The organism is Streptomyces sp. NPDC058697 (assembly GCF_042715345.1).
Taxonomy (GTDB): domain Bacteria; phylum Actinomycetota; class Actinomycetes; order Streptomycetales; family Streptomycetaceae; genus Streptomyces; species Streptomyces liliifuscus.
In genome coordinates this window covers 1-55,704 of sequence record NZ_JBHXSU010000039.1, presented here as the reverse complement: position 1 = coordinate 55,704, position 55,704 = coordinate 1, and the positions used below count along the sequence as shown (strand labels likewise).

The 55,704-nt window shown below is 69.9% G+C and carries 51 protein-coding genes and 3 pseudogenes (1 of these 54 only partly in view); 19 read left to right on the top strand and 35 right to left on the bottom strand.

Annotated features, from left to right (window positions below):
• Positions 1–694: the 3' portion of a metal ABC transporter permease gene (locus ACFWXQ_RS44425; RefSeq protein ID WP_383956156.1), read on the top strand. The gene continues 221 nt to the left of window position 1, outside the view; 694 of the gene's 915 nt are visible here — the last part of the coding sequence; the start codon falls outside the window, past its left edge; the stop codon is at positions 692–694.
• Between the two features lie 59 nt (positions 695–753).
• Positions 754–1,173 carry a Fur family transcriptional regulator gene (locus ACFWXQ_RS44420; protein ID WP_383956159.1) on the top strand — a complete coding sequence of 140 codons (420 nt, stop codon included), beginning with the start codon at positions 754–756 and terminating at the stop codon, positions 1,171–1,173.
• A 221-nt stretch (positions 1,174–1,394) separates the two neighbouring features.
• Here the strand turns inward: ACFWXQ_RS44420 and ACFWXQ_RS44415 are convergent, their stop codons facing one another.
• The 5 genes from ACFWXQ_RS44415 to ACFWXQ_RS44395 are packed head-to-tail and all read right to left on the bottom strand — an operon-like array spanning position 1,395 to position 4,157.
• The gene (locus tag ACFWXQ_RS44415; protein WP_200398269.1) at positions 1,395–2,246 is read right to left on the bottom strand and encodes an isoprenyl transferase; all 852 of its coding nucleotides are present in this window, start codon (positions 2,244–2,246) and stop codon (positions 1,395–1,397) included.
• 52 nt (positions 2,247–2,298) lie between these two features.
• Positions 2,299–3,045 (bottom strand): DNA repair protein RecO, encoded by a 747-nt coding sequence (gene recO, locus ACFWXQ_RS44410; RefSeq protein WP_200398268.1) that lies wholly within the window; start codon positions 3,043–3,045, stop codon positions 2,299–2,301.
• 22 nt (positions 3,046–3,067) lie between these two features.
• Entirely contained in the window at positions 3,068–3,682 is a 615-nt protein-coding gene (locus tag ACFWXQ_RS44405; protein ID WP_383944727.1) for a DUF1266 domain-containing protein, read from the bottom strand.
• A gap of 35 nt (positions 3,683–3,717) precedes the next feature.
• Entirely contained in the window at positions 3,718–3,933 is a 216-nt protein-coding gene (locus ACFWXQ_RS44400) for a hypothetical protein (protein ID WP_055613418.1), read from the bottom strand.
• Positions 3,930–4,157 (bottom strand): hypothetical protein, encoded by a 228-nt coding sequence (locus ACFWXQ_RS44395; RefSeq protein ID WP_383944724.1) that lies wholly within the window; start codon positions 4,155–4,157, stop codon positions 3,930–3,932. The genes ACFWXQ_RS44400 and ACFWXQ_RS44395 overlap by 4 nt, the downstream gene beginning before the upstream one ends.
• Positions 4,158–4,284: 127 nt before the next feature.
• Between ACFWXQ_RS44395 and ACFWXQ_RS44390 the strand changes: the two genes are divergently transcribed.
• Together ACFWXQ_RS44390 and ACFWXQ_RS44385 are read left to right on the top strand one after the other, a co-directional pair.
• Positions 4,285–5,118 (top strand): Scr1 family TA system antitoxin-like transcriptional regulator, encoded by an 834-nt coding sequence (locus ACFWXQ_RS44390; protein WP_383944721.1) that lies wholly within the window; start codon positions 4,285–4,287, stop codon positions 5,116–5,118.
• Complete coding sequence (locus ACFWXQ_RS44385; protein WP_383944718.1) at positions 5,100–5,372, top strand: DUF397 domain-containing protein; 273 nt, start codon at positions 5,100–5,102, stop codon at positions 5,370–5,372. The genes ACFWXQ_RS44390 and ACFWXQ_RS44385 overlap by 19 nt, the downstream gene beginning before the upstream one ends.
• Before the next feature lie 76 nt (positions 5,373–5,448).
• Here the strand turns inward: ACFWXQ_RS44385 and ACFWXQ_RS44380 are convergent, their stop codons facing one another.
• Positions 5,449–5,772, bottom strand: a complete 324-nt coding sequence (locus ACFWXQ_RS44380; RefSeq protein ID WP_383393671.1) for a helix-turn-helix domain-containing protein — start codon at positions 5,770–5,772, stop codon at positions 5,449–5,451.
• Between the two features lie 24 nt (positions 5,773–5,796).
• Positions 5,797–6,100, bottom strand: a pseudogene (locus ACFWXQ_RS44375) (type II toxin-antitoxin system RelE/ParE family toxin); the annotation flags it as partial.
• A gap of 357 nt (positions 6,101–6,457) precedes the next feature.
• On the opposite strand from ACFWXQ_RS44375, the gene ACFWXQ_RS44370 reads away from it, so the two are divergent.
• The gene (locus ACFWXQ_RS44370; protein WP_383944714.1) at positions 6,458–7,438 is read left to right on the top strand and encodes a winged helix-turn-helix domain-containing protein; all 981 of its coding nucleotides are present in this window, start codon (positions 6,458–6,460) and stop codon (positions 7,436–7,438) included.
• A gap of 215 nt (positions 7,439–7,653) precedes the next feature.
• Positions 7,654–8,619 (top strand): serine protein kinase RIO, encoded by a 966-nt coding sequence (locus ACFWXQ_RS44365; RefSeq protein WP_383944711.1) that lies wholly within the window; start codon positions 7,654–7,656, stop codon positions 8,617–8,619.
• A gap of 76 nt (positions 8,620–8,695) precedes the next feature.
• On the opposite strand, the gene ACFWXQ_RS44360 is transcribed toward ACFWXQ_RS44365, so the two are convergent.
• Together ACFWXQ_RS44360 and ACFWXQ_RS44355 are read right to left on the bottom strand one after the other, a co-directional pair.
• Positions 8,696–9,154, bottom strand: a complete 459-nt coding sequence (locus ACFWXQ_RS44360; protein ID WP_383944709.1) for a peptidoglycan-binding protein — start codon at positions 9,152–9,154, stop codon at positions 8,696–8,698.
• 122 nt (positions 9,155–9,276) lie between these two features.
• Positions 9,277–10,464: an MFS transporter gene (locus tag ACFWXQ_RS44355; protein WP_383944706.1), complete on the bottom strand. Its 1,188-nt coding sequence runs from the start codon at positions 10,462–10,464 to the stop codon at positions 9,277–9,279.
• A gap of 56 nt (positions 10,465–10,520) precedes the next feature.
• Between ACFWXQ_RS44355 and ACFWXQ_RS44350 the strand changes: the two genes are divergently transcribed.
• The gene (locus ACFWXQ_RS44350) at positions 10,521–11,111 is read left to right on the top strand and encodes a CGNR zinc finger domain-containing protein (RefSeq protein WP_383944703.1); all 591 of its coding nucleotides are present in this window, start codon (positions 10,521–10,523) and stop codon (positions 11,109–11,111) included.
• A 32-nt stretch (positions 11,112–11,143) separates the two neighbouring features.
• On the opposite strand, the gene ACFWXQ_RS44345 is transcribed toward ACFWXQ_RS44350, so the two are convergent.
• Positions 11,144–11,935, bottom strand: a complete 792-nt coding sequence (locus ACFWXQ_RS44345) for an AraC family transcriptional regulator (protein WP_383944701.1) — start codon at positions 11,933–11,935, stop codon at positions 11,144–11,146.
• Between the two features lie 55 nt (positions 11,936–11,990).
• Here ACFWXQ_RS44345 and ACFWXQ_RS44340 point away from each other — a divergent pair, with 55 nt between their 5' ends.
• Positions 11,991–12,563, top strand: coding sequence for a class I SAM-dependent methyltransferase (locus ACFWXQ_RS44340; RefSeq protein ID WP_383944698.1), 573 nt, complete (start codon positions 11,991–11,993; stop codon positions 12,561–12,563).
• Between the two features lie 10 nt (positions 12,564–12,573).
• On the opposite strand, the gene ACFWXQ_RS44335 is transcribed toward ACFWXQ_RS44340, so the two are convergent.
• A complete protein-coding gene (locus ACFWXQ_RS44335) occupies positions 12,574–13,773 on the bottom strand; it encodes an abortive phage infection protein (RefSeq protein ID WP_383944696.1) in 1,200 nt (399 codons plus the stop codon).
• Between the two features lie 133 nt (positions 13,774–13,906).
• Between ACFWXQ_RS44335 and ACFWXQ_RS44330 the strand changes: the two genes are divergently transcribed.
• Positions 13,907–15,703: a subtype B tannase gene (locus ACFWXQ_RS44330; protein ID WP_383944693.1), complete on the top strand. Its 1,797-nt coding sequence runs from the start codon at positions 13,907–13,909 to the stop codon at positions 15,701–15,703.
• Between the two features lie 48 nt (positions 15,704–15,751).
• On the opposite strand, the gene ACFWXQ_RS44325 is transcribed toward ACFWXQ_RS44330, so the two are convergent.
• Together ACFWXQ_RS44325 and ACFWXQ_RS44320 are read right to left on the bottom strand one after the other, a co-directional pair.
• The gene (locus tag ACFWXQ_RS44325) at positions 15,752–16,210 is read right to left on the bottom strand and encodes a protein phosphatase (RefSeq protein ID WP_383944690.1); all 459 of its coding nucleotides are present in this window, start codon (positions 16,208–16,210) and stop codon (positions 15,752–15,754) included.
• On the bottom strand, positions 16,207–16,896 hold the full coding sequence (locus ACFWXQ_RS44320; RefSeq protein WP_383944688.1) for a FadR/GntR family transcriptional regulator: 690 nt from the start codon (positions 16,894–16,896) through the stop codon (positions 16,207–16,209). Before ACFWXQ_RS44320 ends, ACFWXQ_RS44325 begins: the two co-directional genes overlap by 4 nt.
• A gap of 340 nt (positions 16,897–17,236) precedes the next feature.
• Here ACFWXQ_RS44320 and ACFWXQ_RS44315 point away from each other — a divergent pair, with 340 nt between their 5' ends.
• The 5 genes from ACFWXQ_RS44315 to ACFWXQ_RS44295 all read left to right on the top strand — a co-directional run bounded on the left by ACFWXQ_RS44315 (position 17,237) and on the right by ACFWXQ_RS44295 (position 24,028).
• Positions 17,237–18,865 carry an ABC transporter substrate-binding protein gene (locus ACFWXQ_RS44315; RefSeq protein ID WP_383944686.1) on the top strand — a complete coding sequence of 543 codons (1,629 nt, stop codon included), beginning with the start codon at positions 17,237–17,239 and terminating at the stop codon, positions 18,863–18,865.
• Between the two features lie 100 nt (positions 18,866–18,965).
• Complete coding sequence (locus tag ACFWXQ_RS44310; RefSeq protein ID WP_383944683.1) at positions 18,966–19,928, top strand: ABC transporter permease; 963 nt, start codon at positions 18,966–18,968, stop codon at positions 19,926–19,928.
• Positions 19,928–22,000, top strand: coding sequence for a dipeptide/oligopeptide/nickel ABC transporter permease/ATP-binding protein (locus tag ACFWXQ_RS44305; RefSeq protein ID WP_383944735.1), 2,073 nt, complete (start codon positions 19,928–19,930; stop codon positions 21,998–22,000). The genes ACFWXQ_RS44310 and ACFWXQ_RS44305 overlap by 1 nt, the downstream gene beginning before the upstream one ends.
• 1 nt (position 22,001) lies before the next feature.
• Positions 22,002–23,093 carry an oligopeptide/dipeptide ABC transporter ATP-binding protein gene (locus ACFWXQ_RS44300; protein WP_383944682.1) on the top strand — a complete coding sequence of 364 codons (1,092 nt, stop codon included), beginning with the start codon at positions 22,002–22,004 and terminating at the stop codon, positions 23,091–23,093.
• Entirely contained in the window at positions 23,093–24,028 is a 936-nt protein-coding gene (locus ACFWXQ_RS44295) for a dihydrodipicolinate synthase family protein (protein WP_383944679.1), read from the top strand. Before ACFWXQ_RS44300 ends, ACFWXQ_RS44295 begins: the two co-directional genes overlap by 1 nt.
• A 17-nt stretch (positions 24,029–24,045) precedes the next feature.
• Here ACFWXQ_RS44295 and ACFWXQ_RS44290 read toward each other — a convergent pair.
• From ACFWXQ_RS44290 to leuA, 6 genes and pseudogenes are all read right to left on the bottom strand, one after another.
• A pseudogene (locus tag ACFWXQ_RS44290) lies at positions 24,046–25,194 on the bottom strand (exo-alpha-sialidase); the annotation flags it as partial.
• A 307-nt stretch (positions 25,195–25,501) separates the two neighbouring features.
• Positions 25,502–26,173 carry a response regulator gene (locus ACFWXQ_RS44285; protein WP_383944676.1) on the bottom strand — a complete coding sequence of 224 codons (672 nt, stop codon included), beginning with the start codon at positions 26,171–26,173 and terminating at the stop codon, positions 25,502–25,504.
• Positions 26,170–27,540 (bottom strand): sensor histidine kinase, encoded by a 1,371-nt coding sequence (locus tag ACFWXQ_RS44280; protein WP_383944673.1) that lies wholly within the window; start codon positions 27,538–27,540, stop codon positions 26,170–26,172. The genes ACFWXQ_RS44285 and ACFWXQ_RS44280 overlap by 4 nt, the downstream gene beginning before the upstream one ends.
• A 137-nt stretch (positions 27,541–27,677) precedes the next feature.
• Positions 27,678–29,807, bottom strand: coding sequence for an MMPL family transporter (locus ACFWXQ_RS44275; RefSeq protein WP_383944670.1), 2,130 nt, complete (start codon positions 29,805–29,807; stop codon positions 27,678–27,680).
• A 319-nt stretch (positions 29,808–30,126) separates the two neighbouring features.
• Positions 30,127–30,837 carry a TerB family tellurite resistance protein gene (locus ACFWXQ_RS44270; protein ID WP_383944668.1) on the bottom strand — a complete coding sequence of 237 codons (711 nt, stop codon included), beginning with the start codon at positions 30,835–30,837 and terminating at the stop codon, positions 30,127–30,129.
• A gap of 172 nt (positions 30,838–31,009) precedes the next feature.
• The gene (gene leuA / locus ACFWXQ_RS44265) at positions 31,010–32,731 is read right to left on the bottom strand and encodes a 2-isopropylmalate synthase (RefSeq protein ID WP_383944665.1); all 1,722 of its coding nucleotides are present in this window, start codon (positions 32,729–32,731) and stop codon (positions 31,010–31,012) included.
• Between the two features lie 460 nt (positions 32,732–33,191).
• Here leuA and ACFWXQ_RS44260 point away from each other — a divergent pair, with 460 nt between their 5' ends.
• From ACFWXQ_RS44260 to ACFWXQ_RS44250, 3 genes are all read left to right on the top strand, one after another.
• A complete protein-coding gene (locus ACFWXQ_RS44260; RefSeq protein ID WP_383944662.1) occupies positions 33,192–34,262 on the top strand; it encodes a M4 family metallopeptidase in 1,071 nt (356 codons plus the stop codon).
• A gap of 71 nt (positions 34,263–34,333) precedes the next feature.
• A complete protein-coding gene (locus tag ACFWXQ_RS44255; RefSeq protein ID WP_383944659.1) occupies positions 34,334–34,600 on the top strand; it encodes a protealysin inhibitor emfourin in 267 nt (88 codons plus the stop codon).
• A 194-nt stretch (positions 34,601–34,794) separates the two neighbouring features.
• On the top strand, positions 34,795–36,132 hold the full coding sequence (locus ACFWXQ_RS44250) for a GH1 family beta-glucosidase (protein ID WP_383944656.1): 1,338 nt from the start codon (positions 34,795–34,797) through the stop codon (positions 36,130–36,132).
• Positions 36,133–36,363: 231 nt separating this feature from the next.
• Here the strand turns inward: ACFWXQ_RS44250 and era are convergent, their stop codons facing one another.
• Entirely contained in the window at positions 36,364–37,323 is a 960-nt protein-coding gene (gene era / locus ACFWXQ_RS44245; protein WP_383953732.1) for a GTPase Era, read from the bottom strand.
• Positions 37,324–37,474: 151 nt separating this feature from the next.
• Between era and ACFWXQ_RS44240 the strand changes: the two genes are divergently transcribed.
• Positions 37,475–37,813, top strand: a complete 339-nt coding sequence (locus tag ACFWXQ_RS44240; RefSeq protein WP_383953734.1) for a P-II family nitrogen regulator — start codon at positions 37,475–37,477, stop codon at positions 37,811–37,813.
• Here the strand turns inward: ACFWXQ_RS44240 and ACFWXQ_RS44235 are convergent.
• The 5 genes and pseudogenes from ACFWXQ_RS44235 to ACFWXQ_RS44215 all read right to left on the bottom strand — a co-directional run.
• Positions 37,710–38,720 (bottom strand): annotated as a pseudogene (locus tag ACFWXQ_RS44235) (WxL protein peptidoglycan domain-containing protein); the annotation flags it as partial. The gene ACFWXQ_RS44240 and the pseudogene ACFWXQ_RS44235 overlap by 104 nt on opposite strands.
• A gap of 138 nt (positions 38,721–38,858) precedes the next feature.
• Positions 38,859–40,187 (bottom strand): beta-xylosidase, encoded by a 1,329-nt coding sequence (locus tag ACFWXQ_RS44230; RefSeq protein ID WP_383953736.1) that lies wholly within the window; start codon positions 40,185–40,187, stop codon positions 38,859–38,861.
• A 286-nt stretch (positions 40,188–40,473) separates the two neighbouring features.
• The gene (locus ACFWXQ_RS44225) at positions 40,474–40,950 is read right to left on the bottom strand and encodes a hypothetical protein (protein WP_383953738.1); all 477 of its coding nucleotides are present in this window, start codon (positions 40,948–40,950) and stop codon (positions 40,474–40,476) included.
• 497 nt (positions 40,951–41,447) lie between these two features.
• Positions 41,448–41,801, bottom strand: a complete 354-nt coding sequence (locus tag ACFWXQ_RS44220) for a cytidine deaminase (RefSeq protein ID WP_383953740.1) — start codon at positions 41,799–41,801, stop codon at positions 41,448–41,450.
• Between the two features lie 109 nt (positions 41,802–41,910).
• Entirely contained in the window at positions 41,911–42,738 is an 828-nt protein-coding gene (locus ACFWXQ_RS44215; RefSeq protein WP_383953753.1) for a helix-turn-helix transcriptional regulator, read from the bottom strand.
• 145 nt (positions 42,739–42,883) lie between these two features.
• On the opposite strand from ACFWXQ_RS44215, the gene ACFWXQ_RS44210 reads away from it, so the two are divergent.
• Positions 42,884–44,422, top strand: a complete 1,539-nt coding sequence (locus ACFWXQ_RS44210; protein ID WP_383953742.1) for an MFS transporter — start codon at positions 42,884–42,886, stop codon at positions 44,420–44,422.
• On the opposite strand, the gene ACFWXQ_RS44205 is transcribed toward ACFWXQ_RS44210, so the two are convergent.
• The 10 genes from ACFWXQ_RS44205 to ACFWXQ_RS44160 form a co-directional block, all read right to left on the bottom strand.
• A complete protein-coding gene (locus tag ACFWXQ_RS44205) occupies positions 44,384–44,743 on the bottom strand; it encodes an MmcQ/YjbR family DNA-binding protein (RefSeq protein WP_383953744.1) in 360 nt (119 codons plus the stop codon). The genes ACFWXQ_RS44210 and ACFWXQ_RS44205 overlap by 39 nt on opposite strands.
• Positions 44,744–44,766: 23 nt before the next feature.
• Positions 44,767–46,053 (bottom strand): hemolysin family protein, encoded by a 1,287-nt coding sequence (locus ACFWXQ_RS44200; RefSeq protein ID WP_383953746.1) that lies wholly within the window; start codon positions 46,051–46,053, stop codon positions 44,767–44,769.
• Entirely contained in the window at positions 46,050–46,550 is a 501-nt protein-coding gene (gene ybeY / locus ACFWXQ_RS44195) for an rRNA maturation RNase YbeY (RefSeq protein ID WP_055612361.1), read from the bottom strand. The genes ACFWXQ_RS44200 and ybeY overlap by 4 nt, the downstream gene beginning before the upstream one ends.
• Before the next feature lie 12 nt (positions 46,551–46,562).
• Positions 46,563–47,621 (bottom strand): PhoH family protein, encoded by a 1,059-nt coding sequence (locus ACFWXQ_RS44190; RefSeq protein WP_383953748.1) that lies wholly within the window; start codon positions 47,619–47,621, stop codon positions 46,563–46,565.
• A 237-nt stretch (positions 47,622–47,858) separates the two neighbouring features.
• Complete coding sequence (locus ACFWXQ_RS44185; RefSeq protein WP_383953750.1) at positions 47,859–48,971, bottom strand: carbohydrate kinase family protein; 1,113 nt, start codon at positions 48,969–48,971, stop codon at positions 47,859–47,861.
• A gap of 289 nt (positions 48,972–49,260) precedes the next feature.
• Entirely contained in the window at positions 49,261–50,253 is a 993-nt protein-coding gene (locus ACFWXQ_RS44180; protein ID WP_383955953.1) for an adenosine deaminase, read from the bottom strand.
• A 20-nt stretch (positions 50,254–50,273) separates the two neighbouring features.
• The gene (locus tag ACFWXQ_RS44175; RefSeq protein WP_383955950.1) at positions 50,274–51,179 is read right to left on the bottom strand and encodes a ribonuclease Z; all 906 of its coding nucleotides are present in this window, start codon (positions 51,177–51,179) and stop codon (positions 50,274–50,276) included.
• Between the two features lie 32 nt (positions 51,180–51,211).
• Positions 51,212–51,565: a histidine triad nucleotide-binding protein gene (locus tag ACFWXQ_RS44170; protein ID WP_383955947.1), complete on the bottom strand. Its 354-nt coding sequence runs from the start codon at positions 51,563–51,565 to the stop codon at positions 51,212–51,214.
• Positions 51,566–51,704: 139 nt separating this feature from the next.
• Complete coding sequence (locus tag ACFWXQ_RS44165; RefSeq protein WP_383955944.1) at positions 51,705–54,944, bottom strand: S41 family peptidase; 3,240 nt, start codon at positions 54,942–54,944, stop codon at positions 51,705–51,707.
• A gap of 45 nt (positions 54,945–54,989) precedes the next feature.
• Entirely contained in the window at positions 54,990–55,553 is a 564-nt protein-coding gene (locus tag ACFWXQ_RS44160; protein WP_383955941.1) for a hypothetical protein, read from the bottom strand.
• Between the last annotated feature and the right edge of the window lie 151 nt (positions 55,554–55,704).

Here is a 55,704-nt window from a genome sequence, read left to right as displayed (position 1 = left end):
GATCCTGATGGAACTGATCCGCTGGTACGGGAAGACGCGCGGCGACATCGCGCTGGCGATGCTCTTCTACGGAGGCATGGCGGGCGGTGTGATGTTGATCAACCTCGCGCCCGGCGGCTCCAACGCCAACCTGACCTCGTATCTCTTCGGCTCGCTCTCCACGGTGTCGGAGGAGGACGTGACAGCGATCTGCCTGCTGGCCGCCTTTGTCGTCCTCGTGACGGTCGGGCTGCGGCGGCAGCTGTTCGCGGTGAGCCAGGACGAGGAGTTCGCGCGGGTCACCGGGCTGCCGGTGCGCGCCCTGAACCTGCTCACGGCGATCACCGCGGCGGTCACCGTCACGGTCGCCATGCGGGTCGTCGGCCTGCTGCTGGTCTCCGCGCTGATGGTGGTGCCGGTGGCCGCCGCGCAGCAGCTCAGCCGCAGTTTCGCCGCCACGTTCGCGATCTCCGTGGCCATCGGCGTCAGCGTGACGATCGGCGGCACGGCGACCTCGTACTACCAGGACGTGCCGCCCGGCGCGACGATCGTCCTGCTGACCATCGGCATGTTCATCCTGCTCACGGTGCTGGCGACACCACTGGCCCGGCGCAGGGTGCGGGCCGCCGCGCAGGCCGCGGCCCAGGAGGCCGGCGATCCGGCGGAGTGCGCGATTCCGGCCACGCGCACACCCACCGGAAAGGTCGGCGTCTGACTGGGCCCTGTCCGGGCTGGCACAATGGCCCGGCAAGCCGCAGACGTTTGGAGGCAACGGTGACGACCGCTGGACCGCCCGTTCGGGGCCGTTCCACCCGGCAGCGTGCCGCCGTGGCGGCGGCGCTCGACGAGGTGGACGAGTTCCGCAGCGCCCAGGACCTGCACGACATGCTCAAGCACAAGGGCGACTCCGTCGGGCTGACCACGGTGTACCGCACGCTGCAGTCCCTTGCCGACGCCGGCGAGGTCGATGTCCTGCGCACGTCGGACGGCGAGTCCGTGTACCGCCGCTGTGCGAGCGGGGACCACCATCACCACCTGGTGTGCCGGGTGTGCGGCAAGGCTGTCGAGGTGGAGGGGCCTGCCGTGGAGAAGTGGGCCGAGGCGATCGCGGCGGAGCACGGCTATGTGAGCGTGGCCCATACGGTGGAGATCTTCGGCACCTGCGCGGAGTGCGCTGCGCGCGGCCAGGGGTAGGAACCTGAGGCTCACTCCCGGGTGCGGCCCGGTGGGGGCTTGTCGCGCAGTTCCCCGCGCCCCTTAAAAGATTGCGCAGTTCCCCGCGCCCCTAAAACCTGGGGGCGCGGCGGCGTTTTCAGGGGCGCGGGGAACTGCGCAGTCTTTTGTCTTTTAGGGGCGCGGGGAACTGCGCGAGCAACCCCCACCGGGCCGCACCTTCAATAAATCGCTCAGGCCGCTCAGGCCCCTTCGGGGCGGCCCCGCATGCCCTCTTCCATCGCCAGCAGGTCCTCGTTGGGGACGGCACCCCCGAAGCGGCGGTCCCGCGACGCGTACTCCACGCACGCACGCCACAAGTCACGCCGGTCGAAGTCGGGCCACAGGACGTCCTGGAAGACCATCTCGGCGTAACTGGACTGCCAGATCAGGTAGTTGGAGGTGCGCTGCTCGCCGCTGGGGCGCAGGAACAGGTCGACGTCCGGCATGTCCGGGTAGTACAGGTACTTCTGGATGGTTTTCTCGGTGACCTTGTCCGGGTCGAGCTTCCCAGCGGCGACATCCGCGGCCAACGCCTTCGCCGCGTCGGCGAGCTCCGCGCGACCGCCGTAGTTGACGCAGAAGTACAACGTCATCGCGTCGTTCTTCTGCGTCTGCTCCTGGGCGATCTGGAGCTCCTGGACGACGGACTTCCACAGCTTGGGCATGCGGCCGACCCAGCGGATCCGGATGCCGAGCTCGTCCATCTCGTCGCGGCGGCGCCGGATGACGTCCTTGTTGAAGTTCATCAGGAAGCGGACCTCCTCGGGCGACCGCTTCCAGTTCTCCGTCGAGAAGGCGTACAGCGAGAGGTTCTTGACGCCCAGCTCCAGGCAGCCCTTGAGGACGTCCATGACGACGCCCTCGCCGACCCGGTGCCCCTCGGTGCGCGGCAGCCCGCGCTCCTTGGCCCAGCGGCCGTTCCCGTCCATCACGCACGCCACGTGGTTCGGGATCAGCTCGCCGGGCAGCTTGGGCGAGCGGGCGCCGGACGGGTGCGGCTCCGGCGTCTTGTACTCGCGGCGCTGGCGCCCCAGGATCCCGCGTACCACCATGTGCTTCTCGTCTCCTCTTACGTGACGTGCCTACGGGTACTTCTCTGCTTGCCTATTTCTCCACGTACCGCAGCGAGCGCAGGCCGCGCTCCAGGTGCCAGTGCAGATAGGCCGACACCAGACCGCTGCCCTCCCGGACGTACCGCGACTCGCACGCGTCCGCGGTCGCCCAGTCCCCCGTCAGCAGCGCGCCGAGCAGTTCGAGGGCCCCCGCCGAGGGTACGACGCTGCCGGGCACCCGGCAGTCGACGCAGACGGAACCTCCCGCGGCGACCGAGAAGAACCGATTCGGTCCCGGCATTCCGCACTTCGCGCAGTCGTTGAAGCTGGGCGCGTAGCCGTTGACGGCGAGGGAGCGCAGCAGGAAGGCGTCGAGGATGAGGTGCGGCTCGTGCTCGCCCTGCGCGAGCGTCCGCAGGCCGCCCACCAGCAGCAGATACTGCTGCACGGCCGGCTCGCCCTCGTGGTCGGTGAACCGCTCGGCGGTCTCCAGCATGGCCGTCCCGGCGGTGTAGCGCGCGTAGTCGGCGACGATCCCGCCACCGTACGGAGCGATCGTCTCGCTCTGCGTGCACAGCGGCAGCCCGCGGCCGATCAGCTCGCTCCCGCGTGCGAAGAACTGCACGTCGACGTGGGAAAAGGGTTCGAGCCGCGCCCCGAACTTCGACTTGGTCCGCCGGACACCCCGCGCGACAGCCCGCACCCGCCCGTGACCGCGAGTGAGCAGCGTGATGATGCGGTCCGCTTCACCCAGCTTCTGGGTGCGCAGGACGACGCCGTCGTCGCGGAACAGGCTCATGGGCCCATTCTCGCGTACGGAGTCAGCGGGTGTGGTCGGGGTGGCTGATCGCGTGCCAGGGCGCCAGGTTCCAGGGGCTGGCCCGGTTCGCGGGGTCGAGCAGGGACTTCAGATGGGCGTCCGAGACGGCCTGCGGGGCGGGTGCGTCCGGGGTGCCCACCAGATTGTCCCGCCAGACCATCCTGCCCAGCAGGTAGTGCTCGGCGTACTCGTTCCAGGAGGCGTACGACCTCACCACCGCCGGCACGATGTTCTTCAGCGCGGTCCAGGCCTCGGCCTCGCCGAGCATCCCGCACGCGAAGCCCCGGCGGGTGATGTCGACGTACAGACCCGCGTCCCACGCCAGGGGCTCGACGCCGAGCCGCAGCCGGGCGCCGGCGCGGTAGCCGGTCCGGGCGAGGCCGTCGAGCCGGCCGGCCAGTTCGTCACGCGAGGTGATCTCCCACTGGTCGGCCAGCCAGCGCCGGGCCTTGTCGTCGTCGATGCGGGTGAACGGGTACAGGGTCGTCCGCGAGGCGTCCCGGTCACGGTTCACCGGCGCGCTGAGCGACACCATCCACAGCTGGTGCATGGTGAGCGGAACGGGGTACTTGCGCGCGGCCTTCCGCCTGCGACGTTTCCATATCCATATCGCCATGGCGCAGCACCCTATGACAGGCCCCTCCGGGCGTTTCAGGGGACCTCGCCGCGGCTGCGTGCGTTGGCGTACGCGGTGGCCGCGCTGAGACGTTCCGCCGCGGTGGCTCCCCGGACGGTGTCCGGTGCGCAGTCCCACTCCTTGCCGCCGCCGTACGGTCTGAGCTGTACGTAGGGTCCCTCGTGCCCCATCACGACCCCCACCCTTCCCGTCCTCGTGTCGACGACGTACGTCCCGACCTTCGGCTTCATCCCAGCACCGCCGCGAGCCGGGCCGCCGTCTCGACGGAACACCGCCCCAATTCGACGAGCGGACAAGGGGCCTCCCGCGCCAAACTTGCCGGGTCGATCCCCAGTGACGGCAACTTAATTCCTGCGGTTGCCAGTGCCGCGCGCAATTCCTTCACCGTTTCCTCCGCTTGTTCGACACACGCCGCCGAGTGCTGTGCGCCGTGGCCGATCCCGTCAGCCTTCACCGTGTTCCCCTTTCCAATTGGGTTTCACGCTTTTCATCTCCACGGTGACGCTTGCCGCTTAGACTTTGGAAGACCTCTACGCTCAGCAACGTCGGTGCAGTACACGGCAGTACAAGGGGGCTTGGCCATGGCCAATGGTTCGCGGCAGGCTGCTTGGGAGTTCTTCGGTACGGAGTTGAAGAGGCGCCGGGAGGATGCCGGGTTAACCCAGGCGGACTTGGGTCATCGCGTTTTTGTGTCGGGCGGCTACATCGGGCAATTCGAACAGGCCATTCGGAAACCACAGTTGGATGTGGCGAAGAGGATCGACGAGGTCCTACAAACCGACGGCTTTTTCGAGCGGACGTGGCGAAAGCTCATCGATGATCGGCGGTATGCGGAGTATTTCGCGGAGGTTGTGGAGCTGGAGCGGACGGCGACGAAGATCTCCACGTTCGCGCCGACGCTGGTGCCGGGCCTGTTGCAGACACCGGCATACACCCGCGCGGTGATGCTGGCGGGCAACCCGTTCGTCACCGACGAGTACATCAAGGAGAAGGTGGCAGCCCGCAGGGAGCGGGCGCAGCTGCTGGACGGCACTACAAAGCCCGAGTATTGGTCGATCCTGCATGAGCACGTCCTGAAGATCCCGGTCGGCGGCGCCGAGGTGATGGCCGAGCAACTCGACCACATCGCCCAACTGGTCCGCCGGCGGACAGTCCTGGTGCAGGTGCTGCCGTACTCAGTGGGGGCGTACCCCCTCATGGGCCGCATGGTGCAGCTCATGGAGTTCGAGGACGCGCCGCCAACTGCCTATACAGAAGCGGTGTATTCAGGGAACCTGCTGGACGACCCGGCCCTGGTTAAGCGGGTGCAGGGGACATACGATCTGCTCAGGGCCGCCGCGCTGCCGCCGGAGGCGTCCCAGGCCCTGATCGAATCGGCGGCGGAGGACCACAGACGATGCGCGAGTACGACCTGAGCAACACCTGCTGGCGCAAGAGCAGTTACAGCGACGGCAACGGGGGCAGCTGCGTCGAGGTCGCCTACGACTTCATAGGCGCCGCCCGCTGGCGCAAGAGCACCTACAGCGACGACAACGGCGGCGAATGCCTCGAAGTCGCCGACGGAGTCCCCGGTGTCGTGCCCGTCCGGGACAGCAAAGTCGCGGACGGGCCTGTCCTGCTGGTCGGCGCCACGGCCTGGGCGCACTTCATCGGAACCGTCGCGGTGTGACGCGTACCGCCCGAAGAGCGGGCGGACGGTCCATGTTCCTGTACGGAGACGGGTCGCCGGAGCAGCGCGGGACACGTCAGCCGACCTTGCGCAACTCCCCGTCATCAAAGACCGCAACCATGACGAGGCTGCCCCCCAACGCCTCGACGTACCGGGCCATGACGTCCGTCCCGGACACCTGACCGCTCTCGATCTGCGAGATCCGCCCCTTGCTCACGCCCATACGCTCGGCCACTTGGGCCTGGGTGAACCCGCGTTCCTGCCGCATATCGACCAGTCGCCAGGCCCGGGCCTCGGCGAGCATCCGCTGGGCGCCCTCCAAGAACGCGTCCCGACCGCCCGACAGTTCCTCCGCCCGCTCGCGATGTCCGCCGGCCGACCACCTGACGTGTCCGCTCACTTCTCCGACTCCTTCTTTCGGTCAGCCACATATTCCAGTTACCGGACTTGTCCCCAGCCACCAGCAGGATCGCGGAGCGCCACGGGTCGAAGACGAAGAGGATGCGCACCTCACTCCGCCCCGCCGAACCAGGACGTAATTCCTTGAGATTGTGCAGGGCCGACCCCTTGATCCGATCGACCAACGGCCTACCCTCGGCGGGTCCGTGACAGGCGAGGACCCAGATCCCCTGGTTGACGAGGACATACGAGTCCGGGTCGGCCTTCTCAAGGTCGTTCAGCCACTGATCCACCTCGCCGGTCAGATAGACGTCCCACTGCTCTTCCACTTCAACCCTTTCGCAAGTTTAGCATTTACTAAACTTGATGAAGAGGGAGCTGCAAGCGGAACTCCGAGAGTTCACCCGTCCGAGCCAGTTCGATCGGGCGTGAGCAGCGCTTCGCCCCGCCAGAACCTGGCGGGGCGGGACAGCGCCGGGCACGTGCCGGTGTCGCCGTCGCGGCCCCCTCCCCCGCGTGGGGCCGCGTGTCTGCCGGACAGGGACTGCCCGGCGCTGTCACCACCCAGCGTGCGGGGTGGGCGAGTGCGGAGCAACGCTTTCGAATCTCGTCTAAAAGCGCAGGCGCGCCGACCGTGCGGAGCGTGGTGACATGGCGGTGGGACCAGGTGGCGCGGGGAGGGATCTGTGGCGGAGTCGAGGGTTCGGCTGGGGCGGGTCGACCAACTGAAGGTCGAGGTCGCGTACCGGCCGGGTACGACGGTCGTCTCCCTGCTGGTCGATGCCTTGGGTGGCCGTCCGCAGGGGGTGCTCCCGCAGGTACGGCGAACCGTCCGCGCCGGACTGCCGCGGGAGGCAGCCCAGTTGCTGTCCCCGCTGTTCGTACCCGGGGTGTCGCCCATACCGGACTGGCTGTCGATGGACACGGCAGGCTCGGACCAGGAGATCCGCGAAGCGCTGGCGCGGATGCGTGACCTGTCGGCCGACACCGTGCTGGAGGGGATCGACTTCACGTTCGACGGACGGATACCGGCCCGGTGGGAGCCGGCGCTGCGCGACCCCCGTCGACTCGCGGCGACCTTCGCGGAGGCGCTGGACGCCGTCCGGACGACGTGCGCCCCGGCGCTGAGGCGGACGCGGGCCGTCTACGAGCGGGAGGCCGAACGCGTCGGAACCGCCTCGGTGACGGGGCAGATCGGAATAGTCCTGTCCCAGCTCAACGCGCTGTGGAGGCTGGACGGCGACGATCTCGTCTACAACGGCGGCCGGATCGGCGACCATGTCCTCGGCGACCGGCGCTTCCTCCTGGTCCCCCTGCTGTCCGGCACCAACGCCTCCATCTTCAGCCTCGACACCCCGGACAGCGTCTCGCTCGGCTACCCGGCCCGAGGCCTGGCGCTCGCCTGGAACGGGCAGGAGCCCCCGGCGGAGTCCCACGACGCGCTGAGCCACGTCACCGGCCGGGTCCGAGCAAGGATCCTCCGCTACCTCACCCACCGCCCAACCGTGAGCGAAACGGCCGCCCACCTCAACTGCGCCCCCGCAACCGTCACTTACCACTGCCACCAACTGGAGGACGCCGGCCTCCTCGTCCGAGAACGCCGAGGCCAATCCGTCAGAATGACCCTCACCCCACGCGGCGAGGCGCTCGTCGAGCTCCTGACCTAGCAGGACTCCGTGACCGCTGGGGACCGCCGCCGCGGCCGCCGGCCGCTCGGCGCGGGCCGCATTTATTCGGTTGCCGCTCTCCGTGTCCGCGCCTCACCATGGGCGGGAAACCGGGAGCTGCCCGGTGCTCCACGAGAGGAGGCGCGACGTGACCACGACTGTCGTCGGCCTGTCCGCAGACCGCCTCTCTCTCGACTCATGGAGCACCTCCAGCGATGTCTCACGACGATCTCTCGCAGCACCTTCAGCACTCTCAGAACTCTCCTCAGCACCCGGTATTTCCTGACGGCTTCGGCTCCGATCCCCACCGCCGCGTCCCGCCGCCGGACGATCCGGGCGACGGCGGCATCGACGACCGGTTCGTCTTCGAATTCCGTGCTTACGACGACCTTGAGGACGGCCAGCGCTGGTCGACCTGGCTCAGCGTCGAACCCCTCAGCCGGGGCCCCGAGCCGCTCCCGGACTGGGTGGTGACCTCGCAGGGCGCGATCGACACCGAGCTCGGTGTTCTCAAGACCGGCAAGGAGGCCGACGTCCATCTCGTCGAGCGCGCCGACCCGCTCGACCCCGCCGCCGGTGTGGTCATGGCGGCCAAGCGGTACCGCTCTCCCGAACACCGGAGCTTCCACCGCTCCGCGTCCTACACCGAGGGCCGCTCGATGAAGCGCTCACGCGACGAGCGGGCCATCAAGCGGAAGAGCACCTTCGGCCGACAGGTCGCGGCCGGCGAGTGGGCCGTGTCCGAGTGGGGTGCGCTGGTGCGGCTCTGGGAGCTCGGGCTGCCGGTTCCCTACCCGGTCCAGATCGACGGCACCGAGATCCTGATGGAGTGGATCACCGTCGTCGACGAGGACGGCGCCGTCCGGACCGCGCCCCGGCTCGCCCAGACCCGGCCCTCACCCGAGCTGCTGGCGTCGTACTTCGAGCAGCTCACCGACGCGCTCGCGACAATGGTGCAGAACGGCGTCGTACACGGCGACCTCTCCGCGTACAACATCCTGGCCGCGGGCGAGCGGCTGGTCGTCATCGACCTTCCGCAGATCGTCGACCTGGTCGGCAACCTCAACGGGATGACCTTCCTCCAGCGCGACTGCGCCAACATCTGCGGCTGGTTCCGCTCGCGCGGCCTCGACGTCGACGAGCACGCGCTGTTCGCGGAGCTGATGGCACACGCCTTCTGAACCGGCCGTTCGTGTCGGCCGACCAACCGGCCGGCCGACACGACGGAGTGCGAGCCGACGGACGGGGTCCCCTAGCTCAGCACGACGCGGCGCACCATGCGGCGAACCTCTTGAAGGAGACCGTGGCGCTGATGCCCCAGATTCCGTCGAACGGGCCGGGATAGCCGTACTCCGCGGCCAGGAAACGCAGCAACGCCCTGTCGGTGTTGACTCCAGGGATCCCGTCGATCGGGCCGGGGTACCCCCAGTCCGCCTGAAGGAAGCGCTGCATCGCCTTCCAACTGTCGGGGCCCAACTGGCCGTTGAGCGGGCCGGGGTAGCCCCAGTTGTCCATCAGCCAGCACTGGACGTTCCTGGCCTCCCCCGTGGACAGACCGTGGTTGTCCACGGCGAGCGGGCTGACGGCCTCGGCGCTCGCCGCCGCCTCCGTGGTCGGATTCGTGGTCGAATTCGTGGCCACCCCGGTCGCCGCGAAACCACTGCTCGCCCCCGCGAGACTGCCGACCAGGATCCCGGCAACCGCGGTGGCGCTCACTAACGTTCTCGCCAAAGTCCGCATGTGTTTCCCCCTTCTCGGATTTCCGACTGGAACCAACTCATGTTCCCGGACCCCACCGTCGCTGTCATGCTCATACGAACCTGCTGACACAACGCAGGTCAGAAAGCGTGGAAGCTCAGGGCGGCGACGAGTTGCACCCCCGCGGCCGTCAGGAGCGCGGCCGGCAGCGAGTGCGTCGCCAGCGGGCCTGCGACGGCCGCGCCCAGCGCGAAGCCGGTGATCTTGAGGCTGGCACCCGTCGTGAAGACCTGGCTGCGCAGGCGTTCCGGTGACTCCCGGTGCCGGATCGCCAACAAGGCGGCGAGTTGCGGGCCTTCACCCACGCCCGCCGTCAGCGCCGCCGCGATGACCAGCACCGGGTGGCCCGTCGCGGACAGCGCGAGCGCGGCCGCCAGGAGCAGCGTGCTGCCCCAGATGACCGTGTCCGGCGCGATGGCGCGGGGACGCCGTGCGAGTACGGCGTTGGCGGCGAGCGCCGAGACCGCCGTGCAGGACAGGAACAGCGTGCCGTCGGCGGCCGAACCGAAGGTCCGCTCCCCGAGGAGCGGGGTGCAGGTGATCAGCATGCCCAGGCCCGTGCAGGAGACGACCGAGGCGAGGGTGGCCCGGGCCAGCGGTCGGGTGCGGGTGATACAGCGGATCCCGGCGACGAGGTCGGCGGGCACGGACCCGGACTCGGACTCGGACGCAGACCCGGACGGCGGGGTCTTGCCCCGGTCCAGGCCTCGGCCCGTCGGCAGGGTCCACGCCGCAGGCACAGCCAAGGCAATCAGCGCCACCGAAGCCACCACAGCAGCCGATGCCCCGAGGAGATGCGCGAGCACTCCCGCAAGCGCCGGACCGACCAGACTCGCCAGACTGAACGTCATCGCGTCGAGCGCGTTGGCGCGCGGCAGCCGCTCGCGGGGCACGACCCTGGGGAGCTGGGCGGTCCAGCCGCCGGAGAGCGCCGGCCCCAGCAGTCCCGTGAACACGGCGATCAGGACCGTGAGTTCGAAGGGAAGGCGGCCGAGGCTCAGGAGGATCGCCATCAGGCCCGTCCCGTAGAGGGCGAGGGCCCCGGCCAGCAGGCGACCAGGCCTCGGGGACCTGTCGAGGAGCGCGCCGAGCAGCGGGCCGCCGACCGCCGCCGAGACCGTGATGCCCGCCAGCAGCGCCGATGCCTCCCTGGCCGACCCTCCGACCGCGTAGCCCGCGAGCAGCAGCGCGGGACCGGACATCTCGTCCCCCGCACGCGCCGCTGCCGCCCCGGCGAGGAAGGACCCCATCGCGTAACGCCTCTTCATCGGGACGACGTTACGTACGTAACTCAAACATGCGCAATATGCGTTACATTCGACCCATGGCAGCCCTCCCCGACGACTGGTCGACGCGACACTCCGTCCTGGCCAACGCCCGGCGCACCGCAGCCCTGATGAACGCCCTGTCCGGTACGGACGACCGGGAGCCCCAGCCCGGACAAGTCGCCGAAGTGCTGCGGGAGTACGGCGAGTCGGAGCCCGTCGAGCTCGCCCCGGACGACGTCGTACGGATGCGTGCGGCCGCTCTCCTCCTCCGTGAGGTCTTCGCCGCCGAGGACGTCGACGCCGTCGCGGCCGCCCTCAACCGCCTGCTGGCGGAACAGACCGGACCGCTGCGGCTCACCTCGCACGGCGGCGGTACTCCGTGGCACCCCCACCTCGACAGCCACGACGATGCCCCGTGGGACGAGTGGTTCCTGACCTCGTCCTGCCTGGCGCTGACGGTCCTCCTCTGGGACCACCAGCGCCCGCCCGGCGGCCTCTGCGACTCCCCGGCCTGCCGGAACGTCTACATCACCTCGGGCCCGGGCCCGGCCCGCCGCTACTGCTCCCGCCGCTGCGCCACCCGCGAACGTGTCGCGGCCCACCGCCGGGGACAGCGGACGACGGAGACCGGTTCCGGCAACTCGTAGTGCGGGTACTGGCACTCCTCAGTTGGTGCTCCTCAGTCGCCGACCGGGAAGTACTGCCGAGGCGTGACCCCCACGATCCGCCGGAACGCCGCCACGAACGAGCTGGCGGAGGCGTAGCCCACCCGCCGGGCCACCGCCTCCGTCGTCAGCCCCTCGGCGAGGAGCGGCATCGCGATCTGCATGCGCAGGCGTTCGCGCCACTGGCCGAAGGCGAGGCCGGTCTCGGCGACGAAGAGCCGGGCCAGCGTACGGGCGCTCGCGCCGGCCTCCCTGCCCCAGGCCTCCAACGCGCGTCCGTCGTCCGGGTGTTGGGCCAGCGCCCGGGCCACCGCCCGCGTCCGGGGATCCCGGGGCTCGGTCACGGACACGCTCGTCACCGGTACGGGACGCAGTACGTCGAGGAGTACGGCCTCGGCCCGCGACCGGGCGTCCGGGGCGAGGTCGGTGCGTACGAGGTGGTCGACGAGGGCCCGGAGCAGCGGGTCCACTCCCACCACCGTGGGCTCGGTCCACGTGATCTCCGGACACGCGGCCGGGTTCACGTACGGACTCCGCATGACGGCGTCGCCCTCCGCCTCCGTCGTATGGGCCAGCCCGGCGGGGATCCACAGCGCCAGCGACGGCGGCAGCAGCCAGGCGCCGCGCTCGCTGGTCACCCGCAGCAACCCCTTTGCCGCCCAGGCGAGTTGGTGGAACGTGTGCCAGTGCCGGCCGAACCCGCTGCCCCTCGGCATCGCGAAGTGCCCGATGAAGATCCCGGTGGCGGCCGGCTGTCCGACCGACCGGCCCACCAGCCGTCCGTCCGGCTGTCCGTCTGGCGACATGAAACGGCAGCGTAGCCCGTGTCGGACACCGCCGCCCCGCTCGTACCGTCGCCTCATGCCGATGAACCGAGCACACCGCAGACTGTGCAGCTCCGAGAAGTGGGCCCTGACGACCAGGGACCACATCCTCCCCTGGGCCTTGGCGGACGTACCCCTCGGCGACGACGTACTGGAGATCGGTCCGGGCTACGGCGCGAATCTGCGCGTACTGATCGAACAGGTCCCCCGTGTCACGGCCGTCGAGATCGACGAGAGCACGGCCGCCCTGCTGGAGGGGAAGTGGGGCGACCGGGCCACGATCCTGCACGCCGACGGAGCCGCGATGCCGCTGCCGGACGAGAGCTTCTCCTCCGTCGTGTGCTTCGTGATGCTCCACCACGTGCCGACGGCCGCCCAGCAGGACCGGATCTTCGCGGAGGCGCTCCGCGTGCTGCGCCCCGGCGGTGTCTTCGCCGGGTGCGACAGCCAGCCGAGCCTCCGGTTCCGGCTGCTGCACTTCCGGGACACGATGAACACGGTGGACCCGGCCGGACTCCCGGACCGGCTCGCCAAGGCGGGCTTCGCGGACGTGTCGGTGGACCGGCACCCCGACTCCGGTGCCGTCCGTTTCCGCGCCACCCGCCCATGAAGCCGAAGCCTCAGCGGCCCGCCCGGCCGTAGTGCCGGGCCACCGCGTGGAAGGCCTCCTTCGGCTCCCAGTGCCAGTCCGAACTCGGGTCGTCGGGGCGGTCCTTGACGGGCTTGACGATGGCGTACGAGGCCATGTCCAGGTCGTAGAGCGGCTTGTCGGGGCGGTGCGGAGAGTCGGCGGTGACGAACTCGAACGTCATCGCCGCGTGCAGGTTCATCGACTCGAAGACGTCGAGGAGATCGGTGAGGTACGCGGCCTGTACGCGCTCGCTGCGCACCACGTTCCCCTTGATCTCCGGCGGCGTCTTGCCGTAGTCGACGATGCTCCAGCCCATCCCGCCCTGTTCCGGGGCGCCGACGAACGTACAGGTGCCGAACTCGGTGATGGCGAGCGGCTTGCCCCAGCGCAGGAACTTCCTCAACTCACGTACGTAGTCGGCTCGTTGCGGGAAGTACGAGTAGTAGTCGATCCCCACGACGTCGAAGAGGTTCCAGTCGACGTTCTCGAAGGTCGGGTCCTGCATGGCGGCGTAACTGAGCCTGCCGCGGAACACGGAACGCCCGACCGCCGCCGCCTTCGCGGTGAACGCGGCCAGCCGCTTCTGCAGCTTCGCCAGATCGAAGTTGCCCTTCTGCAGGTTGTCGATCCGCTCGAAGACGTCGGCCCCCGGCACGATCCCCGGCACGAACAGCCAGAACTCGCAGCCCACGGCGAGGGTGACCCGGGCGCCCTGCTTCCGCAGCCGTTCGCCGTGCCGGCCCGTCTCCGCCAGGTGTTCCAGAATCTCCCGCTCCGGCACGTCACCCAGCGTCGGCTGGAGCCAGACGTGCAGCCCGCGCCCAGCGACCTCGCTCGCCGTGGCGTTCAGCCGCTCGACCCCGTCCCCGGTGACCTCGACGGTGTCGGCGTGCAGGTCGTCCGCGATCGCCCGGACGTCGCCGCGCATCCTCCGCGCGCTCCACACCGTCCCCGGGGTCTCCCCGGCCCCGACGGTGTAGACGACGCCTCGGTGCGTGAGCCCGCGCGAGCTGCCGCCGGCCGCGGCTCGCGGCGACGGAGAGGGCGACCGGGACGGGGGCGTCGATGCCGAGGCGCCGGCGGCAGGCAGCACCGCCGCCGCTCCGACCCCCATGACCGCCGCTGCCGCCATGAACCGCGCCCTGCTGATCCCTGTGCTCTCGGCCTTGCCGTACCCCGTGTTCTCCATGCCGCCAGTCTGTTGAGCCGGGGCATTTCCGGCTGTCGGCCGATGGTCTACGGCGCCCATACCAAGGGATGAGCGTCCGCAGACGGAAGTGGCCGGGAGCTGTGCGCCGACCATGAATTCCTGAGCGTTCACCATGTCATTAACGAAATTGTTGACACTTTTCTCGCGGCCGAATTACGTTCGCAAGCACAAGATCCGTGGACGTGACCTCCGTGGACGTGGCAGTGGACGTGGGAGAGACATCGTGAAGCACAGGGCAGTGAAGCGCAGGAGTGTCGTCTTGGGGATCGGCGCGACCGCGGGCGTCGCGGCGGCCGGCGGCTTCGCCCTGAGTGCGCAGGCGTCCGGGGAGTCCGAGTCCGGAACGAAGGCGTCGGGCGCGTCGGGTGCACTCGCCTTCGACAAGGACGCCTACACGGAACTGACGACGACGATCACGGACGCCGCCGGTGACGAGCACGAGGTGAAGTACCACTTCTACAAGGCCATCACGTACGTCACGAAGCCGGTCGACGAGAAGTACCAGAGCCTGAACGTCAGCGTTCCGGTCGAGATAGACGGCAAGGCGGTGGACGCCACCGGCGCCCCGATCCTCCTCGCCAACTCCGTGGGCGGTTACATGCCGTCGTCCGTCGCGGAGGCCACCGGCGTGGGCGGCGGCGAGATGACCGGCGGCCCCGGCGGCGGCACGACGGGCGGCGCGAGCGCCAGTGCCACACCCAGTACGTCCGCCTCCGCGTCCGCGTCCACCGGCACCGGCTCGGGCTCGGGCTCGGGCTCGGGCGGCGTGCAGTCCGGCGGCAACGCGATGGTGGACGCCCAGGGCGAGATGGTCAACCTCGGCAAGCTGGCCCTGGTGACGGGGTACGTCGTCGTGGAGCCGGGCGCCCGCGGCCGCACCCTCGTCGACTCGGACGGCACGTACTACGGCACCGCCCCGGCCGCCATCGTCGACTTGAAGGCCGCGGTCAGGTACGTACGCGCCAACAAGGGCCGCATCCCCGGCAACACCGACCGGATCGTCTCCTCCGGGACCAGCGCGGGCGGCGCCCTGTCCGCCCTGCTCGGCGCGTCCGGCGACAGCCCGCTCTACGACAAGTACCTCAAGGAGCTGGGCGCGGCCGACGCGAGCGACGCCATCTTCGCCAGCGGCGACTGGTGCCCGATCACGGACCTGGAACACGCCGACATGGCGTACGAGTGGAACTGGGGCGCCAACAAGCTGAGTTCGGGCTCGCTGGTCGACCGGACCGTGTCCAGGGAACTGAGCACCGCGTTCGCCGACTACCAGGCGTCCCTCAAGCTGAGGGCGAAGGGCTTCGGTACCGTCACGGCCCGCAACCTCGACGAGTACCTGGTGAAGACGTATCTGGAGCCGTCGGCCACCAAGTACCTCGCCGCCCTGTCCGACTCCGACCGGGCGACCTACCTGGCCGCGAACACCTTCATCACCTGGTCCGGCGGCCGGGCGGCCTTCTCCTGGGCCGACTTCCTCACCCACGTGGGCGCCCGGAAGAAGGACACCCCGGCGTTCGATGCCTTCGACCTCTCCTCGGGCGAGAACAACCTGTTCGGTACGGGGAGCACCAAGGCCCGCCACTTCACGCTCTACAGCCTGCGCCACGAGGGCAGCGCCAGCGCGCGGCTCGACAGTGACCTGCCCGCGAAGATCGACCTGATGAACCCAATGCACTTCATCGAGAAGCGCAACCCGGCCCGGTCGAAGCACTGGTGGATCCGGGTCGGCACCAAGGACAGCGACACCTCGCTGACCGTCGTCGGCAACCTCGCCCTGAGCCTGGAGAACCTGGGCGACGACGTCGACGCCTTCATGTACTGGGACGGCGCGCACGGCTCCAACGAGGACCCGGCCGACTTCATGGCCTGGATAGCCAAGGTGACGGGCTATAAGCAGCGCTCGGCGAAGTAGCGCCCCCGTCCCCCCGCCCCACCCTCAGAGCTGCGGGGCCCGTTCCCGTCATGAACCGGGCCCCGCTCCCTCCTCGAACCGACGTACGTACGTCCGCTGCCACGGCGTCTCCACGGCGTGGCGGTCGTAGTTACGTCGTACGAACTCCACGGCCTCCTCGGGCGGTACGCCGTCCAGGACCGCGAGGCAGGCCAGTGCCGTGCCGGTCCGTCCGCGACCGCCCCCGCAGGCGATCTCGACGCGCTCGCCGGAGTCCGCGGCCCGCCCCCAGGTCGCCGTGAGGATCTTCCGCGCGTCCGCCCGGTCCCGGGGCAGCCAGAAGTCCGGCCACTTCAACCACCGTGTGTCCCAAGGGACTTCGGGCGGCCGCCTGCCGAGGAGATAGAGGCCGTACGTCGGCGGGACCGCCGAGGGGCCGAGTCCGTGCCGCAGCCCCCGGCCCCGCACCAGCCGCCCGGACGGCAGCTGCAGGACACCGGCCGTCCCCTCGTCCCAGCCCTCGCTCATCCGACCCCCCGTGACTCCTGCGCGGCCCTGGCCTCGATACCGCGGAAATGGTCCGCCATCGCCTTCTGCGCCCCCTCCACGTCTCCCGCTCTCAGGGCGATGACGATGTCACGATGGCGGCGGACGGTCACCTCTGGCGTCGGATCGTCCGTCCAGCCCCGCACACCCGCGACCCGGCGGAACACGGTCCAGAAGGCGCCCAACAGCTGCGGCACCAGGGCGTTTCCGAGTGACGCGTACAGCAACTCGTGGAATTCCCGGTCGAGTTCGGGGAACGGACGGCCCGCCCCGCCCGCCTCCTCCATCCGTTCCACCACGGCCTCCAGCCGCGCCAGCTCCGCGTCCGAGAGCCTGCCCGCGACCCGCCGGACGAGCCCCTCCTCCAGGACCTCCCTGACCTGGAGTATCTCGGCCAACGCGCCTGTGTCGTCGCCCTGTTGGGCCAGGGTGCGGAAGGTCAGCCCGTCCACGAGCGGGGTCAGTGACGCCTCGCCCACGTAGGTGCCGTAGCCGTGTCTGATCTCCACGATGTCGAGGGCCTGGAGTGCCTTGAGGGCCTCGCGGACGGAGTTGCGGCTGACGCCGAGGGACTCCATCAGTTCGGCCTCGGTGGGCAGGGGCGCGCCGGCCCGGAGTCTGCGGTCGAGGATCAGCTGCATGACCTCGTGCTGGATCTGGCTGCTCACTCGCGGCTCACGGACCGAGCGCCGGGGGAACGAGTTCCTGGGGTTCCGGGGGCCCTCTTGGCTCGGGCTGTCGTTCCTGGAGTCGTCGGATACGCGCCGCTCAGACATGCGCCGCATCGTACGCGCGCAAGACATCCCACGTCCCACCTCCCGACAGGATCGGCTGTCAATCGGGGATTGACCGTCCGTCAACTCCGCGCGTTTCACGGCGCCATTGGTTGCACCTCTGGAAGAAACGGCATTCGTGCGCGCTCCCTTGACCACCCCCACGCGCCCTTTTATGGTCACGCTGCACCTATGACGTAGGACGTCGTATCTCCCACCCCTTGCTGGAGGAACCGTGCGCGACGCGACCCACGCACCGGCGCTCCACCGCCGGTCGTTCCTGAAGTACTCCGGCGCGCTGGGCGCCGCCGCCGCGATCAGCTCTACGCTCTCCGCCTGCTCGTCGGGACCGGAGTCCACGAACGAGACGGGAGGCGGCGGCGAGGGCGCCGACCGGACGCTCACCGCGGTCATCGGCTACGGCAACGACCAGAGCTGGGACCCGCTGATGACGGCCTCGGCCTTCGCGATGGCCGGCAACCACCACATCTACGAGGGGCTGCTGGACACCGACCCGATCAGCCGCGAGCCGTACGCGGCGCTCGCGACGGCGATTCCGGCGGATCTCCAGGCGACGACGTGGAAGTTCACGCTGCGCGAGGGCGCGAAGTGGCACGACGGGCAGCCCGTCACCGCCGACGACGTGGTCTTCACCTATGAGCGCGTACTGGACCCGAAGACGACGACCCTCGCCAAGAACTTCTTCGCGTCCTGGCTGAAGGAGGTGAAGAAGGTCGACGAGAAGTCGGTGGAACTCGTTCTCAAGTTCCCCTTCCCCGACGGGGCCCAGCGGCTCACCCTCGCCAAGATCATGCCGAAGCACGTCTTCTCGAAGGCGGGCGCGCTGGACCAGGCCACGACCGGAAAGGCGGTCGGCTCCGGCCCGTACCGGCAGGCCGCCCACCACCCGAAGTCCAACACCACCTTCGAGGCGTTCGCGGACTACAACGGCCCGCGCAAGGCCGCGTTCAAGAAGATGAACTGGCTGACGATCGTGGACGCCGCGCCGCGCGTCGCGAAGATCTCGGGTTCGAGCGCGGGCGCACAGATCTCCGACAACATTCCGTACGCCAATATCTCCCAGCTCGAAAAGGGCGGCCTGAAGGTCGAGGGCGGGGCGGGGATGAACCACATCTTCCTCCTCTTCAACACCGCCCACAAACCCTTCGACGACGTACGGGTACGGCAGGCGCTGCACTGCGCCATCGACAAGGAGAAGATGATCCAGGCCGCGCTGCGCGGTCATGGAAAGGCCGCGTCGTCGTATCTCAACGAGGGAAATCCGACGTACCGGAAGGCGAAGACCGTTTACGACTACGACCCGGACAAGGCCAAGGCACTCCTGAAGGAGGCCGGCGTCAGCGGGCTCACGGTCACGCTGATGGCGGTCAACGTGAGCTGGATCGTGGACTGCCTGCCGACCATCAAGGCCTCCTGGGACGCGATCGGCGTCAAGACGACCCTCGAACCGCAGGAAACCGCCGCGCTGTTCACGAAGCTCGACCAGAAGAAGGATTTCCAGGTCGTGGCGGCCGCGTCGAATCCGAACCAGTTCGGGCTCGATGCGGATCTGATCATGCATTACAACTACGGGCCCGGGAACACCTGGATGCGGTATGCGCGCTGGGAGAACAACTCCGTGGCGAAGGATCTGTTCAAACGGATGGATCAGGCTACGCAGGAGCCGGACGTCGAGAAGAAGAAGTCGATGACTCAGGAGTACATCGACATTGTGGCGGAGAACGCTGTGATTTATCCGGTCGTTCACAATGAGCTGATCACTGCGTGGGACTCGAAGGACCTTTCGGGTATTCGGCCTCAGCCGTATCCGGGGATAAACGTACTCCAGGCGAAGTGGGTGTAGGGGTCGTTCGGAGGCTGCGGGCCGGTTGTGGCTGGTCGCGCAGTTCCCCGCGCCCCTGAATAGAACAGCCGCACTTGAGAGGTAAGGAGAGGACGCACCCGTGATCGCGATCGTCAGAATTGTTGGGCGGCGGATCGTGCTGCTCGTGCCGTTGATGCTCGGGATCATTTTGTTCGTGTTCGTTGTGATGCGGTTCTCGGACAGTGATCCGGCGTCCGCGTACTTCCAGGGCGCGAACCCGACCGAGCAGCAGCTGCACGATTTCAGGGAGCGCAACGGGCTGCTGGATCCGTTCCCGGTGCGGTACTTCGACTTCGTCGGGGACCTGATCCGGGGTGACATGGGAGTCAGCGCGCTGACGCGGGCGCCGGTCGTCGACCAGGTCACCACCGCGCTGCCGCTCACCATGCAGCTGACCTTCCTGGGCCTCGGCATCGCGGTCGTGCTCTCGCTGATCGGCGGGGTCACGGCGGCGATCTACCGGGACCGGTTCCCGGACCAGCTGATCCGGGTCGTCTCGCTGACCGGTGTCGCGGCGCCCGGATTCTGGCTGGCGCTGCTGATGATCCAGTACCTCGCGGTGGACCTGGGCTGGTTCCCGACCAGCGGATACGTCAATCCCGCGGACTCGTTCACCGGGTGGCTGAAGACGATGACGCTGCCCGCGCTGGCGCTGTCGCTGCCGGTCGCCGCGCAGCTCACCCGGATCGTCCGCACAGCGGTGGTGGAGGAGCTGGACAAGGACTACGTACGGACGGCGATCGGCAGCGGGCTGCCGCCGGTGGTCGTGGTCGGGCGGAACGTGCTGCGCAACGCCCTGATGAACCCGCTGACCGTTCTGGGTCTGCGGGTCGGCTATCTGCTCGGCGGTGCGGTCGTCATCGAGACGATCTTCAATCTGCCGGGGATGGGAAAGCTCATGATCGACGCCGTGAAGAACGGTGATCCGGCCGTCGTGCAGGGCGGTGTGCTCACGATCGCCTTCGGGTTCGTGGTCGTGAACCTCGTCATCGACATCCTCTATCTGCTGGTCAACCCGCGCCTGAGGAGTGCCGAAGCATGATGCTGATGTACCGGAAGCGGCTGGCGGAGAAGCTCTCCCTGCCCGGCATCCGCCTCAGGAGCTTCAAGCGCCTCCCCCTGATCTCACGGATCGCGGTCGTGGTCATCGGGATCGTCGTCCTCACGGCCCTGCTCGCCCCGCTGATCGCCCCGCACGACCCGCTCGACCAGGTGCCCCTGGTCGACAACGGCCACGGCGAGGGCGCCCCGTCGGGCGAGCACTGGATGGGGCAGGACAGTCTGGGCCGCGACATCCTCAGCAGGCTGATGTACGGGGCCCGTTGGTCCCTGGCGATCGGGCTCGGCGCGACCGGGCTCGCGCTCGTCGTGGGAGCACTGATCGGCGCGATCGCGGCGACCTCGCGCAAGGCGGTCGACGAGACGCTGATGCGCTGCCTCGACATCGTGATGGCCTTCCCGGGCATCGCGCTCGCGGCCGTCTTCGTCGCGGTGTTCGGCGGCAGCATCCCGATCCTCATCGGCGCGATCGCGTTCCTCTACATGCCGCCGATGGCACGGGTCGTACGGGCCAACGTGATGGACCAGTACGGCGAGGACTATGTGACGGCCGAGCGGGTGATAGGAGCGCGTACCCCGCACATCGTGTGGCGGCACGTGGCCATCAACTGTGCCGCTCCGGTCCTCGTGTTCTGCACCGTGCAGGTCGCCGAGGCGATCGTCTTCGAGGCGTCGCTGTCCTTCATCGGCGCGGGTGTGCGGCCGCCGGACCCGTCCTGGGGCAGTGTCATCGCGGACGGCAAGAACATGGTGCTGACCGGCGGCTGGTGGGCGACCGTCTTCCCGGGTCTGCTGATGCTGTTCACCGTGCTCTCGCTGAACATCCTCTCCGAGGGCGTCTCGGACGCGTGGGCCGCGCCGGTCGCGCGGGATGTCGAGGCGCGCGAGGAGGAGGACCGGATCGAGGCGCCCGAGCCCGGCAGCGGCAAGGTCCTCGAACTGCCGGGACTGACGGAGGCGGCCCAGCGGCTGCGCACCCGGGCACGCCCTCTCCCCGAGGGCCGGCCGGTGCTGAGCGTGGAGAACCTGGCCATCGGATTCGATGCCCGCCACGGGGGTGTGGACATCGTCGACGGCATCAGTTTCGACGTACAGCCCGGTGAAGTCCTGGGTCTGGTGGGCGAGTCGGGCTGCGGCAAGTCGCTGACCGCGCTCGCCGTGATGGGCCTGGAGCCGAAGGGCGCCCGGGTGCGCGGCCATGTGCGGTTCAACCAGCGGCAGTTGGTGGGCGAGCCGATGAGCGTACGCCGCAGACTGCTGGGCCACGAGATGGCGATGATCTACCAGGACGCCCTCTCCTCCCTGAACCCGGCGATGACAATCCGCGCCCAGCTCAAGCAGGTTGTGAGGAGAGGAGGCACCCGCACGGGCGCCGAACTCCTCGGACTGGTCGGCCTGGACCCGGAACGCACCCTGCGCAGCTACCCGCACGAACTGTCCGGCGGCCAGCGCCAGCGCGTACTCATCGCCATGGCCCTCTCCCGCGACCCCAAGCTGATCGTCGCCGACGAACCGACGACCGCCCTCGACGTCACCGTGCAGGCGCAGATCATAGAGCTGCTGCTGCGGCTGCGCGCCGAACTGGACTTCGCGCTGATCCTCGTCTCGCACGACCTGGCCCTCATCGCGGACGTCACCGACCGGGTGGTCGTGATGTACGGCGGCCAGATCGTGGAGTCGGGCGTGACGGCGGACCTCGTCGAGTTCCCCTCCCACCACTACACCCGCGGCCTCCTCGGCAGCGTCCTGTCCCTTGAGTCGGCGGCCGAGCGGATGACGCAGATCAAGGGCGTCGTACCGTCGCCCGCCGACTTCCCGGCGGGCTGCCGGTTCGCCGACCGCTGCCCGATGGTGACGGACGTGTGCCGTACGACGGCTCCGACGCTGGCGGGCCCGCCCCGCCGCCACGAGGTCGCCTGCCACCACCCGGCGATCGACCTGCCCATGCCCACGGCCTCGACCGGGCCGGCCGGATCGACGGGACTGACCGAATCAACCGAGCCGAGCGGACCGACCGGATCAGGTCCTGCCGAGGCGACGGAAGCGAGGCCGTGAGATGACCCGACGTGCCGATGGCCATGAAGTGAGCCGCCCCGAGAGCCCGCTCGTGGTGGTGTCCGACGCGCACGTCGTCCACAAGGCGCGCACCGGCGGCCTGTTCGCACGCGACCGGGTGTACGCCCTCACCGGCGCCGACCTCACCATCGCGCCCGGCGAGACGGTGGGCGTCGTCGGGGAGTCCGGCTGCGGTAAGTCGACGCTCGCCAAGGTCCTGGTGGGCGTGCAGAAACCGACGTCCGGCACGGTGTCCTTCCGGGGCAGCGACCTGTGGACGATGCCCCCGGCCGAACGGCGGGTCACGGTGGGCGCGGGCACAGGCATGATCTTCCAGGACCCGTCGACTGCCCTGAACCGCCGGCTGACGGTACGGCAGATCCTGCGCGACCCCCTCGACGTGCACAGGCGGGGAACGGCCCAGCAACGGGAGGACCGTGTAAGGGAGTTGATGTCCCTGGTGGGCCTGCCCAAGGCGCTGGCGGACGGACTCCCCGGACAGCTGTCGGGCGGCCAGCGCCAACGGGTCGCCATCGCAAGGGCGTTGGCCCTGGATCCCGACCTGGTGGTGGCGGACGAGCCGACGAGCGCGCTGGACGTGTCGGTCCGCGCCCAGATCCTCAACCTCCTCCTCGACCTGAAGGAACGGCTGGGCCTGGCCCTGGTCTTCGTCTCCCACGACATCCAGACCGTACGGAGGATGAGCGACCGGGTCATCACGATGTACCTCGGCCGGATCGTCGAGGAGTCCCCGGCCGACGAGGTGACGGACCGGTCCCGTCACCCGTACACCCGCGCCCTCTTCTCGGCGACCCCCGGACTCCTGGACCCGATCGATCCGATCCCGCTGGTGGGCCCCGTACCGTCGGCGACCCGCCCGCCCAGCGGCTGCCCCTTCCGCACCCGCTGCTGGAAGGCGGACCCGGTCTGTGCCGGGTCGATGCCGGACTTCGCGGCCGCGTCGAGTCCGGGGCACCGGTTCCGGTGCCACCATCCTGTGGAGGACGGCCAGTCGACCCGCGACCTGGTCGCACAGGCCGTCACCACCGTTCCGGAGGCCACCGCCATGGCCGAGATGCCCAGGGAGCCCTAATGCCCATGCCCGCCCCGCTGACCGGTGTCGTACCGCCCGTCTGCACGCCCCTGACACCGGACCGCGAGGTGGACGTCCCGTCGCTGCTGAGGCTGGTGGACCACTTGGTGGGGGGCGGGGTGGACGCCCTGTTCGTCCTGGGTTCCTCGTCGGAGGCGGCCTACTTGACGGACCGTCACCGTCGGCTGGTCGTCGAGTCGGTGGTGGGCCATGTGTCCGGCCAGCTCCCCGTACTCGCCGGGGCCATCGACATGACGACCCCGCGCGTCCTGGACCACGTCCGGTACGTCACGGAGGCGGGCGCGGACGCGGTGGTGGCGACGGCCCCCTTCTACACCCGCACGCACCCGGCGGAGGTGGCCCGCCACTACCGTCTGATCGCCGCCCACTCCCCGGTACCGGTCTTCGCGTACGACCTCCCGGTCGCCGTCCACTCCAAGCTGGGCGCCGAGTCGGTGCTGGAGCTGGCGGCGGAGGGGGTGCTGGCCGGGCTCAAGGACTCCAGCGGGGACGAGGGGGGCTTCCGGGCCGTCGTGACCGGGGCCCGCGCCCATCCCGGAATCTCCGGGTTCTCCGTCCTCACCGGATCGGAACTCGTCGTGGACAGCGCGCTGGCGATGGGGGCGGACGGGGCGGTGCCGGGGCTCGCCAACGTCGACCCGCACGGGTACGTCCGCCTGTACCGCCTGTGCCGCGAAGGCGACTGGGAGCGGGCTCGGGCCGAGCAGGAGCGGTTGTGTTCGTTGTTCGGGATGGTGCGGGTGGGGGATGGGGGGCGGATGGGGGGCAGCTCTTCCGCCCTGGGCGCCTTCAAGGCCGCCCTGCACCTACGCGGCATCATCGCCTGCCCCGCCACCGCCGAGCCCCAGATCCCCCTGTCCCCGGAGGAGACGGAGGGGGTAGGGAAGTTCTTGGCGGGGGCGGGTTTGCTGTAGAGCGTTCTTCGCCCCCGCAGCTCGCCCACCGGCACCCGCCGGAACTCGATCGACTCGTACATTCCCGTGACCCCCGTCTCGTAGAGGACCCCGACCTTGTCGGACCCCAGCTGCACGAGGTCGGAGTACGCGGCCGGCAGCGTGGACAGGGTCTTCGCCTTGGTGAAGGAGTGCCCGGCGTCCGAGCTGCGCCACACCGCCATGGACTGCCGAACCGTCGGCACGGACGGCCCGGAGAAGAGCAACGGAGCCACCCGCCCGCCCCCGGCCAACTGCAGCACACTTCCCTGAACCACCGGCACGTCATTGAGCGTCGGCTGAACCAGATAGGGCCGGTCCAGCGTCACACCCCCGTCACTGGAGTAGCCGTCGAGCCGGTTCCCCACACTGCTCCCGTGCTGATCCCGAGCGCTGAAGTACAGCCGCCCGTCGGGCAGTTGGGCCACGGCGTTCTCGTTCGCGTTGTCGACCCCGTCGTACGAGTCGTCCACGAACCCGACCCGCCACGTCACCCCACCGTCGTCGCTGTAGATCGCGTGCGCCCCGTAGTACTTGGCCTCCTGCCCGGTGTCGGCGGAGCCGGCCGCGGGCGCGGCCGAGTGGTTGGAGGGCACGACGAGCCGCCCGGCGTGCGGCCCCCGGGTCAGAGCGATCGCGTGCCCGGGCCCGGTGGCGTACCACCGCCACCCCGGCAGCTTCACCGCCCCGGTGATGTCCCGGGGCGCGCTGAAGCGACGCCCGTCGTCCCGGCTCGTCTGCACGAAGACCCGCCGGCTCTGCTCGGCCGTGACCTCCCCGCGCATGATCTGCGCCTCGGTCACAGCACCGCTGTTGTAGGACGTGAGGAGGACGACCTTCCCGGTACGGGGGTCGACGACGGGCGCCGGATTGCCTCGCGTGTCCCCCTTCCCGGCGGCGACGACGGACAGCGGCCCCCAGGTGCAGCCGCCGTCGAAGGACCGTCTGAGGACGACGTCGATGTTCCCGGTGTCCCCGGCACCGTCGCGTCTGCCCTCGGCGAAGGCGAGCACCGCGCCGGTGCGGGTCGTGACGGTGGCGGGGATGCGGTAGGTGTCGTACCCGTTCTGCCCGGCCGCGTACGGAACGGAGGAGACACACCCCCGCGACGGCCGTTCGGCGGCGAACGCGGTACCGGTGGACGCCAGTCCGGAGGCGAGTCCGGCGGTGAGCCCCGCGACACCGGCGAGGGCGATCGGACGAAGACGACGACGTGTGGAAACCACGGATTCTCCCGAAGACGCATAGGGACAGAGACAGCGACGGAGACAGAGACAGAGGCTGAGGCTGCGGTTGAAGCTGAGGCGGACTCCCAGACATGGGACGTGGGATGTCCCCGAGAAACTAGTGCGCACCGAGGGACAGAGCAATGCCCGTGCAACCACGGGGAGTTGAGGGACCGTACAACAGGTCCCCGGAACGCGGCCTGAACCCGACCCGAACGCGGCCCGAAGCTCAGACGGTCCCGGGTATCACAAGCCCAGACTCGTACGCCACGATCACCAGCTGTGCCCGGTCCCGCGCCCCCAACTTGCCCATGATCCGGCTGACATGGGTCTTCGCGGTCAGCGGGCTGAGTCCCAACGCGTCGGCGATCTCCGTGTTGTTGAGGCCGCGCGCGACCAGTGAGAGCACCTGCCGTTCCCGCTCGGACAGCCCGCTGGGTCCGCCCACGGCGGACGTCGTCGCGGTGTCCGGCGCGCGCAGAAAGCGGGCGATGAGCCGCGAGGTGGGACCGGGCGAGAGGAGGGACTCCCCCGCGGCCACCGTCCGGATGGCGTCGAGGAGTTCGGCCGGCTTGATGTCCTTCACCAGGAAGCCGGACGCCCCGGCCCGCAGTGCCTCGACGATGTGCTCGTCGGTGTCGTACGTCGTCAGGACGAGCACCTTCACCCCCGCGAGATCCTCGTCGGCGGCGATGAGCCGGGTCGCCTCGATCCCGTCCAGGTCGGGCATGCGGATGTCCATCACGATGAGATCGGCCCGCGCCGACCGGGCCAGCGTCACGGCCTCCCGCCCGGTCCCGGCCTCGGCGACGACCTCCATGTCCCCGGCCGACGAGACGAGCATCGCGAAGGAGGCACGTACGAGGTTCTGGTCGTCGGCGAGCAGTACGCGGATCGTCATCGAGCCTTGTCCTCCCGGGGCAGCGGCAGTGTGGCGGTCACCTCGAAGCCCTTGGCGGGCCCCGGTCCGGCGTCCAGTGTGCCGCCCACGCTACGGGCCCGCTCCCGCATCCCGACAAGCCCGAACCCCGGCGTGCCGTCGGAGGAGCCCGTCCCGCCGCCCGCGTCCGCGCTCCCGCCCGTCCCGTCGTCCGTGACGCTGACCCGCAGCGCGCCGTCCGCGGTCCACAGGCCCACCCGCACGGTAAGGTCCTCGCGGCCACCGTGACGTACGGCGTTGGTGAGCGCCTCCTGCACGATCCGGTACGCGGCGGCGCCCACGGAGGGCGGTATGCCGTCCGCGCGGACGGAGAGTTCGACCTTAGCCCCGGCCACCCGGCCGGACTCGGCGAGACCGGCCAGTCCGTCGATCCCGGGCAGCGGCCCCCGCATGTCCCCGGCCCCGTTAACGGAACCGGAGCCGGGGCCGGGGACCGCTCCCGGGTCTCCGCCCACTCCCACGACCGCGTCGTGCGCCCGCAGCACCTCCAGCGTCGTACGCAGCTCCCCCCGGGCGGTCCGGCAGGTCCCCGCGATGTCGTCCAGGGCCTGGGCGACGGCCTTGCGGTCGAGGCGATCGGGGTCGGCGGTGAGGACGTGGGCCGCCACGGACGTCTGCACACCGATGAGCGTGATGCTGTGGGCGAGCAGGTCGTGCAGGTCCCGGGCGATCCGCAGCCGTTCCTCGGCGACCCGGCGCCTTGCCTCCTCCTCACGGGTGCGTTCGGCGCGCTCGGCCCGGTCGACGATGGAGGCGACGTACCGGCGGTAGTAGCGGACGTCGATACCGATGAACAGGATCGCGATGATCCAGCCGGAGATCCGCAGGAACTCCAGCGCCCCCTTCGGGTTGGTGAGGCCGTTGATGATCATCGTCGGGCCGAGGACGGCGACACCGGTGAGCAGCGTGCGGCGTACGGTGCCGGTCGCCGCGACCGTGTAGAGCGCCAGGAGGGTCGCTGGGATGGGCAGGGCGTGGTTGTTGTCGAGGCCGTGGTACGGAGCCACGCAGACCGCCACCCCGAGCAGGGCGAGCACGGGACTGCGGCGCCGCCATACGAGGGGTACGTGCCCGGCGAGCAGCAGCGTCCAGCCGAGCGGGCCGGGCCAGGTCTCCTCGCCGCCCATCAGGGCGATGACGACGGCGAGCACGGCGACCCCCGCCGCGAGGACCATGTCGTTACGGGTGCGGTGCGGCGCGGTCATCGGTTCGCGGTTGATGGCGGACATGATGCGCTCGACGCGACGGGACCGCCCGCCTCCGCCGGCCGCCGTCTCCGCCGCCGCCGACCGGTCGCGTACCCCTGTGGTCGTTCCCCGTTCTTCCACGGCTCCATCTTCCGGTACTCGTGCGGGAACCCGGGCGCCCCTCCCGAAGGAGAGGCGCCCGGGCGAGCCCGCCGGATCAAGGTGATCGGTCGGCCTGCTCGATCAGCGTGTTCGATCGGCGTACTCGATCGGCGTGCTCAGGGTGCACCGACGGTTTCCGGCTGCCGTGGCGGCTCGGTCGGTCCGCCCGGTCCGCTCGACCCGGCCGGTTCGGCCGGCTTCGGCTCCCGTGAGAGCACGCCCGGCCACCACACCTTCCGGCCCAGGGCGACACTCGCGCTGGTCACCAGGTACGTCCGTACGAGGAAGGTGTCGAGCAGGACGCCGACGGCGATCACGAAGCCGAGCTGGACCAGCTGCACCAGGCCCATGTTCGTCAGCACGGCGAAGGTCGCGGCGAGGACGAGTCCGGCGGAGGCGATGACGCCGCCGGTGGTGCGCAGCGCGGTGAGCGCGGCGGTGGCCGGTTCCGCTCCCGCCAGGGACTCCTCCCTCATCCGGTGCATGAGGAAGATGCCGTAGTCGACGCCGAGGGCCACGAGGAACACGAAGGACAGCAGGCCGAGCCCCGGATCGGTGCCCTCGAAGCCGAGGAGCGGTCCGAAGACCAGCCCGCCGATCCCGAGGGAGGCGCCCCACACCGCGACGACCGCGACCACCAGGAGCAACGGTGCGACCAGACTCCGCAGCAGCCCGATCAGGATGAGCATCACGGAGACGAGGACGAGCGGCACGACGATCTTCGTGTCCCGCGCATTGGTGTCCTCCAGGTCGATCTGCTGGGCGCTGGCCCCGCCGACGTAGGAGCCCTTCAGCTCGTCCCGCAGGGACTTGATGGTGGCGGTCTCCCCCGCCGACTGGGGTGCGCTCTTGGCGAAGACGGAGATCTCGGTCCAGCCGTCTCCCGTACGCCCCTTCTCCGCGCTGTCGACTCCCGGCGCGCCGCGGACGGCCGCGAGGGTCTCGTCGGCGCGGCCCTGCGGGGTGACCACGTCGATGGGCTGACTGCCGCTCTCTGGATAGGACTTGGCGAGGGTCTCCATCGCGACGACAGCCTCCGGCTTGTCGACGAAGGAGTCCTCCTGCTTCACCGGTCCCGGCAGGTTGAGCGAGCCCAGGGCGAGGGCGCCGAGCAGTACGGCACCGCTGGCGAGCACGGTCAGCGGCCTGCGCCCGGCCGAGCTGCCCATCGCCGAGAACAGGCTCCGCCGCTGCTTGGGCACGCTCCCGAAGGCGGGCACGAGCGGCCAGAACACCCGCCGTCCGACCAGTACGAGGATGGCGGGGAGCAGGGTCAGCATCGCGATCAGCGCGCACAGCACGCCGACCGTGCCGAGCGGGCCCATGCCCCGGCTGCTGTTGAGGTCGGCGGCGAGCAGGCACAGCAGTCCGGCGGCGACGGTGCCGGAGGAGGCGAGCACGGCGGGCCCGCAGCCGCGGAGGGCGGCGACCATGGCCTCGTACGGTCGCTCGATGCGCCGCAGTTCCTCCCGGTAGCGCGAGACGAGCAGCAGCGCGTAGTCCGTGCCCGCCCCGAACACGAGGATCGTCATCACGCCCGAGCTCTGCCCCGAGACGGTCGTGCCGAAGGCCTGGTTGAGGCCGTAGGCGACACCCATCGACATGAAGTCGGCGATCCCGGCGACGACGAGGGGCACGAGCCACAGCACGGGGCTGCGGTAGATCAGGATCAGCAGGATCGCGACGACGGCGACGGTGGTGTAGAGCAGCGGTCCGCCGAGCGAGTTGTAGACCTCGGCGGCGTCGGTGGCCAGCGCGCCGGTGCCGCCCACCTCGACGCTCAACCCGCCTTCGCCCTGGGCGACTTCACGGACGTCGTTGACGAGCTTGTCCCGCAGCTCCTCGTTCGTCCCGGGCTCGTTGCTGGCGACCGGGTACATCAGGGTCGTGCCGTCCTTGGACGGAATCCCCTTCGGAGCACCGCCGATCAGCTCGTGCTCCCTGCTGATCTCCGCGACCTGCCCGGCGGCGGTCTCCCGGTCGGCGGCGCTGAGCCCGCCGTCCCGGTGGTAGACGAGCACCATCTCGGTGGTCTCGCCCCCGGGCAACTTCTCCTGGATCTTCGCCACTTGCGTCGAGTCGGCGCTCGCCGGCAGGTAGTCGGTGACCCGGTCGTGCTGCACGTCGGCGAGCTTCGCCGCGAACGGTCCGACGAGCGCGATCACGGCAATCCACAGCCCGAGCACCGCCCATGGAACGGCTCGCCTGCGTCCCGTCCTCGTCGTGGTTGTCTGTCCGGCCCCCATTGACCGATCTCCCTCCGGGTGACGTCTGCTTCGGTCCCCAGACTTCCGGCGAAGACCACGGCTTTCGTCGGGCGGGAGGGCGAGGTACGGCGTACTGCCGGGGGCGACGGCGGGGGCGTACTACTCCCCGGGGAGTAGTCGACGACGGGCCGCCCCGTTGGGGGCGCGCCCCGTCAGGGGCGCGGGTTCCGGGGCCGCGCCCCGTCAGGGGCGCGGGGAACTGCGCGACCAGCCCCCACCGGGCCCGCAGCAGAAATCACTCCCCGCCAGGAGGGCACCCGCCGGGAGGGCGCGCAAGGGACCCGGGATCACCCGCGGGTCACGACGGCGTCCGCGCCGCCGTGAGCAACCGCGTCACATCATCCGCACAAATGGTCAGCGCAGCACCCACCGTCGAGAGAGTCTCACGCTCGGCAGGCGTATACGGCCCGTCCGCAAGAGCGATACGAGCACCTTGAAGAAGAATGCCCTCGCGCCCACCGGGAGCCAGATGCGGAGCCAGCGGATCCAGCGCCTCATGGAGCTCTATGGCCAGACCGGGCCCACAGGGCTCCCCGAAGATCCGTCCGGTGTCGGCGGCGAGCGCCTCGACGAGGGCAGCGAGCTGCTCCTCGGTGCAGTCGTCGAACCCCGCCGAGCGGACGGCGCTCGCGGCGGTCTCCAGGGACGTACGGGAGCAGGTGCCGCCGGCGGCCAGGACGGCGAGGGCGACGGTGTGGACGGCGTCGCGGAGCATCGCCGAGAAGCGGGTCGTGGTCGGGTGGTCCAGGACGTCCGCGCTGTAGTGCCGGCCGCAGGCCGCGCACTCGACGACGGGACCGGTCTCGCCGCGCGGGAGGACCGGGACACCGAGGCAGGTGAAGCGGCGGCGGCCGGTGAGGCGCTGGTAGTTGCGGTCGCCGCCGCAGCCGGGGCAGAAGAACTCGCCGTCGCCGACGGTGGTCCACGCCGTGCGGGTTCCGAGGAGGCGCGAAACACCCATGGAGCCGGCGCGGACAAACCGGCCGTTTCGTCCCCGTCCTGGCAGCACGTCGCACCTCCGTAACGCCGCGGCAACATCGCCGCGTTGGCGTGATGTTAGCCACATTGTTGAGGAAGAGTCAGTACCCAGGGCGAGACCACTCTGTGACATGGCTTGATACACGCCGCGGTCCCGCCCGCCTGTGAGGCGGACGGGACCGGAGAAACGCAGGTGAACGGCCTTATCGGGTCGCGCGGTTGACCGCGGAGACCACGGCCTTCAGTGAGGCGCGTGTCGTATTCGCGTCGATGCCGATTCCCCACAGCACCTTGTCGCCGATCGCGACCTCGATGTACGAGGCGGCCTGCGCGGACGCGCCCTCGCTCATCGTGTGCTCCTGGTAGTCGAGCAGCCGGGCGTCGATACCGATGCCCTGCAGGGCATGGAAGAACGCCGAGATCGGGCCGTTTCCGGTGCCGACCAGAACGGTCTCGGCGCCGTCCACCTCGGCCTCGACGGTGAGCGTGTCGACGCCGTCACGGTCGGTGGTGGACTGGCCGTTGCTGACCTGGATACGGCCCCAGGGGTTCTGGGCGTTCGGCAGGTACTCATCCTGGAAGACCGCCCAGATGTCCTTGCCGGTGACCTCGCCGCCCTCGGCGTCGGTCTTCGCCTGGATGATCTTCGAGAACTCGATCTGCATCCGCCGCGGCAGGTCCAGGCTGTGGTCGTTCTTCAGGACGTACGCGATACCGCCCTTGCCGGACTGCGAGTTGACCCGGATGACCGCCTCGTACGACCGCCCGACGTCCTTCGGATCGATCGGCAGATACGGAACCGCCCACTCCAGGTCATCGACGGTGACACCCTTCGCCGCCGCGTCGGCCTCCATCGCGTCGAAGCCCTTCTTGATGGCGTCCTGGTGGGAGCCGGAGAAGGACGTGTAGACCAGATCACCCACATACGGGTGACGGGGATGGACCCCCATCTGGTTGCAGTACTCCGCGGTACGCCGCACCTCGTCGATGTCCGAGAAGTCGATCTGCGGATCCACCCCCTGCGAGAACAGATTCATCCCCAGCGTCACCAGATCGACGTTGCCGGTCCGCTCGCCCTGCCCGAACAGACAGCCCTCGATACGGTCCGCCCCGGCCATCAGCGCCAGCTCCGCCGCCGCGACAGCCGTACCCCGGTCGTTGTGCGGATGCACGGACAGACAGACATACTCACGACGGGACAGATTGCGGCTCATCCACTCGAAGCGGTCCGCGTGCGTCGACGGCGTCGAACGCTCCACCGTGGCAGGCAGGTTGAGAATGATCTCGCGCCCCGGACCCGGCTGCCAGACGTCCATGACCGCCTCGCAGACCTCCAGGGCGAAGTCCAGCTCGGTGTCCGTGAAGATCTCCGGCGAGTACTGGTAGCCGAACGTCGTCTCGGGGCCCAGCAGCTTCTCCGCGTACTCCACGACCAGCCGGGTGCCGTCGACGGCGATCTGCTTGATGTCGTCCTTGGAGCCGCGGAAGACGACCCGGCGGAAGACCGGGGCCGTGGCGTTGTACAGGTGGACGGTGGCGCGCTTGGCGCCCTTCAGCGACTCGACGGTCCGCTCGATCAGATCCTCGCGGGCCTGGGTGAGTACGGAAATAGTCACGTCGTCCGGAATCGCACCCGGCTCCTCGACGATCGAGCGCACGAAGTCGAAGTCGGTCTGACCAGAAGCCGGGAAGCCGACCTCGATCTCCTTGTAGCCCATCTTCACCAGCAGGTCGAACATCTCGCGCTTGCGCGCGGGCGACATGGGGTCGATCAGGGCCTGGTTGCCGTCACGCAGGTCGGTGGAGAGCCAGCGGGGGGCGACGGTGATCCGGTTGTCCGGCCACGTACGGTCGGCGATGTCGACCTGGTCGTACGGGCGGTACTTGTGGATCGGCATGGAGGTGGGCTGCTGGCGGTTCGCCATGATGCGAGGGGCTCCTCTTGGTCCGCTTGATCCTCGGAGAGAATCCGAGGGACGGCCGACGGCGCAACGCCGAACTCCGCGGGGAGGGGGTCGGCCTCGACTACAGGCCCTCGCCGCGGCAGCTAAGGAGAAGCAGCCCGATACGCATGATGCTCCGCATGCTAGCCGAGCCAAGCCCCACGCGAGGGTCCGTATCAGTATGCGGGACGTGGGAGGTATACGAAAGAAAGGGTGCACAACGTCACATAGTCGAGCATTTCAGGGGCGCGGGGAACTGCGCATCCTTTAGGGGCGCGGGGAACTGCGCAATCTTTTAGGGGCGCGGGGAACTGCGCGACCAGCCACAGGCGACCCGCACCCGTAACACAACCCCCACCCCACAGCCCCTCTTATCCCCGCATTTCACCAATCATGGTTGCCCCTAGTGACAGCAGCATCACGCAGTGCAATGGTGCCGACCATGACGACAAACGGGGGCCACGAGCCCGTCTTCTGCACCATCGTCCCACCCCACGTCCTCGACACCCTGGCCCAGGCCGAGGACCCCGCCCTCGCCGGCAAGGCGCGCCGCACCCTGGAGCACGACGCCTTCGAGCGCACCCACCGCCGCCTGACCACGGTCATCGGCGCGCCCACCCTCGCCCCGCCGAAGGGCGCCGCCGAGGACAAGCCGAACCGCACGATCCACGACGCGAAACACAAGCAGGACCTGCCCGGCAAGAAGGTCCGCGGCGAGGGCGACAAGCCCGGCAAGGACGCCACGGTCAACCGCGCGTACGCCGGCCTGGGCGCGACCTTCGAGCTGTTCCAGAAGGCGTACGAACGGAACTCGATCAACGCCGAGGGGCTGCCGCTCAACGCGACCGTGCACTTCGGCGAGGACTACAACAACGCCTTCTGGAACGGCGAGCAGATGGTCTTCGGCGACGGTGACGGCGAGATCTTCCTCGACTTCACCATCCCGGTCGACGTCATCGGCCACGAGCTGGCCCACGGCGTCACGCAGTACACGGCGAACCTCACGTACTTCGGCCAGCCGGGTGCCCTGAACGAGCACTTCTCGGACGTCTTCGGCGCGCTCATCAAGCAGTACACGCTCGGCCAGACCGCCGCCGAGGCCGACTGGCTGATCGGCGCGGGTCTACTGGCCCCGCGCGTCACGGGCACGGCCCTGCGCTCGATGAAGGCCCCGGGCACGGCGTACGACGACGACGTGCTCGGCAAGGACCCGCAGCCCGCCACGATGGACGACTACGTGCAGACGGGCCGCGACAACGGCGGCGTCCACATCAACTCGGGCATCCCCAACCACGCCTTCTACCTCGCGGCGACCGCGCTCGGCGGGCACGCGTGGGAGCGGGCCGGACGGATCTGGTACGACGTGCTGACCGGCGGCGAGCTGGGCTCGAAGGCCAACTTCACGGACTTCGCAACGCTGACCGTGGCCAAGGCCCGCGCTTCGTTCGGCGAGGGCGACGAGCTGCAGGCCGTGACGAAGGCGTGGGAGCAGGTCGGGGTACGAACCCTGTGACCGTGCCCCGCGCCGCTGTTTTCGCACTGGAGCCGTTTCATGGTGGAGCCGTTTCGTACTAGACAGGACCCATGCGTATTCAGGTGAGGCGCACGGGCGGATTCGCGGGTATCGAGCGGTACGCCGAGGTGGAGACCTCGGGCCGCATCGACGCCCAGGAGTGGCACGCCCTGGCCGAACAGGCGATCACGTCCGGCCGGGGCGCGCCCCCCATAGGAGTTCCGGACGGCTTCAGCTACCAGATCACCGTCAACGGCAGAACGGTGTACTGCGCGGACCCACGCCTGACAGAGGAACAACGCAAACTGATCTCAAGGGTCCTGAAGGAGGGCGCGTAACAAGGGCGCCCGACAGGGAGGCAGCGGGGGGCGCCCCTTAAGGGGCGCGGGGAACTGCGCGACCAGCCACATCCGCCCCGCAGCCGCCCACCCACAGCAATCCCCTCCCCCGTGGGCGCCCCAGCAGAACCGGCAACGGCCAGTTCACCGAACCCCGTTGACTTCACTGTCCGCCGCTACAGATGATCGCGCGCATGGCGAACACGGCGACGAACCCGATACCCCAGTTCCCGGCCGGCTTCCTCTGGGGCGTGTCCACCTCGGCCCACCAGATCGAGGGCGCCGCGGACAAGCGCGCCCCCTCGGTCTGGGACGCCTTCACGGCCGAACCGGGGCACATCAAGGACAACTCCACCGCGGCGGTGGCCTGCGACCACTACCACCGCTACCCGGAGGACGTCGCGCTCCTGCGCGACCTCGGCGTGGACGCGTACCGCTTCTCGATCTCCTGGCCGCGGGTGAACTCCCCCGGCGGCCTGGACTTCTACGACCGCCTGGTCGACGAACTGACCTCGGCGGGCATCCGCCCCGTCCCGACCCTCTTCCACTGGGATCTGCCGGTGTCGGTCGAGGAGGCGGGCGGCTGGCTGAACCGGGACACGGCCGAGCGCTTCGCCGAGTACGCCGCGCTGGTGGTTGACCGGCTCGGCGACCGGATTTCCAAGTGGATCACCCTCAACGAGCCTGCCGAACACACCCTGTTGGGCCACGCCCTGGGTGCGCACGCGCCCGGCAGACAGCTCCTCTTCGACGCGCTGCCGGCCGCTCACCACCAGCTGTTGGGCCACGGCCTGGCCGTACGGGCCCTGCGTGCGGCCGGAGTCACGGACATCGGTATCGCCAACTCGCACGGACCGACCTGGCCCGCCTCTCAGGAACCGGAGGACCTGGAGGCGGCTGCCTTCTACGACATCCTCCTCAACCGGCTGTTCGCGGACCCGGTGCTGACGGGCCAATACCCGGAGGGCATCGGGGAGTTGATGCCAGGGGACGCCGAGGACCTCGCGTCCGACCTGAAGGTCATCTCGGAACCGGTCGACTGGTACGGGATCAACTACTACGCGCCGACGAGGGTGGGCGCGCCGCAGGGCTCGGAGATCGAGTTCGGCGGACTGACGATGCCCGCCGAACTCCCCTTCTCCGTAAGGGAGATCGAGGGCTATCCGGTCACGGACTTCGGCTGGCCGGTGGTCCCGGAGGCGCTCACGGAGCTGCTGGTCGACTTCCACGAGCGGTACGGCGACCGGCTCCCGCCCATCGTCATCACGGAGAACGGCTGCTCGTACGAGGGCCTCGACGACCAGGACCGGATCACGTACCTGGACGGCCATCTGCGGGCGCTGCACCGGGCGTTGGAGCAGGGCGTGGATGTCCGCGGCTACTTCGTCTGGTCGCTCCTCGACAACTTCGAATGGGCCGAGGGCTACGCCCGCCGCTTCGGCCTGGTCCACGTGGACTTCGAGACGCTCAAGCGGACCCCGAAGGCGTCGTACACCTGGCTACGGGACGCGCTCCAATCCCAGGGAGGATGAGCAGGGGAGTTTTTCGCCCCCGCCGCCCCTACCCATTCCCGTCACTTACTCAGGGGCTCCGCCCCCGAACCCCCAAAGACTGCGCAGTTCCCCGCGCCCCTAAAAACCTAGGGGCGCGGGGAACTGCGCGATCAGCCACATCCGGGCCCGCACCCGACAACAAACCCCACGGGGCCTGGGGCGGAGCCCCAGTTTCGGGAAGGGGTGGGGCTGGGGAAAGAGAAAAGATCTTCAGAAGCCAAGCTTGCGCAGCTGGCGCGGATCCCGCTGCCAGTCCTTGGCGACCTTGACATGGAGGTCAAGAAAAACCGGCGTACCCAGAAGCGCCTCAATCTGCTTGCGCGACTTGATCCCGACCTCCTTCAACCGCTTCCCCTTGGGCCCAATGATGATCCCCTTCTGACTGGGCCGCTCGATATAGACGAACGCGTGGATGTCGAGAAGAGGCTTGTCGGCAGGCCGGTCCTCACGGGGAAGCATCTCCTCCACGACAACGGCGATGGAGTGCGGCAACTCGTCCCGCACCCCCTCCAGCGCGGCCTCACGGATCAGCTCGGCCACCATGACCTGCTCGGGCTCGTCGGTGAGGTCACCCTCGGGATAGAGCGCGGGCCCTTCCGGAAGCAGCGGCACCAGCAGATCGGCGAGCAGATCGACCTGCTTGTCCCCGACGGCGGACACCGGAACGATCTCGGCCCACTCGAACCCGAGCTCCTTGCCTAGCTGGTCGATGGCGATGAGCTGCTCGGCGAGCGTCTTGCTGTCCACGAGGTCGGTCTTCGTCACGATCGCGATCTTCGGCGTCTTCTTGATCGACGCCAGTTCCTTCGCGATGAAACGGTCACCGGGACCGAGCTTCTCGTTCGCCGGCAGACAGAACCCGATCACGTCGACCTCGGCCCACGTCGTACGTACGACGTCGTTCAGCCGCTGGCCGAGCAGCGTGCGCGGTTTGTGCAGCCCAGGCGTGTCCACGAGGATCAGCTGGGCGTCGGGCCGGTGCACGATGCCGCGCACGGTGTGCCGCGTCGTCTGCGGCTGGTTCGCCGTGATCGCCACCTTCTGGCCGACCAGAGCGTTCGTCAGGGTGGACTTGCCCGCGTTGGGGCGGCCCACGAAGCAGGCGAAGCCGGCGCGGTGGATGCCCTCGGACGGCTCGGATGACTGGGTACGAACGCTCATGCCGCCCATTGTCCCTGATCATCGGAGCCCTGCCGCACCCAGCGACCCCACACACCGCCCGGGACCTTACGGCACAGCTCCGGACGGCCTACGATCACGGGGCTCCGGAGCTAGGCTCCCGCCCCCATCACCCGCATCGCGCAGAAGGTCAGGCCCCGGCATGAAGCTCATCACCGCCATCGTCAAGCCGCACCGGCTCGACGAGGTCAAGAACGCTCTCCAGGACATCGGCGTGCACGGGCTGACCGTCACGGAGGCCAGCGGGTACGGGCGTCAGCGCGGCCACACGGAGGTGTACCGCGGGGCCGAGTACCAGGTCGACCTGGTCCCCAAGATCCGTATCGAGGTCGTCGTCGAGGACGCGGACGCCGAAGCCGTCATCGAAGGGATCGTGAAGGCGGCGAAGACGGGGAAGATCGGCGACGGAAAGGTATGGGCCGTGCCGGTGGAGACGGTGGTGCGGGTACGGACGGGCGAGCGCGGCCCCGACGCCCTCTGATCCTGATCCCCACCGCCACGCCCGCGAGCCCCACTCCCAGCACGACCGCCACGAGCCACGGCAGCGCGAAGAACGACGTACTCGCCGACTCGCGGGTGTCGTGCGCGCTGGCAGTCAACGTCACGTCGCCCCAGTCGAGTTGGGGCGCGCCACGCCACGGTTCGCTCAGTTTCACCCGCTGCCCGGGCAGCAGCTCGGAGGGGACCCCGGCCAGGTCGCGGGCGAGCAGCGTCCGGCCGAAGAGCCCCTCGGCCTTCAGCTCCACCTTGGGGTTGAGGGTGACGTTGCCGGTGTTGTGGAGGGTGTACGAGACGGTGGCCGTGCTGTCGCCGATGCCGGGGACGAGGGGCTGGTGGTGGGTGATGCGGACGTCCTCGACGGCGACGGCGGGCACGGTCGGCCCGCCCACCCGCAGATAGATCCGCGCGCCGACGGCCCGCTGCACGCCGACCTCGACGGCCCCCGACCCGCCGTCGATGCGCTCGTCGAGGGCGACCAGCGCACCCGGGTGATCGCCGGGTTCGGCGCCCTCGGGCACCCGGATCGTGAACGGCACGGTGACCGAGCCGTGCGCGGGCACGGTCACCCGGGACTTCGCGGGCTTCGCCCAGGCGCCGACGCCCCGCTGCTTCTCCTTGCTGGTGCGCACCGCGAACCCGCCGTCCCGGGCGGTGTTGTAGGCGTCGGCCGCGTACAGCCGGAAGGTCAGTGGCCGCGCGGTCTTGTTGGCGACGGTGACCTTGTCCTTGAGCGTTGTCCCCGGATCGGCGGAGAGGTGGAAGTAGGGCCGCGAGGCGAGGTCCGTCGAGACGGGGTAGACGGACCAGCTGCCGTTGTCGGCGGCGTACGCGGGCGCCCCGGTCAGGCCGAGGAAGAGCAACAGGAGGAGGACGAACGGCTTGCGCATGGGTGCGGACCCCCGGTGAGCGAGTCGGACGAGGCGGACGGGCGGGTGCGCGCCCGACCACCGACGAAACGAGCCTGCTTGCAGCTCTGTTGACGAACCGTCAGTACCGTCAGAACCTTCAGATACGAACGTGGGCCGTCAGGTGAGCGTGAGCGTCAGCACGCCGGAGTACGCACCGGGCGGGGTGAACGCCGGAACGTTCAGCGACAGCCTGGCGTCGACGGTGAACTCACCACCGGTCTGGGCGCCGTTGGGGGTGGACGCCAGAGTCGCTCCGGCGCTGCCGACCGAGCCGGGCGAACCGGTCTGACAGGTGCTCGGACTGCCGGTCTTGGTGGCGCAGACCGGGGTCCAGCCCAGCTTGGCGGCGTCGATCTTCGCCCCGCCGGGACCGGCGAAGTCGGTGACCTTGCCGGTCAGGGACCAGCCCGCGGGTCCGCCGCGGAAGTCCTTGACGGTCACCGTCTGCAGGGAGCCGCGCGAGAAGCCGCCCTTGCCGTAGTCGACCGCCGCGAGTTCGACGGTGTCACCGGCCTGGGTCATGGACAACGTGCCTGCTTTGACCGAGGAGTTGACCTTCTGGCTGCCCTCGGGGAGCGGCGTGTTGTCCTCGATGACGACATAGGCGGCGGGCCCGGCCCCCTTGCTGTCGCTCCAGGCGCTTCCCTCGTACGCCACGACCCCGGTCGTCGCCTTGTCGTTGACGGTCAGGGTGCCGCTGATGGCGCCCTGGGCGTTCGCGGTGGCGGTGCCCTTGTCGGCGGTCTCGGCGGCGCCGGCCCGTCCGGCGAGGGTGACAGCGGCACCCGGGGTGAAGTTCGTGCCGGTGACGGTCACGCTGTCACCGGGCTTCCCGGAGGCCGTACCGAGGCTGATGGCACGGTTGTTGGTCTGTCCGCCGTCCGTCGCGGTGACCGTCTCGGAGACGGGGGCGGGCGGGTTGGTGACCGTGCACGGGGTGTCCAGCTCCAGGATGTAGCTGGTGTGGATGTTGTAGTCGCCGGGCGAGAGGGTGATCGCGCCGGGTGTGGTGACCGTGAAGGTGCCGGTCATCGAGAAGGACGGGAAGGCGCCCTTCCCCGGTACCGGGTCGTTCTTCTTCGGGCCCGCGACCGTGATGTCACCGGTCTGCACGCCACCGAGGGTGACCTTGCCGGTGGGCGTCATGATGTCGGCGGGCAGGGCGATGTCGACCGGGTTGGACGCGGCGGGCTTGACCACCGTGTACGTGACGGTGACCGTGTCGCCCACCTTGGGCGCGAGGTTGTCCACCGCGATCTTGGCGGTGGTCGTGCCGTCGATCGGCGGGATGCCCGCGATGGGCGGCGGGACGCAGTGCGTGGCGAAGTCGACCTGCTGAGGCTCCGCGCTCGCGGGACAGGCGAGCGCGCCTCCCCCGGTGACCGCGAGTGCGGTCGCTCCGAGAAGTGCCGCCCAACGGTGGCGTCTTCGGGTTCCTGAACCCATGGTTGCCCCTCCTGAGGATGCGGGCGCAGCGGCTCTTCCGCGTTCTTCTGCGCCGACAGGGGGACATTGATGTGTCGGTTGTGTGAAAAGTCAATGGAATCGCCGGACGCCAACTGATGGGCCATCAGCTTATGTCAACTTCGTTGCACAGCAGGGCAGTTGAGCGCGAAGACCGGTGCCGCCGCGCGCAGGCGACACCGGTCCATGGCTCAACTTGCTGGTGGGGGGGTTGCCTCGTGGGGAGGGTTGCCTAGTGGGGGTTACGGAGAGGGCTACCGCCCGGGACTCACGCGAAGACGAACGGGCCCGGCGACTGCGGCCCCTCCGCCGTACACGTCACGGTGATGAATCCGAAGATCACCATCCGCAGGGAGCCGCCGTTCGCCTCCAGGCTGTCGCCGGGCGCGACGGTGCCGGTCAGCGGGCCGACCGAGACGCCGTCGCCCGCGTCCATCGCGGGGTTCTTGGTGCCCGTGAAGGCGGTCGTGCCACCGCTCGCCTTCACCATGGTGAGTGTGGAGACGATCGAGTCCGCGCCGAGGGCGAGCGGGGAGGTGATCTCGGAGGAACTGAGGGTGATGGTGGCGGAGGTGCCGGTCTGGGTGGCCGTGAGGGTGGCCTCACCGCCGCCGTAGGCACCGCAGTCGGCGATGATCGTGGCGGACTGGGGGACGACGGCCGCGGCACCCGGCGCGAGGGCCAGACCGGCGGCGAGGGTGCCGGCGGCTAACGCCGCACCGATTCCGAGTCGCTTGCATCTCATTGGGGGATTCCCTTCCCTTGTACGGGAATTGCCATGTGGGGACGTTCGACGGGCGCGCCGTCGTGCGGGCACGCGTGCTTGCCACCGGCGCCTGTTCACGGGCCGGCGACGGTGCGGGGATTCACGTGCGCACGGACCAGCCACCGCGAGCGGTGTGCGGGCACGCTGCGCGGCGACGAATCTGACGGTCCGTCGGAAGAGCTGTCGTCCATTGAGACGCGAGCGGCCCGGGATTGCAAGAGAAGCGGTGGGGAATCTTCCGCCGACCGAAGATGTGGCCGAAGTAGACCGGTGGGCCCCATGTCTCGGGGGGCTCCGCCCCGACCCCCCAGAGACTGCGCAGTCCCCCGCACCCCTAGGCCGTTAGGCCTTTAGGGGCGCGGGGAACTGCGCGACCAGCCACAACGAACCCGCACCCGACAACACACCCCCCGGGGGCTGGGGCGGAGCCCCAGTTTCGGGAAGGGGTGGGGCTGGGGAAAGAAAAGGCCCGGACCTCAGCCCACAGCCACCCGCACCCGAACCTCCCCATCAAGCCCGGCGACCAGCACAACAGCCCCCGCAACACCAAGATCCCGCACAACCGCCAGATCCCCGTCCGCCAAGGACTCCGCCGCGGTCACCACAGCCCCCGCCTCCAACCCCTTCGCCCCGGAAGCCACAGCCATGGCCACCGCGGTCTGCAGCGCACTGAGCCGCAGAGAAGGCAGGTCAACGGTCCCCGCAACATACGTACGGCCGGTTTCGTCCCGCACGGCCGCCCCCTCGGGCACACCATTGCGAGCCCGTACGGAACGGGCCAGGGTGACGATCTTGCGGTCCTCGGGATCGAGCGCGGTGCTGTCGGTCATGCCCAGAGCATACGAAGCCCGACCCGCACCCCGCGCGGCGGTACGCGACACCGCCCAGCCGTAGACCCGACACACCTGCAAAGCCTGCACACTCATCCCCACCGCCCCACTACCCGGCAACCGGATACATCGCCCCACGCCGCCCCTCCCCCTCCGCAGAGGCCAGCCACTCCAGCTTCGTCGAGGTGTTCGCCTCGGGCAGCGGCGTGTGCAGCACGATCGTGAGGTCGGGCCGCGCCGGCACCTTCATGGCGGTCGCTTCCAGGACCAGCACCCCGACCAGCGGATGGTCGAGCTCCTTGCGGGTCTGCCCCGGAGCCTCGATGTCCCGCCGCTCCCACAGCTCCGTGAACTCGGCACTGGCCGCCTTCACCCGGGCCAGTACGTCCTGGAACCCCTCGTCGTCGGGCGCGGCCGCGCAGGAGGCCCGGAACTGGGCGACGACCGTCCGGGCGTTGTCCTCCCAGGTCAGGGACCGCCCCCGGTAGAGGGGGTCGGTGAAGAAGTCGAGGAGGCAGTTCTGCATGTCCTTGGGACGCATGCCGAGAACCGCACCGGCGGCGTCGTTGTACATGACGCAGTTGTAGTACGCGTCCATGATGTGCGCCGGATACGGCATCCACGTGTCGATCAGCCGCCGCAGCCCCTCGCACATGTCCCGGTCCCCTGGCGCGACCTCGGGCGCGGGCGGATTGAGCCCGGCGAGCAGATACAGATGGCGCCGCTCGGCGTTGCTCAGCCGCAGCACTCGGGCCACCGAGTCGAGGACCTGCGGCGACACGGAGATGTCCCGCCCCTGCTCCAGCCACTGGTACCAGGACGCGCCCACGCCCGCGAGCACGGCGACCTCCTCGCGGCGCAGCCCGGGAGTACGCCGACGGGCACCGCCGTCCGGCAGCCCGGCCTCGGCCGGGGTCACCCTCGCCCGGCGGCTCATCAGGAACTCGCGCAGCTCACTCAGCCGACGGGTCTTGAGCACGTCGTCAACCACGTACGAATCCCCCTCCGGGTGGCTGGTGTTGCGACCACCAGCATAAGTTCCGGCTCCCCACCGATATTCCGACGGCCACAAGCTCATGCCCATGGCGATCGAACCCTCCCCGGTGCACGAGCACGAACGCAAACACGAGTACAAGCACACCACCCGCACCCACACCCAAACCCACACCCACGAACCAACCAATCAGGAACAGGCAGCCCCACCCTCATCCCCAACCCCAACCCCCGCCCCCCACCTCTCCACCCGGGACAGACTCGTCCTCTTCGTCCTCTGCGCGGCCCAGTTCATGGTCGCCCTCGACTTCTCCGTACTGAACGTGGCGTTGCCGGTTCTCGGCCAGGACCTGGGCATGAGCCAGTCGGCCCTCCAGTGGGCGGTCACGGCGTTCGCGCTGCCGTCCGGCGGGTTCCTGCTGCTCTTCGGACGGATGGGTGACCTGTACGGGCGCCGCAGGCTGTTCCTCGCCGGGCTCGCCCTCTTCGGCGCGGCCTCGCTGCTCGCGACCTTCGCCTGGAACCCGGCGTCGTTCCTGGCCGGACGGGCGCTGCAGGGCCTCGGCGCGGCGGCGATCGTACCGACGGGCATGTCGCTGCTGACGACGACGTTCCCGGAGGGCCCGGCCCGCGACCGTGCCCTCGGCATCAGCGGCACCCTGCTCTCGCTCGGCTTCACCGTCGGGATGCTGGCGGGCGGGGTGCTGACCGACGCGTTCGGCTGGCGCTCCACGATGGGCCTGCTGACGCTCTTCGCCCTGATCGTGCTGCCGCTGGCGCCGACCCTGCTCCCGGAGTCCCGCCGCAGCGACCGGCCCCGCCTGGACGTCCCGGGCGCGGTGACCGTCACGGGCGGTCTGCTCGCCCTGATCTACGCCCTGTCGACGGCGGCGGAACGCGGCTTCGGCAGCGCGGACGTGATCGCGGCCCTGGTCGCCGGAGTCGCCCTGCTCGCGCTCTTCGGGTACGTCGAGTCGCGTACCGCGGAGCCTCTGGTCTCCCTGCCGATGCTGCGCCGCCGCACGGTGGCGTGGGGCAATCTGGGCGGCCTGGTCACCTTCTCGATGATGTCGACGGTGATCTTCGTCCTGACGCTCTACCTCCAGGAGACCCTGCGCCTGTCGGCCTTCGAGACGGGCCTGGTCTTCGGCGTCGTGGGCGTGATGTCCGCGGTGGCGGGCGCCTACGCCCCGAGGGTCATCGGCCGCATCGGCGCCCACCGCACCCTGGTCGCCTCGCTCGCCGGCCAGGGCGCGTTCATCGCCTCCCTGCTCGCTCTCGGCACCGGCGATGGGTCGATCTGGCTGGCCACGGCCGCGGTGTCACTGGCCTGCATGTGCCACCTGGGCGCGATCATCTCGTACGGCCTGACCGTCACCTCGGGTGTCCCCGACCACGAACAGGGCCTCGCCACCGGCCTGGTGACCTCCACCCAGCAGGTCGGCCTCACCCTGGGCATCCCGCTCCTCGGCATCCTGGCCACCACGGCCCCGAGCCTCCTCTCCGGCGTCCACACGGTGGTGGCACTGGACGCGGCGATCGTGCTGGGGGCGGCGGTGCTGGTCGCGGCCGGACTCGGCCGACGGACGTCAGGGGCGGTCGAGCCGGAGCCGCTCGGCCTTCGGTAGACCGGCGACCACCAGGTCGTACGAGTCCTCGATGAGCTCCCTGACCAGCCGGTCGGGGAGCTCTCCGTCGGCCGTCACCGTGTTCCAGTGGCGCTTGTTCATGTGATAGCCGGGGATGATCAGGCCCTCGTGCTCGCCGCGCAGGCGCACCGCGTCGTCGGGGTCGCATTTCAGGTTCACCGTGAGCGGGCGGGCGTCCAGGCGGGTCAGGGCGAACAGCTTTCCCAGCACCTTGAAGACCGAGGTCTCGGGGGTGAAGGGGAAGTCCTCGACGGTCGCGTTGAAGGACAGGCAGAACGTGCGCAGCTCCTGCGGGGTCACTCCGGCTTCTCCTCCTCGGGGGGCTAGGCGGTCTCGGCCGGGCCCACGGGCTCGACCAGCACCGTGACGATCTTGTTCCGGCGGCCGGCCGAGGCCTCCGCCGTGAGCCGCAGCTCGCGCCCGTCGGGCAGTTCGACCACCGACGAGGCACTGGCGATGGGCACGCGTCCGAGCGCCTTCGCGAGGAGGCCGCCGACCGTCTCGACGTCCTCGTCGTCGTACGCCTCGAAGCCGTACAGCTCGCCGAGGTCGCCGATGTCGAGCCGTGCGGTCACGCGGTAGCGGTCGTCGCCCAGGTCCTCCACGGGCGGCAGTTCACGGTCGTACTCGTCGGTGATCTCGCCGACGATCTCCTCAAGGATGTCCTCGATGGTGACGATGCCGGCCGTGCCGCCGTACTCGTCGATGACGACGGCGACGTGGTTGCGGTCCTGCTGCATCTCGCGCAGCAGATCGCCGGCGTTCTTCGTGTCCGGGACGAAGGCCGCGGGCCGCATCGCCGTCGACACGAGCTCGCTCTCCGCGTCCCGGCTGATGTGCGTCTTTCTGGCCAGGTCCTTGAGATACACGATCCCCACGATGTCGTCCTCGCTCTCCCCGGTGACGGGGACGCGGGAGAAACCGGACCGCAGGGCCAGCGTCAGCGCCTGCCGGATCGTCTTGTAGCGCTCGATGACCACCAGGTCCGTACGCGGGACCATGACCTCCCGTACGAGCGTGTCGCCCAGCTCGAAGACGGAGTGCACCATGCGGCGCTCCTCGTCCTCGATGAGCGACTCCTTCTCCGCGAGGTCGACCATCGCCCGCAGCTCGGCCTCGGAGGCGAAGGGGCCGCGCCGGAAGCCCTTGCCTGGCGTGAGGGCGTTGCCGATGAGGATCAGGAGCGGCGGGATCGGGCCCATGATCCTGGCGAGCGGCAGCAGTACGTACGCCGCCGCCGTGGCCGTGTTCAGCGGGTGCTGGCGGCCGATGGTGCGCGGGGAGACGCCGACCGCCACGTACGAGACGAGGACCATCACGCCGATGGCGACGGCCAGTGCCTCCCAGGTCTCGGCGAACTCCTGCAGACAGGCGTACGTGACGAGCGCGGCGGACGCCATCTCACAGGCGACGCGCACCAGCAGCGCCACGTTCAGATAGCGGGTCGGGTCGGCGGCGACCTGGGCGAGCTTGGCGCTGCCGCGGCGGCCGGACCTGACGGCCTCCTCGGCGCGGAAGCTGGAGACGCGGGCGAGACCGGCCTCCGCGCAGGCGGCGAGCCAGGCGACCACGACAAGGGCGATGGCGCCCACGACCAGTTGCGGGCTCATGAGACGGTCGGGGCCGGGGACGGGCCGGTGAGGCCCTTCTCCGCACGCCAGCCGTCCACGATGGCCGCCTGGAGGCCGAACATCTCGGCCTTCTCGTCCGGCTCCTCGTGGTCGTAGCCGAGCAGATGCAGCACTCCATGGACGGTGAGGAGCTGGAGCTCCTCGTCCATGGAGTGCTGCGTGTCGGCTTCCTTGCCCTGCCGCTCGGCGACCTCGGGGCAGAGCACGATGTCGCCGAGCAGCCCCTGCGGGGGCTGCTCGTCGTCGTCCTTCGAGGGCGGCCGGAGCTCGTCCATCGGGAACGACATGACATCGGTCGGACCGGGCAGGTCCATCCACTGGATGTGCAGCTGCTCCATGGCGTCGGCGTCCACGACGATCACCGAGAGCTCGGAGAGCGGGTGGATCCGCATCCGCGCGAGGGCATAGCGGGCGATGTCGAGGATCGCCTGCTCGTCGACCTCGGTTCCGGACTCGTTGTTGACGTCGATCGACATGGTCGCGCTGGTCTACTTCCGCTTGTTACGGGCGCCCTGGTGGGTGCCGTTCTCCGTACCGTTCTGGCTGTCGTACTTCTCGTACGCGTCGACGATACGGCCGACCAGCTTGTGCCGGACGACGTCGTGGGACGTGAGGCGGGAGAAGTGGACGTCGTCGAGGCCCTCCAGGATGTCCTGCACCTGACGCAGCCCGGACTTGGTCCCGCTCGGCAGGTCGACCTGCGTCACGTCACCCGTGACCACGATCTTCGACTCGAACCCGAGCCGGGTGAGGAACATCTTCATCTGCTCGGCGCTCGTGTTCTGGGCCTCGTCCAGGATGATGAAGGCGTCGTTGAGCGTACGACCACGCATATACGCCAGCGGGGCCACCTCGATGGTCCCGGCCGCCATCAGCCGCGGGATCGAGTCCGGGTCGAGCATGTCGTGCAGCGCGTCGTACAGCGGGCGCAGATACGGGTCGATCTTGTCGTAGAGCGTGCCCGGGAGGAAGCCGAGGCGCTCTCCCGCCTCCACCGCCGGGCGGGTGAGGATGATCCGGCTGACCTGCTTGGCCTGGAGCGCCTGCACGGCCTTGGCCATGGCGAGGTAGGTCTTGCCCGTACCTGCGGGGCCGATGCCGAAGACGATGGTGTGCTTGTCGATGGCGTCGACGTACCGCTTCTGGTTGAGCGTCTTGGGGCGGATGGTGCGGCCGCGCGAGGACAGGATGTTCTGTGTGAGCACTTCGGCCGGGGTCTCCTGGCCGTCGCCCTCCCCGTTCTCGCTCGCCCTCAGCATGGCGATCGAGCGTTCCACTGCGTCCTCCGTCATCGGCTGTCCGGTGCGGAGCACCAGCATCATCTCGTCGAACAGGCGCTGGACGAGGGCCACTTCACGGGCATCGCCGACGGCGCTGATCTCATTGCCCCGGACATGGATGTCGGCCGCCGGGAAGGCCTTCTCGATCACGCGCAGAAGGGCGTCTCCAGACCCCAGCACGGTCACCATGGGGTGCTTGGCCGGGACGGTGAACTGCGCTCGTGACTGCCCCTGCGCGGGGGTGTGAGCTGTGGGTGTCTGCGTCATGGGCCGGCTCTGTAGGCCTGCTCATCCTCCTCGGTGAGGCACGCTTGCCGGTACGGCAGCCTTGTGCTTCCAAGAGTACGACGGGGCACCGACAACGCCGTAGGACTTTTCGCCCGCACCGGTGGCCTCACGTGAATCTGCCGGTGACGCCAGGCGAATCCGCCGGTGCCTCCGCGTGAATCCACGCCCGACCGCACCCGGTTCCACCTGCGGCCGCACTCTGATCCGCCGGCGGCCTCACGCCGATCTGCCGAACCCGATCGTCGGTACCGCCCGCCGCAGGGGCCACGCCCGGCTCGTCTCCGGAAGGAGGGGTTCCAGGAAGGCGTACCGGCCGAGCGCCGCCGGATCCTGGTGGTCGTACGACTGGACGCGCCGCCACCACCCGGCGATCTCGGACCAGCCGGGGGCGGACAGGGACCCCCCGAACTCCTGGACCGACAGGGCGGCGGTGAGGCCCGCGAAGGCGAGCCGGTCGGCCAGCGGCCACCCGGCCAGGGTGCCCATGACGAACCCGGCCACGAAGACGTCCCCCGCGCCGGTGGGGTCCATGGCCTCGACCTCGATGGCCGGAACCTCGGCGGTCTCCCCGGTCCGTCCGTCCACGGCGTACGCGCCCTCGGCACCCAGAGTGACGACGGCGAGCGGCACGTGCTCGGTGAGCGCGTGGGCGGCGGCGCGCGGGCACGAGGCGCCCGTGTACCGCATGGCCTCCTGGGCGTTCGGCAGGAACGCCTCGCAGTGCGCCAGGTCGGGGAGCGCCGCCAGGTCCCAGCGGCCCGTGTCGTCCCAGCCGACGTCGGCGAAGATCCTGGTCCCCTTGCCCGCCGCCCCGGCGATCCAGGGGGCGCGGATGCCCGGCGTGAGCGACGCGACGGCCGCGCGTGCGCGGGGCGGGCAGTCCGGGGCGGGCTCCTCCGGGGGCGGCTCGTGTCCGTGGCTGACCATGGTCCGCTCGCCCTCGTACGCCATCGAGACGGTCACCGGGGAGTGCCAGTCCGGAACCGTGCGTGAGGTGGAGAGGTCGATGCGTTCGCCCTGCTCCAGGGCGTCCCAGCAGTACTCGCCGTAGTGGTCGTCGCCGAAGGCGGCGGCGAGGGACGTCTTCAGGCCGAGCCGGGCGAGCGCGGTGGCCATGTTGGCGACCCCGCCGGGGCTGGACCCCATCCCGCGCGCCCAGGACTCGGTGCCGCGCACCGGGGCGGAGTCGAGTCCCGTGAAGATGATGTCCAGGAAGACCGTGCCGGTGAGGTAGACGTCCCAGGGCGGGTCGTCGTGCGCGCGCAGCCCTGCGAGGGGGTCGACCTGGGCGGCCTGGCTGTGCCGTCCCTCTCCGTTGGACGCGGTCACGGTGCGCTCCCATGAGGTGGTGCGGATTCAGGCCAGTGTGCACCAATCACTCCACTGCCCGTGAAGCGTCACGCCGTGCCGAAGTGGTTTTCGCCCCCGCCGCCCCTACCCATTCCCGTCCCTGACTCAGGGGCTACGCCCCCGAACCCCCAAAAGACTGCGCAGTTCCCCGCGCCCCTGGGTATTTCAGCCTCTCCGGCGTTTGAGGAGCGGGGGTTCGGGGGCTGGCCCCCGAGTAGTGACGGGAATGGGTAGGGGCGGCGGGGGCGAAAGAAGAGGCCTGGTCCCCCTAGGGGAACTCGTACGCCTCCACCTCCGCCAGGTACCGCGCCCGCCGCTCCTCGTCGTGGTCGAGGAAGGACGCCACGAACGAGTTGCGGGCAAGCTCGCGCAAGCGGTCGGGCGACAACCCCAACGCCTCCCGGACGGCAAGGAAGTTGTCCTCGACATACCCACCGAAGTACGCGGGATCATCGGAGTTGACCGTGCACAACAGCCCCGCGTCGAGCATCACGGGCAACGGATGCTCCTCCAGAACGTCCACGGCCCGAAGCCGCACGTTGGACAACGGACACAACGTCAACGGCACCCGCTCCCGCACCAGCCGGGCCACCAGCTCAGGATCCTCCAGGCACCGCAGCCCGTGATCGATCCGCTCGACCCCGAGCACGTCGAGCGCCTCGGTGATGTAGGAGGGCGGCCCCTCCTCCCCCGCGTGGGCGACCCGCCGCAGCCCGAGCGCGGCAGCGGCCTCGTACACCTCACGGAACTTCACGGGCGGATGCCCGACCTCCGCGGAGTCGAGCCCGACACCGACGATCCGATCGAGGTACGGCTTCGCGGCCTCCAGCGTCTCCATCGCGGACTCGGCGGACTCGTCCCGCAGAAAGCACATGATCAGCTGGGTGGAGACCCCGTGCACGGCCTCGCTCCGGTCGAGCGCCCGTCCGAGCCCCGCCACGACGGTCCCGATCCCGACACCCCGGGAGATGTGCGCCTGCGGATCGAAGAAGATCTCCGCGTGCCGCACGCCCTGCGCGGCGGCCCGCGCGAGATACGCGTCGGCGAGGTCGGCGAAGTCGTCCTCGGTCCGGAGCACGGCCATGAGCTCGTAGTACAGGTTCAGGAACGACTGCAGGTCCGAGAACTGATACGCCTTGCGGAGATCGTCGGTGTCCGCGTACGGGAGCGGGACACCGTTGCGCGCGGCGAGCGCGAAGGCCAGCTCGGGCTCCAGGGTGCCTTCGATGTGCAGGTGCAGTTCGGCTTTCGGGATGGGCATCAAGGCATCGTACGGCCGTTTCATCTGCGCTTCGGTACCGGCACTCGCAGCAGATCGTGCGCCACGGTCAGCTCCCCCTCGAAGCCGGCGGCCCGCGCCTGCCGCTCGAACTCTTCGGGTTCGTCGTACCGCTGGCTGAAGTGCGTGAGCACGAGATGCCGTACGCCCGCGTCCCGGGCCACCGCCCCCGCCTGACCTGCCGTCAGGTGCCCGTGGTCGACGGCGAGTTGGATGTCCCCGTCCAGGAACGTCGACTCGATGACGAGCATGTCGCACCCCTCCGCGAGCGCGTACACCCCGTCGCACAGCCGGGTGTCCATGACGAACGCGAACCGCTGCCCGCGCCGCACCTCGCTGACGTCGTCGAGGGACACATCCCCCAGCGCGCCCTCCCGCTGGATCCGCCCCACGTCCGGCCCCTTGATCCCGTACGAGGCGAGCCGCTCGGGCAGCATGCGCCGCCCGTCGGGCTCGACGAGCCGGTAGCCGTACGCCTCGACGGGGTGGGAGAGCTTGCGGGCCTCCAGCACGTATGACGCCGTGGACGCGAGTACGCCGTCGGAGTCGACCGGCGCCTCGGTGAGCGGGACCGTCTCGCGGTAGGCGGTCGAGTACCGCAGCCGGTCGTAGAAGCGCTGCCCGGAGCGCGGGAAGTGGGCGGTGATCTCGTGCGGCACCCGGTCGAGGTTGATCCGCTGGATCACCCCGGCGAGGCCGAGGGAGTGGTCGCCGTGGAAGTGCGTGACGCAGATCCGGTGGAGGTCGTGCGCGGCGGCCCCGGCGCGCAGCATCTGCCGCTGCGTGCCCTCGCCGGGGTCGAAGAGGATGCCCTCGCCGTCCCAGCGCAGCAGATAGCCGTTGTGGTTGCGGTGCCGGGTGGGCACCTGGCTGGCGGTGCCGAGGACCACCAATTCGCGTACGGACATGTCGAGTTATCCGGTTTTCCCGAGTGGCGCGGCTAGCCCGGGGGCCACTGCATGCCGCGGCCGCCCAGTACGTGGGCGTGCGCGTGGAAGACGGTCTGCCCGGCCCCGCTGCCGGTGTTGAAGACGATGCGGTAGCTGTCGAGCTTCTCGTCGGCGGCGACCTCACCGGCCTCGCGCACGACGTCGGCGAGGATCGCCGGCTCGGCGACCGCGAGGGAGGCGGCATCCGGGTGGTGGACCTTCGGGATCACCAGGACGTGGCTGGGTGCCTGCGGGTTGATGTCCCGGAAGGCGACGGTCGTTTCGGTCTCACGGACGACGGTCGCCGGGATCTTCCCACCGACGATCTTGCAGAACAGACAGTCGCCCTGCGCTTCCCCTGCCATGCGCGGCTCCTCACGCTGGATGATCGATGCCCGGGCATGGTACCGAGCCGGCGCCCCTTCAGGGGTGCGGGGAACTGCGCGACCAGCCCCCACGCACCCGCACCCGAAGAACCCGCTACGAAACCCGCTACGAAACCCGCTACGAACCCGGCAACGGCGGAGGCGTCCTCGTCGGGCTCTCCTCCAGCGCCGCCAGCGCGATGCGGATCGCCTCGTCCAGTTGCACGTCACGCCCTGCCGCGTAGTCCTGCGGGGCCTGGACCACCTCGACGTCCGGGTCGACGCCGTGGTTCTCCACGCCCCACTCGTAACCCTCAAGCCAGAACGCGTACTTGGGCTGGGTGACGAGCGTCCCGTCGACGAGGCGGTAGCGGCTGTCGATGCCGACGACGCCACCCCACGTACGCGTACCGACGACGGGACCGATACCGAGGGCCTTGATCGCGGCGTTGACGATGTCGCCGTCGGAGCCGGAGAACTCGTTGGCGACGGCGACGACGGGTCCGCGCGGCGCGTCCTCCGGATAGCTGGTGGGCCGCATTCCGCGGGCGAGGTCCCAGCCGACGATGCGCCGGGCGAGTTTCTCGACGACCAGCTGGGAGGTGTGGCCGCCGCGGTTCTCGCGGACGTCCACGACGAGGCCCTCGCGGGCGACCTCGATCCGCAGGTCGCGGTGGATCTGGGCCCAGCCGGGCGCCTGCATGTCGGGCACGTGCAGATAGCCGAGCCGGCCGCCGGACTTCTCGTGGACGTAGGCACGCCGGTCGGCGACCCACGCGTGGTAGCGCAGCGGTTCCTCGTCGGAGATCGGTACGACGACGGCGTGCCGCGGATCGCCGCCGCCCGCGGGCGAGACGGTCAGCTCGACGGCCTTCCCTGCCGTGCCGACGAACAGCGGTCCCGGCCCGGTCACCGGGTCGACGGGCCGCCCGGAGACGGCCACGATCGCGTCCCCGGCGCGCACGGCGACCCCGGGCGCGGCGAGCGGCGACTGCGCGTCGGGATCGGAGGTCTCCGACGGCAGGATGCGGTCGATGCGCCACTGCGGCGCGCCCTGCGGGCCGTCCTCGTGACGGGAGATGTCGGCGCCGAGCAGCCCCTGCCGCTCGCCGCTGCCGTATCCGCCGCGCGGCATGACGTACGCGTGCGAGGTGCCGAGTTCGCCCTGCACCTCCCACAGCAGGTCGACCAGGTCGTCGTGGGTGGCGACCCGTTCGAGCACGGGCCGGTACCGGTCCAGTACGCCGTCCCAGTCGGTGCCGCCCAGGTCGGGGCGCCAGAAGTTGTCGCGCATGAGGCGGCCGGTCTCGTCGTACATCTGCCGCCACTCGGCGGCCGGATCGACGGTCTGGCGGATGCGCGAGAGGTCGACGGTGATGTTGGTGTCGCTCTCGTCGTCGTTCGAGGCGCGCCGGTCGCTCGGTACGACCTTGAGCTTGCTGTCGGTCCACAGCAGGATCCGCTTGCCGTCGCCGGTGACCATGAAGCCGTCGGCGTCCGAGGCGAGGTGCTCCATGCGCTGCTGGACGAGGTCGTAGCGCTCCAGGTCGGTCTTCGGGTCCGGGTCGTCCGGGGTGGCGCGGGAGGCGCCGAGTACGCCCCGCACGGGGTGCCGCAGCCACAGCAGCCCGTCCTTGGCGGCCTTCAGTCCGGAGTAGCGGGCGGCCTCGACGGGGAACGGCACGATGCGGTCGCCGAGCCCGTCGAGGTCGATGCGGGTCGCCGGGGAGCCCTCGCTGTCGGGCGTCTCGTCCTTGTCGGGCGCCTCGAAGGGCCGGCCGTGCCGCTGCGGCCCGAACGGCGAGGGGGTGGTCGCGGCGAGGGTGATGAGATGCGGCCGCGAGCCCCCGACGAAGGCCAGGTCGAAGACGTGCTCGTCGTAGACGGGGTCGAAGGACCGCGCGGACAGGAAGGCCAGATGCTTCCCGTCGAGGGTGAACGCGGGCGCGTAGTCCCGGAACCGGAGCGGCGTCGCCTCGGTCACCGAGAGGTCCGCGGTGTTGGCGAGCTTGAGCTGGCGCAGCGGGCGCGGGCCGGGGTGCGACCAGGCGAGCCAGGCCGAGTCGGGCGAGAAGGCCAGCCCGGAGACCTCGCCGTCCTCGCTGCGGTCGACCTCCCGTACCTCGCCGGTCTCGCGCTCGACGAGCAGTACGCGTCCGTCGTGCGAGGCGACCGCGGCACGGCTGCCGTCGGGCGCCACCGCGAGCCCGAGCACCCGCCCGAGCTGTCCGGCGGCGAGACGCCGTGGGGTGGCCCCCGGCGCGACCCCGGTCGCGGGCGCGAACTCAAGGGCGTCATCGCCCTCGGCGTCCGTCACCCACACCACGTGCTCCTCGCCGTCCGCGCGGAAGGTGCGCGGCAGCCGGGCCCGTACGCCCTGTTCGGCGGCGAGCGCCCGGGTCGGGCCCGAGCGGTGGGTGACCCAGTGGACGGCTCCGCGCACGGCGACCGCGCTGCCGCGGCCGGTGTGGTCGGGCGCGGCGGCACCGAACCAGCGGGCCGCGCTCACGGGATGCGGCTGCAGATCGACGCGCTGTCCGCCGAGCCGGATGTCGAGCCGCCGCGGCTCGGCCCCGTCGAGGTCGTCGAGAATCCACAGCTCACCGGCGGACGCGTACACGACGCGCGTCCCGTCGGTGGAGGCGTGCCGGGCGTAGAACCCGTCAACTGCCGTATGCCGCCGCAGATCCGACCCATCGGCGAGGGAGGAGTAGACGGCCCCCACACCTTCATGATCGGAGAGAAAGACAACTCGCTCCCCGGCCCACGAGGGGTACTCCAGATTCCCGTCCAGGTCGGCATGCAGCCGTACGAACTCCCCGGCCTCCCCGTCGCCCTCCCGGTCGATCCACAGCTTCCCGGCCGTGCCACCCCGGTACCGCTTCCACCAGGCGGCCTCACGGCCCATGGGCGCGGACAGCAGGAGCGTGCCGGGGCCGCCCCGGGCCACATCGCCGACAGGCCCGTACGGGAGGGTGGTTGCCGGGCCGCCGTCGAGCGGGACGGCCCGGGCCCAGCTGCGGCGCAGGCTCGCCTGGCCCTGTGTGCTGAGCGCGAGCACCTCGCCCTCCGGGGTCCAGCCGCGCACCTGGGTCTTCCAACTGCCCCAGTGCGTAAGGCGTTTGGTGGAACCGCCGTCGACGGGGGCGATGTGCACCTCGGGAGCGCCGTCGCGGGTGGAGGTCCAGGCGACGGTGGTGCCGTCCGGCGAAATACGGGGATGGTTCACCGGGACGTTGTCGGCGCTGACCCGCCAGGCACGGCCGCCGTCGAGCGGCGCGACCCAGACGTCGTCCTCGGCGGTGAAGGCGATCAACTCGCCGTGCAGATGCGGATACCGGAGATACGGGGCAGATGCGGCGGATGCGGTCTGTGTCACCCGATCACCCTATGCAGCGGTCCTGTCCGCGACCAGAGCTTTCGATCACTTGCCCTGGAAGCACGAGCAGGTGGGGTGCGGGTACTCGGTGACGGTCCTGGTGACGGTGACGGTCGCCTCCGGCCGGCCCGGCGGCGGGGTCGTCCTGTGATCGACGGGCGGTGTCCAAGGGTTGACGCTGCTCGGCGTGCTCGGCGTGCCCGCCCTGCAGTTCCCGAGCACGTCCACCCGGAACCACTCCTTGCCGCCCACCCTGGCTGTCAGGTCGCCCCGGACGCAGGTCCCGTTGATCTCCTGCGTCACCTTGCCCTTGATGGTGATGTCGCGACCGTCCTTCTCCTCCCCGACACAGTCGACGCTCGCGACACTCCGCACGCTGGGCGAACTCCCGGCGGTCTGCCCCTTGTCCCCGTACGAGGCGGTACAACTCAGCCACTGGACATCGACGCCCTGCTTCTCCAGCTCGCGGGTTCCTGCCTGGTCGGTCGTGATCGCCACCGCGGCGGCACTGATCCCGTCGCCGGGTTCACACGCGGCCACGCCGAACACGACCACGACGGCGAGCCCGCCCACAACCGGCCCCCGCCGTATCCGCCTCAAAGCCCCCATAGACGGCAGCGTGCCACCCTCGACCGAAGCCCGATAGACCGCATACAGCCACGATTCCGCCCCCGCCGCCCCTACCCATTCCCGTCCCTGACTCAGGGGCTCCGCCCCCGAACCCCCAAAAGACTGCGCAGTTCCCCGCGCCCCTTAAAGG

What these genes read in the sequence shown, in the direction of transcription:
- ACFWXQ_RS44255 (WP_383944659.1), top strand. Translation starts at nt 34,334, where the DNA reads ATGCGTATTCAGGTGAGGCGCACGGGCGGATTCGCGGGTATCGAGCGG.
- ACFWXQ_RS44405 (WP_383944727.1), bottom strand. Translation starts at nt 3,682, where the DNA reads ATGGCGATATGGATATGGAAACGTCGCAGGCGGAAGGCCGCGCGCAAG.
- ACFWXQ_RS44160 (WP_383955941.1), bottom strand. Translation starts at nt 55,553, where the DNA reads ATGGGGGCTTTGAGGCGGATACGGCGGGGGCCGGTTGTGGGCGGGCTC.
- ACFWXQ_RS44210 (WP_383953742.1), top strand. Translation starts at nt 42,884, where the DNA reads ATGGCGATCGAACCCTCCCCGGTGCACGAGCACGAACGCAAACACGAG.
- ACFWXQ_RS44345 (WP_383944701.1), bottom strand. Translation starts at nt 11,935, where the DNA reads ATGTCGCCAGACGGACAGCCGGACGGACGGCTGGTGGGCCGGTCGGTC.
- era (WP_383953732.1), bottom strand. Translation starts at nt 37,323, where the DNA reads ATGGGCGGCATGAGCGTTCGTACCCAGTCATCCGAGCCGTCCGAGGGC.
- ACFWXQ_RS44335 (WP_383944696.1), bottom strand. Translation starts at nt 13,773, where the DNA reads ATGGAGAACACGGGGTACGGCAAGGCCGAGAGCACAGGGATCAGCAGG.
- ACFWXQ_RS44400 (WP_055613418.1), bottom strand. Translation starts at nt 3,933, where the DNA reads ATGAAGCCGAAGGTCGGGACGTACGTCGTCGACACGAGGACGGGAAGG.
- ACFWXQ_RS44415 (WP_200398269.1), bottom strand. Translation starts at nt 2,246, where the DNA reads ATGGTGGTACGCGGGATCCTGGGGCGCCAGCGCCGCGAGTACAAGACG.
- ACFWXQ_RS44350 (WP_383944703.1), top strand. Translation starts at nt 10,521, where the DNA reads ATGGCAGCCCTCCCCGACGACTGGTCGACGCGACACTCCGTCCTGGCC.
- ACFWXQ_RS44240 (WP_383953734.1), top strand. Translation starts at nt 37,475, where the DNA reads ATGAAGCTCATCACCGCCATCGTCAAGCCGCACCGGCTCGACGAGGTC.
- leuA (WP_383944665.1), bottom strand. Translation starts at nt 32,731, where the DNA reads ATGGCGAACCGCCAGCAGCCCACCTCCATGCCGATCCACAAGTACCGC.
- ACFWXQ_RS44275 (WP_383944670.1), bottom strand. Translation starts at nt 29,807, where the DNA reads ATGGGGGCCGGACAGACAACCACGACGAGGACGGGACGCAGGCGAGCC.
- ACFWXQ_RS44250 (WP_383944656.1), top strand. Translation starts at nt 34,795, where the DNA reads ATGGCGAACACGGCGACGAACCCGATACCCCAGTTCCCGGCCGGCTTC.
- ACFWXQ_RS44340 (WP_383944698.1), top strand. Translation starts at nt 11,991, where the DNA reads ATGCCGATGAACCGAGCACACCGCAGACTGTGCAGCTCCGAGAAGTGG.
- ACFWXQ_RS44230 (WP_383953736.1), bottom strand. Translation starts at nt 40,187, where the DNA reads ATGGGTTCAGGAACCCGAAGACGCCACCGTTGGGCGGCACTTCTCGGA.
- ACFWXQ_RS44305 (WP_383944735.1), top strand. Translation starts at nt 19,928, where the DNA reads ATGCTGATGTACCGGAAGCGGCTGGCGGAGAAGCTCTCCCTGCCCGGC.
- ACFWXQ_RS44175 (WP_383955950.1), bottom strand. Translation starts at nt 51,179, where the DNA reads ATGTCCGTACGCGAATTGGTGGTCCTCGGCACCGCCAGCCAGGTGCCC.
- ACFWXQ_RS44385 (WP_383944718.1), top strand. Translation starts at nt 5,100, where the DNA reads ATGCGCGAGTACGACCTGAGCAACACCTGCTGGCGCAAGAGCAGTTAC.
- ACFWXQ_RS44285 (WP_383944676.1), bottom strand. Translation starts at nt 26,173, where the DNA reads ATGACGATCCGCGTACTGCTCGCCGACGACCAGAACCTCGTACGTGCC.
- ACFWXQ_RS44220 (WP_383953740.1), bottom strand. Translation starts at nt 41,801, where the DNA reads ATGACCGACAGCACCGCGCTCGATCCCGAGGACCGCAAGATCGTCACC.
- ACFWXQ_RS44295 (WP_383944679.1), top strand. Translation starts at nt 23,093, where the DNA reads ATGCCCATGCCCGCCCCGCTGACCGGTGTCGTACCGCCCGTCTGCACG.
- ACFWXQ_RS44170 (WP_383955947.1), bottom strand. Translation starts at nt 51,565, where the DNA reads ATGGCAGGGGAAGCGCAGGGCGACTGTCTGTTCTGCAAGATCGTCGGT.
- ACFWXQ_RS44355 (WP_383944706.1), bottom strand. Translation starts at nt 10,464, where the DNA reads ATGAAGAGGCGTTACGCGATGGGGTCCTTCCTCGCCGGGGCGGCAGCG.
- ACFWXQ_RS44260 (WP_383944662.1), top strand. Translation starts at nt 33,192, where the DNA reads ATGACGACAAACGGGGGCCACGAGCCCGTCTTCTGCACCATCGTCCCA.
- ACFWXQ_RS44330 (WP_383944693.1), top strand. Translation starts at nt 13,907, where the DNA reads ATGTCATTAACGAAATTGTTGACACTTTTCTCGCGGCCGAATTACGTT.
- ybeY (WP_055612361.1), bottom strand. Translation starts at nt 46,550, where the DNA reads ATGTCGATCGACGTCAACAACGAGTCCGGAACCGAGGTCGACGAGCAG.
- ACFWXQ_RS44325 (WP_383944690.1), bottom strand. Translation starts at nt 16,210, where the DNA reads ATGAGCGAGGGCTGGGACGAGGGGACGGCCGGTGTCCTGCAGCTGCCG.
- ACFWXQ_RS44180 (WP_383955953.1), bottom strand. Translation starts at nt 50,253, where the DNA reads ATGCCCATCCCGAAAGCCGAACTGCACCTGCACATCGAAGGCACCCTG.
- ACFWXQ_RS44215 (WP_383953753.1), bottom strand. Translation starts at nt 42,738, where the DNA reads ATGAGCCGCCGGGCGAGGGTGACCCCGGCCGAGGCCGGGCTGCCGGAC.
- ACFWXQ_RS44225 (WP_383953738.1), bottom strand. Translation starts at nt 40,950, where the DNA reads ATGAGATGCAAGCGACTCGGAATCGGTGCGGCGTTAGCCGCCGGCACC.
- ACFWXQ_RS44300 (WP_383944682.1), top strand. Translation starts at nt 22,002, where the DNA reads ATGACCCGACGTGCCGATGGCCATGAAGTGAGCCGCCCCGAGAGCCCG.
- ACFWXQ_RS44200 (WP_383953746.1), bottom strand. Translation starts at nt 46,053, where the DNA reads ATGAGCCCGCAACTGGTCGTGGGCGCCATCGCCCTTGTCGTGGTCGCC.
- ACFWXQ_RS44190 (WP_383953748.1), bottom strand. Translation starts at nt 47,621, where the DNA reads ATGACGCAGACACCCACAGCTCACACCCCCGCGCAGGGGCAGTCACGA.
- recO (WP_200398268.1), bottom strand. Translation starts at nt 3,045, where the DNA reads ATGAGCCTGTTCCGCGACGACGGCGTCGTCCTGCGCACCCAGAAGCTG.
- ACFWXQ_RS44390 (WP_383944721.1), top strand. Translation starts at nt 4,285, where the DNA reads ATGGCCAATGGTTCGCGGCAGGCTGCTTGGGAGTTCTTCGGTACGGAG.
- ACFWXQ_RS44365 (WP_383944711.1), top strand. Translation starts at nt 7,654, where the DNA reads ATGTCTCACGACGATCTCTCGCAGCACCTTCAGCACTCTCAGAACTCT.